Genomic DNA, 55,945 nt, shown 5'->3' on the forward strand with positions numbered 1-55,945 from the left:
CGACCGGTAGGCGCAGTCTCCGGCAGTCACGGGCATCGGTAGCCCGCCGGGACCTGGAGGAGAGCCACGAACATCCACACCATGGCCGCGGCGCCGGCCGTCGCGCCCAGCAGGGCGACCGTGGGGTTCCGGCGTCCGGCGAACCCGATGAGAACGCCCCACCACACCGCTGCCGCGAGCGCGAGCAGGGCCCCGTAGAGGACCAGCGCGAGCCCGTTGGCCGCGCCGTTCACCCCTGCGTCACACGCCCGCCAAGCGCCTGCCAGCAGTACCGACCCGAGCACGCCGGTGGCCAGTCCGGCCGCGGGCGCGACCACACAGCCCCACCGCCCGGCCGTCGCTTCCCGACCTTCGCCCACGCTAGAGCTCGGTGACCTTGCCGTCGGCGACGTGCAGGCGGCGGGTCACGCGGACCGCCTCCAGCATCCGCCGGTCGTGCGTGACGAGCAGCAGGGTCCCCTCGTACGCCTCCAAGGCCGACTCCAGCTGCTCGATCGCCGGCAGGTCCAGGTGGTTCGTCGGCTCGTCCAGCACCAGCAGGTTCACCCCGCGGCCCTGGAGCAGGGCGAGGGCCGCCCGGGTCCGCTCGCCGGGGGAGAGCGTCGCGGCGGGGCGCAGGACGTGCGCCGCCTTCAGGCCGAACTTCGCCAGCAGGGTCCGCACGTCGGCCGGCTCGGTCTCCGGGACCGCCGCACAGAACGCCTCCAGCAGCGGCTCACCGCCGAGGAACAGCCCGCGCGCCTGGTCCACCTCCCCGACCAGCACGCCGGAACCCAGCGTCGCAGAGCCCGAGTCCGGGGCCAGCCGGCCGAGCAGCAGCGCCAGCAGCGTCGACTTGCCCGCGCCGTTCGCCCCCGTGATCGCCACCCGGTCCGCCCAGTCGACCTGGAGGCTCACCGGGCCGAGCCCGAAGTCCCCGCGTTTGACGGACGCGGCGCTCAGCGTCGCCACCACCGAGCCGGAGCGCGGCGAGGAGGCGATCTCCATGCGCAGCTCCCACTCCTTGCGGGGCTCCTCGACGACCTCCAGCCGCTCGATGGCGCGCTGCGTCTGCCGGGCCTTGGCCGCCTGCTTCTCGCTGGCCTCGCCGCGCAGCTTCCGGCCGATCTTGTCGTTGTCGGTGGCCTTGCGGCGGGCGTTGCGGACGCCCTTGTCCATCCAGTTGCGCTGCATCAGGGCCCGGCCCTCCAGGGCGGCCCGCTTGTCCGCGTACTCCTCGTACTCCTCGCGGGCGTGCGCCCGGGCCCGGGCCCGCTCCTCCAGGTACGACTCGTAGCCGCCGCCGTAGAGGTTGATCTGCTGCTGCGCCAGGTCCAGTTCCAGGACCTTGGTGACCGTCCGGGCCAGGAACTCGCGGTCGTGGCTGATGACGACGGTGCCGGCGCGCAGACCGCCGACGAACCGCTCCAGCCGCTCCAGACCGTCGAGGTCGAGGTCGTTGGTCGGCTCGTCCAGCAGGAACACGTCGTACCGGGACAGCAGCAGCGAGGCGAGGCCGGCGCGGGCGGCCTGGCCGCCGGACAGCGCGGTCATCGGCAGGTCCAGGCCCACGGCGAGGCCCAGCTCGTCGGCGACCTCCCGGGCGCGCTCGTCCAGGTCGGCGCCGCCGAGGTCCAGCCAGCGGTCCAGGGCCGTCGCGTACGCGTCGTCCGCGCCCGCCGCCCCGTCCACCAGGCCCTGCGTCGCCGCGTCGAGCTCCGCCTGCGCGGCGGCCACGCCCGTACGCCGGTGCAGGAACTCCAGCACCGTCTCGCCGGGCCGGCGCTCCGGCTCCTGCGGCAGGTGTCCGACGGTGCCGGTGGGCGGGGAGAGCCGCAGCTCGCCCTCCTCCGGGGTGTCCAGGCCGGCGAGCAGCCGCAGCAGGGTGGACTTCCCGGCGCCGTTGACGCCGACGAGGCCGATGACGTCGCCCGGGGCGACGACGAGGTCCAGTCCGGCGAAGAGCGTGCGCTCGCCGTGCGCGGCACCGATGTTCTTGGCGACGAGGGTTGCAGTCATGGTGCACCGATCCTATCCGCGCCCGCACCGCCGCCCGGGCGGTGCCGCGGGCGCCCGGCCGCCGATGGCCGGATAGGTGGGGAGCACGTCATTGCGGCCGCCCGGGCCGGGATCACACCATGGAGCCATGTCACCCCGCACCGTGCTCGCCGTCCTCTACGACGGCGTCCAGAGCCTGGACCTGACCGGCCCCGTGGAGGTCTTCGCCGCGGTATCGCACTTCCCGGGGCGGGCCGGCTACGAGATACGGACCGCGTCCGCCGACGGGCGGCCGGTGCGCACCGGCAGCGGCCTCACCCTCGTACCGGACGGCTCCCTGGCGGACGAGCGGCCGGGCCCCGGCACCACCCTGCTCGTGCCCGGCGGGCGCTACCGCGACTTCGACCCGGGGGTCACCGCCTGGCTGCGCGCCCACGGGGGTGGCGCGCAGCGGCTCGTGTCCGTGTGCACGGGCGGGCTGCTGCTGGCCGAGGCGGGGCTGCTCGACGGCCGCCGCGCCACGACGCACTGGTCCGCGTGCGCGCAGATGGCGCGCGACCACCCGCGCGTGGCCGTCGAACCCGACCCGATCTACGTCCGCGACGGGCACGTCGCCACCTCCGCCGGCGTGACGGCCGGCATCGACCTCGCCCTGGCCCTGGTCGAGGAGGACCACGGCCGGCAGGTCGCCCTGTCGATCGCCCAGCACCTCGTCGTCTTCCTGCGGCGCCCCGGCAACCAGGCCCAGTTCAGCGCGCAGCTCGCCGCCCAGACGGCGCTGCGGGAGCCGCTGCGCGAGGTCCAGCACTGGATCACCGAGCACCCGGGGGAGGACCTCAGCGTGGAGGCGCTCGCCTCCCGCGCGGGGCTCTCGCCGCGGCACTTCGCGCGGGCCTTCCAGGCCGAGACCGGGGTCACCCCGGGCCGGTACGTGCAGCGCGTACGGGTCGAGCACGCCCGGCGGCTGCTGGAGGACAGCGGCGAGGGGGTGGCCCAGATCGCCCGTGCCTGCGGCTACGGCACCCCCGAGGCCATGCGCCGCGCCTTCGTGAAGACCCTCGGCCAGCCCCCGGCGGAGTACCGCCGCCGCTTCGGCCACTGACCGCACCCGGCCGCCGCACGCCGCCGGCCGGATCCCGCTTCCGTCCCAGCGCCCCTTCGGAGGAGACATGCAGATCGCCGTCCTGCTCTACGACGGTTTCACCGCCCTCGACGCCGTCGGCCCCTACGAGACCCTCGCCCACCTGCCCGGCACCGAGACGGTGTTCGTCGCCGAGCGGCCCGGCCCGGTGCGCTGCGACTCCGGCCGGCTCTCCCTCGTCGCCGGGAAGGCCCTCGACGAGGTGCCGCGCCCCGACATCGTCGTCGTCCCCGGCTGCCCGCAGCCCGAGACCCAGACGGACAACCCGGCCGTCCTCGACTGGCTGCGGACCGTCGACACCGCCACCACCTGGACCACCTCGGTGTGCACCGGCTCCCAGATCCTCGCCGCCGCGGGCCTCCTCGAGGGCCGCCGCGCCACCGGCCACTGGCTGTACCTGGACCGGCTGCCGGCGTACGGCGTCCGGCCCACCGGCGAGCGCGTCGTCTTCGACGGCAAGTACGTCACGGCCGCCGGGGTGTCCGCGGGCATCGACATGGGGCTGGCGCTGGTGGGCCGCCTCGCCGGGGACGAGCAGGCGCAGACCGTCCAGCTGATGATCGAGTACGACCCCCGGCCGCCCTACGACGCCGGCTCGCCGGAGAAGGCGCCGGCGGACCTGGTCGCCCGGCTGCGCGCGCTCAGCCCCCTGCCGTCCAGGTGAAGGCGGGGGAGCGGCGCTCCAGGAACGCGGCGACGCCCTCCGCGGTGTCGCCGCTCCCTGCGGCCTCGGCCGCCCAGTGGGCGTCCCGGTCGGTCCGGCCGTCGGCGAACTCCTTCGCGGCCGCCTGCGTCAGCTGCGAGCGCGTCGTCAGGATGCGGGCGAACTCCGCGACCCGCCCCTCCAGCCGCCCGGCCGGCAGCAGCTCGTCGAGGAAGCCCGCCCGCAGGGCGTGCTCGGCGCCGATCAACTCGGCCGAGTACAGGAGGTACTTGGCGGTGGCCGGGCCGACGAGGGAGACGAGCCGGCGCGTCGAGGAGGCCGGGTAGACGATGCCGAGCCGGGCCGGCGTCACCCCGAAGGAGGAGCCCTCCTCCGCGAAGCGCAGGTCGCAGGCGGCGGCGAGCTGGCTGCCCCCGCCGACACAGAAGCCGCGGACCGCCGCGATCGTCGGCTTCGGGAAGGCCGCCAGGGCCTCCTCGGCGCGCACGGCCAGGGCCTGCGGGTCCTCCTTGCCGGCCAGGGAGGAGATGTCCGCGCCGGCGCAGAAGGTCGGCCCGGCCCCGGTCAGCACCAGCACCCGCACCGCCCGATCGGCGGACAGGGCGTCCAGCAGCTCCGGCAGCGCCCGCCACATCGCCGCGGTCATGGCGTTGCGCTTCGCGGGGTGGGAGATGACGACGGTGGCGACCCCGTCGGCGACCGAGTGAAGGAGGGCGGCGTCCATGCGCCGGATGCTATCCCGGCCGGCCGATCCTATGATCGGGGAGTCCGACGGGGGGCGCTGAAAGGTGGCACGCCCATGGGCGCAGACCCGGCAGACGGCGCAGACCCCCCGCCCGGCGGCCTCGACGCCAAGGGGACGAAGAAGCTCAAGCGGAACTACGCGCTGCTGGCCGTGCTCGGCGCGGTCCTGGTCCTCGGCGGCCTGGTCGGCCTCGTGTACGCGGGGCTCGCGACGCTCACTTCGATGTTCCTGTTCGGCTGGCTGCTGCTGGTCGGCGGCATCGTCGGCCTCGTCCAGGCCGTGCAGTCGCGGGGCAGCAGCCATTTCTGGCTGACCGTCATGGTCGCCGCCGTCAACATCGCCGCGGGCTTCGTGGTGCTGCGCCGGCCCGAGGCCAGCGCCGAGGCGCTGACGATGTTCGCCGCGCTGCTGTTCCTCGTCGCGGGCGTCTTCCGGCTGGTCGGCGCGATCGTCGTGCGGGGCGCGCACTTCGGGCTGACGCTCGTCCAGGGCGCCTTCGGCATCGTGCTGGGACTGCTGATCCTCGCGAGCTGGCCCAGCAGCAGCCTGTACGTGATCGGGACCTTCTTCTCCCTCGCCCTGCTCTTCGACGGGCTCGCACTGATCGCGCTGGGCGTGGGGGCGAGACGCGTCCTGCGCCTGGTCGGCCAGGAGGGCGGCGGGGATTCGGGAGCGGACGGGGAGGGCCCCGCAGGGGATCAGGATCAGTCGCACAACTGACGCTGTCATACGCCACCGGTCGGAAAGCGGCAGAATCCCGCCGAGTTGTGGTCAGCGGTCCGGACCGCACCGCCCGTTCCCCACTCTGGACGAGTGGAGACGATCGAGTGCGAAGGACGGGGCCGGGAGATGGAAGTCAGCGGGGGCGTCCCGCCGGTCGAGGCGGGTGAGCCGGAGGCCCCGGCCGGTCCGCTCGCGTACGAAGGCGTGTGGCGGTTCACCGTGCCCGCCGTTGAAGAATCCGTTCCGCAGGCCCGCCGTGCGGTCCGCGACCTGCTCGGCCGCCAGGGCGTGCCGGCCGACCGGGACCTGGTGTACTCCCTGCTGCTGATCGTCTCCGAACTGGTGACGAACTCGGTGCGGCACGCGGCCCTGCTGTCCCCGGAGGTGGCCGTCGAGGTCGCGATCGGCAGGGAGTGGGTGCGGGTGGCCGTCGAGGACAACCACCCCTACCGGCCCAAGGCGCTGGAGGCCGACTTCGGGCAGACCGGCGGCCGCGGCCTGCTGCTCGTCCGCGAGACCACCCGGGAGGCCGGCGGGGTCTGCGACGTCGAGCACACCGCGGCGGGCGGCAAGGTCATCTGGGCGGCCCTGCCGCTCGCCGTGCCGCCCGCCCGGGCGCCGCACTGAGCGGCGGGCCTACCAGCCGGCCGCGTCGCCCGTCAGCTCGCGGATCGCCGGCCGGGCCGCGTCGAGCACCGTCATGAACCACGCCGAGAACGGCACCTCGGCGTGGCGCTTCGCCAGCTCCTCGGGGGTCACGAACGCCGTGTCGGCGACCTCCTCCGGATCGGGCCGCAGCGCCGCCTGCGCGAGTCCCACGAACAGGTGGTTGTACTCCTGCTCCACCAGACCCGAATCGGGGTCCGGGTGGTTGTAGCGGACCGTGCCCGCCTCGGCCATCAGCGACGGCGACAGGCCCAGCTCCTCGTGCGTCCGCCGGGCGGCGGCCGCGAACGGGGACTCCCCGGGATAGGGGTGCCCGCAGCACGTGTTCGACCAGACGCCGGGCGAGTGGTACTTGCCCAGCGCCCGCTGCTGGAGCAGGAGCCGGCCCTGCTCGTCGAAGAGGAACACGGAGAACGCCCGGTGCAGCAGACCGGGCGCCTGGTGGGCGGACAGCTTCTCCGCCGTGCCGATGGTGTTGCCGGACTCGTCGACCAGTTCGAGCATGATCGGTTCTTGAGTGCCGGTGCCGTGGGGCGCGCTGTTCGCGGCGGTGGCTGGTGTGGTCGGCATACCCATCCTTCGCTTCGGACTCAGGCCCCCAGTCTGCCCCACGCGCGACACTCGTCCGCACTTCGCCGATTCGCGCATGTCTGCCCCGGCTGCGTGGTAAGCGGCCGGGGGCGGCGCGCGGAAACCCCGCCCCCGCGCGCCGCCCCCGGCCCGCCGGCTACACGCCGAACGGCGCCGCGTAGGCGATCGTGCCCCGCGGCAGCGGCGCCCCCGCGTCGAGGACCAGCGCCATCATCGCCTCGTCCGGCACCTCGAACGGCGCCCGGATCCCGAACCGCGAGGCCGGGGCGAACCCGAACCGCGGGTAGTACTCCGGGTGCCCCAGCACCAGCACGAGGGACTCACCGCGCTCCTTCGCCGCCGCGAGCAGCGCCCGGACGACCGCGCTGCCGGCCCCCGAGCGCTGGAGCGCCGGGTCGACGGCCACCGGTGCGAGGGCGAGGGCCGGCGCGCCGCCGACCTCGCAGCGGGTCAGCAGGGCGTGCGCCGCGACCGACCCGTCCGGGCCCTCCGCCACGTACGACAGCCCCGGCAGCCACGCCGGGTCCGTGCGCAGCGCGTCGACGAGGTCCGCCTCCAGCGGGGTGTCGAAGGCCGCCAGGTTGACGGCCCGGACGGCCGCCGCGTCCCCGGGGGCCTCCGGCCGGGTCGCCCAGGCCGCCGCCCCGCCGGCGTCCGCCGGGCGCAGGACGTAGCCGGTGTAGCCGTACTCGCGCCCGTGCCGGGAGCGTACGGCGATCTCCTCGCGGGCCTCGGCCAGCGCCGCCGCGGCCGCCGCCCCGGGGGCGTCCCCCGCCCGGGCGCGGGCCTCGGCCCCGGCGATCCGCTCGGCGAGCGGCCCGTAGTACGCGGCCCAGTCGGAGTCGGGCAGCAGGTGCACCCCGAGGACCCGGTAGCCGCCCGCCTGCGCCGCCGCGAGGTTGCGGGCGGTGTGGCGCAGGGGGGAGCGCGGGTCCCAGAAGGCGCGGGCCCCGGCGGAGGGCTCCTGCGCGGTCCACTCGCACTCGGTGAGCACCAGGGTGGCGCCGGGCGCGAGCAGCGGCTTCCACCGCGCGAGCGCGGCGTCGAAGCCCAGGATGTACGCCGAGCCCTCCGCCCACACCAGGTCGAAGGACCCGGCGGGGAAGGGGAGCGCGGCCATGTCCGCCTCGACGGGGCGGATCCGGTCGGCGAGCCCGCGCTCCGCCGCGGCGGAGCGGAGCTCGTCGAGGAAGGGGCGGTGCAGGTCGACGGCGGTCACCTCGGCGCCCGGGCCGGCCTCCTGCGCGAGGAGGAGGGCGCTGCGGCCGGGGCCGCAGCCGAGATCCAGGATCCGCGGCCGCTCGGGCAGGGGCCCGCACAGCGACAGCAGGTGCCGGGTGGTGGCGTCGGAGCCGGGGGCCTGCCGGGGCAGGCCCGCGTGGAGGGCGAAGAACGCCTCCACGAGCTCGGCGTGGGTGCAGTGGTCGGAAAGAGAACCGGAATGGTCGGTCAACGTGAACCCTCGAAGGGGAGGGGGCACCCGCCGACGGGCCGGATCGGTGGGATCAGGCCCGGCCGGGCACCCGCAGGGAAAGGGGGCGGAACCGGAGCTCGCTGCGCACGGCAGCGACCGCTGCGACGGCCATCAACCCACCTCCCGGACACCCCGGACCCGTACGCCGGCCGCTCGGCCGATCCGTACCGGTCTACGCCCGCCCGCGAAGGACGGCCGCTCCTCGTCGCGGTCCGCCCGGTGCGGGACCGCCTCCTGCCGCTCCGCCGGCCGGAGCCGGCGTGAGCCGCCCCACTTTAACATCCGGGGGTTTGTCGCGCCTCGGCGCGATCACCGATGATGATCGCGCCGAGGCGCCCGGACACCGGGGCCGCCGGCACCCGGGGTGCCAAACGGGTGGTGAGCCCGCCCTTCCCGGCATCCGATAGCCTCTGCCGACGTGCTGCCGCGCCCCCGTGCGGCGTCTGCCGCCGTGATCGCCGCAAGGAGTGAGTTCGTCTGTCGACCGTCATCCTCACCGGTCTGCCGGTCCCCGGATCACCGCTCGCGGAAGAGCTGCGCTCCCTCGGCTTCGACGTGCGCACCGCGGCCGCCCCGTCGGACGCGGCCGCGGTCCTCGCCGCCGTGCCCGCCGACCAGCGGGTGGCCGTCGTGGACAGCGCCTTCGTCGGGCACGTCCACGCGCTGCGCCTCGCGCTGACCGACCCGCGCTTCGACGCCTGCGCCACGACCGGCGCCCTCGCCGTGCAGCCGGCCGCGCGCGCGGCCCTCGACAAGGCCGCCGCGCTGCCCGAAACGGAAGCCGGCGACGGCCCCTGGGCCGACCGGCTCGCCGCCGCCGTCGAGGCCGCCGGGACACCGGTCCAGCGGCCCGAGCTGGGCAGCCTCGTCGCCGCCGTCCCCGCGACCGCGGCGGAGCGGCAGGCCGCCGAGGCCGCCGTCGCGGCCGTCGACGAGGAGGCGGTGCGCCTGCGCTCCGCCGTGAAGTCCCGCGACGGGTTCTTCACCACCTTCTTCATCAGCCCCTACTCGCGCTACATCGCCCGCTGGTGCGCCCGCCGCGGCCTGACCCCGAACCAGGTCACCACCGCCTCGCTGGCCACCGCGCTCGTCGCCGCCGGCTGCGCCGCCACCGGCGAGCGCTGGGGGTACGTCACCGCGGGCGTGCTGCTGCTCGTCTCGTTCGTCCTGGACTGCACCGACGGGCAGCTGGCCCGCTACTCGCTCCAGTACTCGACGATGGGCGCCTGGCTCGACGCCACCTTCGACCGGGCGAAGGAGTACTCCTTCTACGCGGGCCTCGCACTCGGCGCCGCCCGCGGCGGCGACGACGTGTGGGGCCTCGCGCTCGGCGCGATGATCCTCATGACCTGCCGGCACGTCGTGGACTTCTCCTTCAACGAGGCCAACCACGACGCGACGGCGAACACCAGCCCCACCGCGGCCCTCTCCGACCGGCTCGACAGCGTCGGCTGGACCGTCTGGCTCCGCCGGATGATCATCCTTCCGATCGGCGAGCGCTGGGCGATGATCGCCGTCCTGACGGCCCTCACCACCCCCCGCATCGTCTTCTACGCCCTGCTCGCCGGCTGTGCGTTCGGCGCGCTCTACACCACGGCCGGCCGCGTGCTGCGCTCGCTGACCCGCAAGGCTCGGCGCACCGACCGCGCCGCCCGCGCCCTGGCCGACCTGGCCGACACCGGCCCCGTCGCCGAGCTCACGGCCCGCGTCGCGGGCCGCGTCCTCGGCCGTACGGCGCCCGCCGCCGGGCTCGCCGCCGCCGTGGCCGGCTCGGCCGGCCTGCTGTGGACGGCCTGGGCGCAGCCCTTCGGCGCCTGGCAGACCGCGGCGGCCGCCGCCGGCTACGCGGTGCTCGCCGGAGTCGCCGTCGCCCGTCCCCTGGCGGGGGCGCTCGACTGGCTGATCCCGCCCGTCTTCCGGGCCGCCGAGTACACCACCGTGCTGATCCTGGCCGCCAAGGCGGACGTCCCCGGAGCCCTTCCGGCGGCATTCGGACTGGTCGCGGCGGTCGCCTACCATCACTACGACACGGTCTACCGCATCCGCGGCAACGCGGGCGCGCCCCCGCACTGGCTAGTGCGGACGATCGGCGGCCACGACGGCCGGGTGCTGCTGACCGCGGTCCTGGCCGCCGTCCTGGCGACGCGCGCCGCGGACTTCCGCTTCGCGCTCACCGCCCTGGCCGTCGCCGTGGCAACCGTGGTGCTCGCCGAGAGCATCCGCTTCTGGGTTTCCTCCGGGGCACCCGCCGTACACGACGAAGGAGAACCAGCATGATCGGCCTTGTCCTCGCTGCCGGTGCCGGACGCCGCCTGCGTCCCTACACCGACACCCTGCCCAAGGCCCTCGTGCCCGTCGGCCCCGAAGGCGACGAGGAGAGCCTGACCGTCCTCGACCTGACCCTCGGCAACTTCGCCGCCGTGGGCCTCACCGAGGTCGCGATCGTCGTCGGCTACCGCAAGGAGGCCGTCTACGAGCGCCGCGAGGCCCTGGAGGCGAAGTACGGGCTGAAGATCACGCTGATCGACAACGACAAGGCAGAGGAGTGGAACAACGCCTACTCCCTGTGGTGTGCGCGCGAGGTCCTCGGCCGCGGTGTGATCCTCGCCAACGGCGACACCGTCCACCCGGTCTCCGTCGAGGAGACCCTCCTCGCCGCCCGCGGCAACGGCAAGAAGATCATCCTCGCCCTCGACACGGTCAAGAACCTGGCCGACGAGGAGATGAAGGTCGTCACCGCCGACGGCGCCGGCGTGCAGAAGATCACCAAGCTGATGGACCCGGCCGACGCCACCGGCGAGTACATCGGCGTCACCCTCATCGAGCCGGAGGCCGCCGAGGCCCTCGCCGAGGCCCTGAAGACCACCTTCGAGCGCGACCCGGACCTCTACTACGAGGACGGCTACCAGCAGCTCGTCAACGACGGCTTCGTCATCGACGTGGCCCCCATCGGCGACGTCAGGTGGGTCGAGATCGACAACCACGACGACCTCGCCAAGGGCCGGACGATCGCATGCCAGTACTGACGAGGCTCATCCCCTCCCCGGTCGTCGTCGACATCAGCCGGGGCGCCATGGACGACCTGGCCGGCCTCCTGGCCGACCAGCGGATCTCCTCGTCCGGCAAGCTGGCGATCGCCGTCAGCGGCGGCTCCGGCCAGGTGCTCCGCGCCAAGCTGGAGCCGGTGCTGCCGCACGCCGACTGGTACGCCGTCGTCGACGGCACCATCGACTCGGCCGTCAAGCTCGCCGACGACATAAAGGGCCGCCGCTACGACGCCGTCGTGGGCCTGGGCGGCGGCAAGATCATCGACGTGGCGAAGTACGCCGCGGCGCGGGTCGGCCTGCCCATGGTGGCCGTCGCCACCAACCTCTCCCACGACGGCATCTGCTCGCCCGTCGCGACCCTCGACAACGACAACGGCCGCGGCTCCTACGGCGTGCCCACCCCGATCGCGATGGTCATCGACCTCGACGTGATCAAGCAGGCGCCCGTCCGGTTCGTCCGCGCCGGCATCGGCGACGCCCTCTCCAACATCTCCGCCATCGCCGACTGGGAGCTGTCGCACGAGGTCAACGGCGAGGCCGTCGACGGCCTCGCCGCCGCGATGGCCCGCACCGCCGGCGAGGCCGTGCTGCGCCACCCGGGCGGCTGCGGCGACGACGAGTTCCTCACCGTCCTCGCCGAGTCCCTCGTCCTGACCGGCATCGCCATGTCGATCAGCGGGGACACCCGCCCCGCCTCCGGCGCCTGCCACGAGATCAGCCACGCCTTCGACCTGCTCCACCCCGGGCGCTCCGCGCTCCACGGCGAGCAGGTCGGCCTCGGCGCCGCCTTCGCGATGCACCTGCGGGGCGCCGTCGAGCAGTCCGGGCTCTTCGCCGAGGTGCTGCGCCGCCACGGCCTGCCGGTGCTCCCCGAGGAGATCGGCTTCAGCGTGGAGGAGTTCGTCGCCGCGGTCGAGTACGCACCCCAGACCCGCCCCGGGCGCTTCACGATCCTGGAGCACCGCAATCTGTCCGCCGCCGATATCAGGGACGCTTACGCCGACTATGCCAAGACCATCCGTAGCTGAGCTCCGGCCCGTCGTTCACCCGGAGGGCGTGAAGGACCGGCGCAGCGGCGAGCACTGGGGCGGCCGCCTGTACATGCGCGAAGTCTCCCTGCGCATCACCCGCCTCCTGGTCACCACCAAGGTCACGCCGAACCAGCTGACCTACGTGATGACCCTGGCGGGCGTCCTCGCGCTGCCCGCGCTGCTCGTGCCGGGCATCTGGGGCGCCGTCCTCGGCGTGGTCGCCGTCCAGCTGTACCTGCTGCTGGACTGCGTCGACGGCGAGGTCGCCCGCTGGAAGAAGCAGTACTCCCTCTCCGGGGTCTACCTGGACCGGGTCGGCGCCTACCTGTGCGACGCGGCCGTCCTGGTCGGCCTCGGCCTGCGCGCCGCCGACCTGTGGGGCGGCGGCCGGATCGACTGGCTGTGGGCCTTCCTCGGCACCCTCGCCGCGCTCGGAGCCGTCCTGATCAAGGCGGAGACCGACCTGGTCGGCGTCGCCCGGCACCAGGGCGGGCTGCCCCCGGTCAAGGAGGCCGCCGCCGAGCCCCGCTCCTCCGGCATGGCACTGGCCCGCCGCGCCGCGGCGGCGCTCAAGTTCCACCGCCTGATCCTCGGCATAGAGGCCTCGCTGCTGATCCTCGTGCTGGCCGTCTTGGACCACGTCAACGGCGACCTGTACTTCACCCGCCTCGGCGTGGCCGTCCTGGCCGGCATCGCACTGCTGCAGACGGTGCTCCACCTGGTGTCCGTCCTCGCCTCCAGCAGGCTGCGGTGAGCGCCCCGCTGCGCGTCGGCGCGGTCGTCATCACCATGGGCAACCGCCCCGACGAGCTGAAGGCGCTCCTCGACTCCGTCGCCCGCCAGGAGGGCGACCGGGTCGAGACCGTCGTCGTCGGCCAGGGCTTCGACCCCGCCGCGTTCGCCGACCCCGCGGCCGGCGTGCGCACCGTCGCCCTGCCCGAGAACCTCGGCATCCCCGGCGGCCGCAACGTCGGCATCGAGGCCTTCGGCCCCGGCGGCAGCGACGTCGACATCCTGCTCTTCCTCGACGACGACGGGCTGCTGGAGCGCACCGACACCGCCGAGCTGTGCCGCCGCGCCTTCGCGGAGGACCCCCGGCTCGGCATTGTGAGTTTCCGCATCGCCGATCCGGAGACCGGCACCACGCAGCGGCGGCACGTCCCCCGGCTGCGGGCCTCGGACCCGATGCGGTCCTCCCGGGTCACGACGTTCCTCGGCGGCGCCAACGCCGTGCGGACCGCGGTCTTCGGGCAGGTCGGCGCCCTCCCGGCGGAGTTCTTCTACGCCCACGAGGAGACCGACCTGGCCTGGCGGGCCCTCGACGCAGGGTGGATGATCGACTACCGGGCGGACATGGTGCTGCTGCACCCGGCGACCGCCCCCTCCCGGCACGCGGTCTACCACCGTATGGTGGCCCGTAACAGGGTGTGGCTCGCCCGCCGCAACCTGCCCCTCCCGCTGGTCCCGGTCTACGTGGGCGTCTGGCTGCTGCTGACGCTCCTGCGCAGGCCCTCCGGGCCGGCGCTCAAGGCGTGGTTCGGCGGCTTCAAGGAGGGCTGGACCACCCCCTGCGGTCCCCGGCGCCCGATGAGGTGGCGTACGGTCTGGCGGCTGACCCGGCTGGGTCGACCGCCTGTCATCTGACACGCTGGCGTTTGAGAACATGGCGCGACCAGGGGCAGAGCGCCTCTCGTCCGTGGTCCGCCTCTGCCGCATCTTGAAGACGGAAAGTTTCAACTTGTGAGTGACACAACCCAGGATGGCGCCCTCGCCACGAGCAAGCCGCCGTCCGAAGACGCGGGGCTGACCCCCGCTGAGCTCGCCAGGAAGTACGGCCTGTCCGTCAGCGGTGCCCGGCCCAGCCTGCCCGGCTACGTGCGGCAGCTCTGGGAGCGGCGCCACTTCATCATGGCGTTCTCCCGGGCCAAGCTGGTCGCCCAGTACAGCCAGGCCAAGCTCGGCCAGCTGTGGCAGGTGGCGACCCCGCTGCTCAACGCGCTCGTGTACTACCTGATCTTCGGGCTCATCCTGAACGCGGGCCGCGGCATGGAGAAGGGCGTCTACATCCCCTTCCTCGTCATCGGCATCTTCGTCTTCACCTTCACGCAGAGCTCGCTGATGGCGGGCGTGCGGGCCATCCCGTCCAACCTGGGCCTGGTCCGCGCCCTGCACTTCCCGCGCGCCTCCCTGCCGATCTCCTTCTCGATGCAGCAGCTCCAGCAGCTGATGTACTCGATGATCGTCGTGCTGGTCGTCGCGGTCGTCTTCGGCAGCTACCCCTCGCTGTCGTGGCTGCTGGTGATCCCCGCCCTGGTGCTCCAGTTCGTCTTCAACACCGGCCTCGCGCTGATCTTCGCGCGCATGGGCGCCAAGACCCCGGACCTCGCCCAGCTGATGCCGTTCCTGACGCGCACCTGGATGTACGCCTCCGGCGTCATGTTCTCGATCAACGAGATGCTCAAGGACCGCCCCGCGTGGATCGCGGACGTCCTCCAGTGGAACCCCGCGGCCATCTACATGGACCTGATCCGCTTCGCGCTGATCGACGGCTACGGCAGCGAGAACCTCCCGCCGCACGTCTGGGCCTTCGCCGTCGGCTGGGCCGTGGTCATCGGCCTCGGCGGCTTCGTGTACTTCTGGAAGGCTGAGGAGCGTTACGGCCGTGGCTGAGAACAACAGGGGCAACGTCCCCACCGTCATCGCCGACGACGTGCACATCGTCTACCGCGTCAACACCGGCAGCTCCGGCCGCGGCAGCGCCACCGCGGCGCTCAGCAAGATACTCCGCCGGGGCAAGGGAGACGCGCCCGGCGTCCGCCGGGTCCACGCCGTGCGCGGGGTGTCCTTCACCGCCTACCGCGGCGAGGCCATCGGCCTCATCGGCTCCAACGGCTCCGGCAAGTCGACGCTGCTGCGCGCCATCGCGGGCCTGCTGCCCTGCGAGTCCGGCAAGGTCTACACCGACGGCCAGCCGTCGCTGCTGGGCGTCAACGCGGCCCTGATGAACGACCTCACGGGCGAGCGGAACGTCGTCCTCGGCGGCCTGGCCATGGGCATGAGCCGCGAGCAGATCCACGAGCGGTACCAGGACATCGTCGATTTCTCCGGAATCAACGACAAGGGCGACTTCATCTCCCTGCCGATGCGCACGTACTCCTCCGGCATGGCCGCACGCCTGCGCTTTTCCATCGCGGCGGCCAAGGACCACGACGTGCTGATGATCGACGAGGCGCTCGCCACCGGCGACCGCAAGTTCCAGGTGCGCTCCGAGGAGCGGATCCGCGAGCTGCGCCAGCAGGCCGGAACCGTCTTCCTGGTGAGCCACAACAACAAGTCGATCCGCGACACCTGCAGCCGCGTCCTGTGGCTGGAGAAGGGCGAACTCCTGATGGACGGGCCCACCGACGAGGTGGTCTCGGCATACGAGAAGGCATCCGGTCACTGAACGTGACGGCATGGGGCCCCCGCCGCGCCGAGCAGCGGGGGTCCTCGCATGTCACCGCCCGGCGCGGGACATTTCACGCCCGACATTCGGTGGCGCAGTGAATACCCCAGAGCGTTCCGCGGCGTTGTACAGCGTAAGCTGGGGCGGTCCTGAATCGCGGCAAGAGGGGACGATTCCCCGCAGGTGAACGGCCTGGGGCACCCCGGGGAAAGTCCGGCGGCGTGTCCGAAATAGGATGCATTGGGTCGGCAGTGTAGAACGGGAGATATGACGGCAATGGCTACGGGAATTCTCCGGCCCCCAGGCATTACGGCCGTCCCCGCCGCGGGCGGCGGGCGGTGACCCCGGCGCACGGCATCCGTCCCCGACCGGCCCCGGCCCCCGACGCCCACACGAGCGCCACCCTCGACAAGGCCCGGACGGAGAACTTCCCCGTGGCCCCCGCGTTCCTCCCGCGCGCCTGGCGCGACGGCCTGACCGCCGTCTACGGCTACGCCCGCCTCGTCGACGACATCGGCGACGGCGACCTCGCCCCCGGCGGCCGCGACGCCGCCCTCCTCGGCCTCGACCCCGCCGCCGCGGACGACCGGCCCGCCCTGCTCGACGCCCTCGAAGCCGATCTGGGGCGCGTCTTCGCCGCCGGGGCCCCGCCCCGCCACCCGCTCCTCGCGGCCCTGCGGCCCGTCGTCCGCGACCACGGCCTCACCCCCGAGCCGTTCCTCGCCCTCATCGAGGCCAACCGCCAGGACCAGCACACCACCCGCTACGCGACGTACGGCGACCTCCTCGCCTACTGCGAGCTGTCCGCGAACCCCGTCGGCCGCCTCGTCCTCTCCCTCACCGGCACCGCCACCCCCGAGCGGATCCGCCGCTCCGACGCGATCTGCACCGCCCTCCAGATCGTCGAACACCTCCAGGACGTCGCCGAGGACCTCGGCCGCGACCGCATCTACCTCCCGGCCGAGGACATGCGCCGCTTCCGCGTCACCGAGGCCGACCTCGCCGCCCCGGCCGCCAGTGCCTCCGTCCGCTCCCTCATCGCCCACGAGGCCGCCCGCGCCCGCGACCTCCTCGACGAGGGCACCCCGCTCGTCGGCAGCGTCCGCGGACGCCTGCGCCTGCTCCTCGCCGGCTTCACCGGCGGCGGCCGCGCCGCCCTGCGCGCCGTCGCCGACGCCGGGTTCGACGTCCTGCCCGGCCCGCCCAAGCCCACCAGGAGCGGCCTGCTCCGCGAGGTGGCCGCCGTCCTGCGCAACGCGCCGAGAAAGGGGTGAGCCCGACCGTGCAGGGTTCCGCACACACCACCGAGCCGTCCGCGCAGGTCCAGGCTGCCTACAGCTACTGCGAGGCCGTCACCGGCACGCAGGCGCGCAACTTCGCCTACGGCATCAGGCTGCTGCCCGCCGACAAGCGGCAGGCCATGTCCGCGCTCTACGCCTTCTCCCGGCGCGTCGACGACATCGGCGACGGCACCCTGCCGCCCGACGCCAAGTACGCCCGCCTGGAGGAGACCCGCGCCCTGCTCGGCCGGGTCCGCTCCGGCGCCGTCGACGAGGACGACACCGACCCCGTCGCGGTCGCCCTCGCCCACGCCGCCCGCCGCTTCCCCATCCCCCTCGGCGGACTCGACGAGCTCATCGACGGCGTCCTCATGGACGTCCGCGGCGAGACCTACGCCACCTGGGACGACCTGAAGGCCTACTGCCGCTGCGTCGCCGGAGCCATCGGCCGGCTCTCCCTCGGCGTCTTCGGCACCACCGCCGGCGCCGGACCGCGCGCCGAGCACGCCTCCGCGTACGCCGACACCCTCGGCCTCGCCCTCCAGCTCACCAACATCCTGCGCGACGTCCGCGAGGACGCCGGCAACGGCCGCACCTACCTCCCCGCCGAAGACCTCGCCAAGTTCGGCTGCGACCCGGCCGGCTTCCGCACCGGCCGGCTCCCCTCCTCCGCCGACTTCGCCGGACTCGTCCACCACGAAGTCCGCCGCGCCCGCGCCCTGTTCGCCGAGGGCTACCGGCTGCTGCCGCTCCTCGACCGCCGCAGCGGGGCCTGCGTCGCCGCGATGGCCGGCATCTACCGCCGCCTGCTGGACCGCATCGAACGCGAACCGGACGCCGTCCTGCGCGGCCGCGTCTCGCTGCCCACCCACGAGAAGGCGTACGTCGCCGTGCGCGGCCTGTCCGGCCTCGACGCGCGGACCATCGCCCGCCAGAGCACGCGGAGGCGCACGCGATGACCCCCACGACCGGTTCCCCGGACCCCGCCCGCGCCGCCGGCGCGCGCGCCGTCGTCGTCGGCGGCGGCCTCGCCGGCACCACCGCCGCCCTCGAACTCGCCGACGCCGGCCTCCAGGTGACCCTCCTGGAGGGCCGCCCCCGCCTCGGCGGCCTCGCGTTCTCCTTCAAGCGCGGCGACCTCACCGTCGACAACGGCCAGCACGTCTACCTCCGCTGCTGCACCGCCTACCGGTGGTTCCTCGACCGGGTCGGCGGCGCCGCCCTCGCCCCGCTCCAGGACCGGCTCGACGTCCCCGTCCTCGACGTCGCCCACCCCCGCGGCCCCCGCCTCGGCCGGCTGCGCCGCAACGCCCTGCCCGTCCCCCTGCACCTGGCCGCCTCACTCGCCCGCTACCCCCACCTCACGCCCGCCGAACGCGCCGGAGTCGGCCGCGCCGCCCTCGCCCTGGGCCGCCTCGACCCCGCCGACCCGGCCCTCGACGGCGTCGACTTCGCGACCTGGCTGGGCCGCCACGGGCAGAGCCCGCGCACCGTCGAGGCCCTGTGGGACCTCATCGGCGTCGCCACCCTCAACGCCACCGCCGACCGCTCCTCCCTGGGCCTGGCCGCCATGGTCTTCAAGACCGGCCTGCTCTCCGGCAGCGGCGCCGCAGACATCGGCTGGGCCCGCGTCCCCCTCGGCCACCTGCACGACACCCTCGCCCGCGCCGCCCTCGACGCCGCCGGCGTGCGCACCGAACTGCGCACCCGCGCCGCCTCGCTCACCCGCACCGCGGACGGCGCCTGGCAGGTCGCCACCGAGGGCGGCACCCTCGACGCGGACACCGTCGTCCTCGCCGTCCCCCAGCGCGAGGCCCACGCCCTCCTCCCGCCCGGCGCCCTCGCCGACCCCGACCGGCTCCTCGACATCGGCACCGCGCCGATCCTCAACGTCCACGTCGTCTACGACCGCAAGGTGCTCCGGCAGCCCTTCTTCGCCGCCCTCGGCACCCCCGTCCAGTGGGTGTTCGACCGCACCGACTCCTCCGGACTGCCCGACGGCGGCCAGTACCTCGCCGTCTCCCAGTCCGCCGCCCAGGACGACATCGACGAACCGGCGTCCGTCCTGCGCGCCAAGTACCTCCCCGAACTGGAGCGCCTCCTGCCCGCCGCGCGCGGCGCGAAGGTACGGGACTTCTTCGTGACCCGGGAGCGGACCGCCACGTTCGCCCCCGCCCCCGGCGTCGGCCGGCTGCGCCCCGGCGCGCAGACCGACACGCCGGGCCTCTATCTCGCCGGTGCGTGGACCGCCACCGGCTGGCCCGCGACCATGGAGAGTGCCGTCCGGAGCGGATGGGACGCGGCGCACGCCGCGCTCACCGCGCTCGGCCGCCACCGCGCCCACCCCCTGACGGAGGCGGCATGACGATCATCAGCACGAACGGCAGCGCAGCACGCACAGGAAACAGAGGAGAGCCAGTGAACCCGGGGAACCCGGCTGTCGAGAACACGGATGCCGGCAAGGGAGCGGCGCAGGCAGCCGCGGCGGACACGCTCGCCCTCCTGGAGCGCGGGCGCACGCTGTCCACCCCCGTGCTCCGCGCCGCGGTCGACCGGCTCGCCGCGCCCATGGACACCGTCGCCGCCTACCACTTCGGCTGGATCGACGCCCACGGCAACCCGGCGGACGGCGACGGCGGCAAGGCCGTCCGCCCCGCCCTCGCCCTGCTGTCCGCCGAGGCCGCCGGCGCCCCCGCCGAGGTCGGCATCCCCGGCGCCGTCGCCGTCGAACTCGTCCACAACTTCTCGCTGCTGCACGACGACCTGATGGACGGCGACGAGCAGCGCCGCCACCGCGACACCGTCTGGAAGGTCCACGGCCCCGCCCAGGCCATCCTCGTCGGCGACGCCCTGTTCGCCCTCGCCAACGAGATCCTGCTGGAACTCGGCACCGTCGAGGCCGGCCGCGCCACCCGCCGCCTGACCACCGCCACCCGCAAGCTGATCGACGGGCAGGCGCAGGACATCTCCTACGAGCACCGCGAGCGCGTCAGCGTCGAGGAGTGCCTGGAGATGGAGGGCAACAAGACCGGCGCCCTCCTCGCCTGCGCCGTCTCCATCGGTGCCGTCCTCGGCGGCGCCGACGACCGCACCGCCGACAAGCTGGAGGAGTACGGCTACCACCTCGGCCTCGCCTTCCAGGCCGTCGACGACCTCCTCGGCATCTGGGGCGACCCCGAGTCCACCGGCAAGCAGACCTGGAGCGACCTGCGCCAGCGCAAGAAGTCCCTCCCGGTCGTCGCCGCGCTCGCCGCTGGCGGCCCCGCCGCCGAGGAACTCGGCGAACTCCTCGCCGCCGACGCCAAGAGCAACGACTTCGAGAACTTCTCCGAGGCGGAGTTCGCCGCCCGCGCCGCCCTCATCGAAGCGGCCGGCGGCCGCGCCTGGACCGCGGAGGAGGCGCGCCGCCAGCACGCCGTCGCCATCCGGGCCCTCGACGGCGTCGACATGCCCCAGCGGGTCCGCGACCAGCTGATCGCCCTGGCCGACTTCGTCGTCGTACGCAAGAAGTGACCCCCGCCCTCGTCACCCGGGTACGGATATGACGCGCGAGTCGCCGGCCGGCGCCCCCGCCTGAGCGGCGCCGGCCGACGGCAGACCCCAGCACAGCAGAAGCCACTGCACGTAAGGGGAAGCCATGACAGCGACGACCGACGGCACCGGCTCCCGGGACGCCGATCCGGATGACACCACCACGGCCCCGCCGCCCGCCGGCGCGGCCCGTACCGGCCTGTGCGCCGGCCCCCGCACGGCCGGCGCCGACGGGGCCGGCCGCACCGACCCCGCACGCCCCGCCGCCGCGCCCATCCCGCACCCCGCCGGCCCGCCCGGCGTCCACGAGGCCGCCGCGCGGGCCGTGCGCCACCTCCTCGACCGGCAGGACCCGGCCGGCTGGTGGAAGGGCGACCTGGAGACCAACGTCACCATGGACGCCGAGGACCTCCTGCTGCGCCAGTTCCTCGGCATCCGCGACGAGGCCACCACCGCGGCCGCCGCCCGCCACATCCGCGCCGGCCAGCGCGCCGACGGCACCTGGGCCACCTTCCACGACGGACCGCCCGACCTGTCCGCCACCGTCGAGGCCTACGTCGCGCTGCGCCTGGCCGGCGACGCCCCCGACGCCCCGCACATGGCCCGCGCCTCCGCCTGGATCCGCGCCCACGGCGGGCTCGCCGCCGCCCGCGTCTTCACCCGCATCTGGCTCGCCCTCTTCGGCTGGTGGAGCTGGGACCACCTGCCCGAACTCCCGCCCGAACTGGTCTTCCTGCCGCCCTGGGTGCCGCTGAACATCTACGACTTCGGCTGCTGGGCCCGGCAGACCATCGTCCCGCTGACCGTCGTCTCCGCGCTCCGCCCCGTCCGCCCCGGGCCCTTCGCCCTGGACGAGCTCCACACCGACGCGCGCCGGCCCGTACCGCCGCGCACGTACGCCCCCCTCGGCACCTGGGACGGCCTCTTCCAGCGCATGGACCGGGCCCTGCACCTCTACCGCCGGTTCGCGCCGCGCCCGCTGCGCAAGGCGGCCATGGACACCGCCGCCCGCTGGATCATCGAGCGGCAGGAGAACGACGGCTGCTGGGGCGGCATCCAGCCCCCGGCCGTCTACTCCCTGATCGCGCTGCACCTCCTCGGCTACGACCTCGGGCACCCGGTGATGCGGGCCGGCCTGGAGTCCCTGGACCGCTTCGCCGTATGGCGCGAGGACACCGCCCCCGGACCGGACGGCCTCCCCGCCGGCCCGGCGCCCGTCCGCATGGTCGAGGCCTGCCAGTCCCCGGTCTGGGACACCTGCCTCGCCGCCATCGCCCTCGCGGACGCCGGCCTGCCCCCCGACCACCCGGCCCTCGTCAAGGCCGCCGACTGGATGCTCGGCGAGGAGATCACCCGCACCGGCGACTGGGCCGTCCGCAGACCCGGACTCGCCCCCGGCGGCTGGGCGTTCGAGTTCCACAACGACAACTACCCCGACATCGACGACACCGCCGAAGTGGTCCTCGCCCTGCGCCGCGTCGCCCACCCCGACCCCGACCGCCTGGACGCCGCCGTCGACCGCGCCGTCACCTGGACCCTCGGCATGCAGTCCGGCGACGGCGCCTGGGCCGCCTTCGACGCCGACAACACCAGCACCCTGCCCAACCGGCTGCCCTTCTGCGACTTCGGGGAGGTCGTCGACCCGCCCTCCGCCGACGTCACCGCCCACGTCGTCGAGATGCTCGCCGCCGAAGGCCGCGCCCACGACCCCCGCACCCGCCGCGGCATCACCTGGCTCCTCGACCGGCAGGAGCCCGACGGCAGCTGGTTCGGCCGCTGGGGCACCAACTACGTCTACGGCACCGGCTCCGTCCTCCCCGCCCTCGCCGCCGCCGGGATCCCCGCCTCCCACCCCGCCGTCCGGCGCGCCGTCGCCTGGCTGGAATCCGTACAGAACGACGACGGCGGCTGGGGCGAGGACCAGCGCTCCTACCAGGACCCCGGCACCTGGGCCGGACGCGGAGCCTCCACCCCCTCCCAGACCGCCTGGGCACTGATGGCGCTCCTGGCCGCGGGGGAACGCGGCAGCAGAGCCGTCGAACGAGGCATCGCCCACCTCGTGCGCACCCAGCTCCCCGACGGCACCTGGGACGAGCCGCACTTCACCGGCACCGGCTTCCCCTGGGACTTCTCCATCAACTACCACCTCTACCGGCACGTGTTCCCGCTCACCGCCCTCGGCCGCTACCTGTACGGGGAGCCCTTCGCGCCCGGGAAGCCCTGATGTCCGCCGCCGCCCGGCCCGGCGCCCCCGCGGCCGCCCCGCTGCTCGTCGCCTGCGCCCTGCGCATCGAGCGGGCCGCCCTCGGCGGCGGACGGGGGGCGCCGCCCGGCACGACCGTCCTGCGCACCGGGATGGGGCCGCGGGCCGCCGAGCGGGCCGTCGTACGGGCGCTGGCCGCGCCGGAGCTGGCCGGGGCGGCCGTCCTCGCCACGGGGTTCTGCGCGGGGCTCGTCCCGGGCATGCACCCCGGCGACCTCGTCGTCGCCGAGGAGGCCCGCGACCCCCGCGGCGCCGTGCCCTGCACCGGCGCCGGCCGGCTCGCGGAGGCGCTGGCCCGCGCCGCCCCCGGCCGCACCGTGCACACCGGGGTCCTGACCGGCTCCGACCACGTCGTCCGAGGGCAGGAGCGGGCCCGGCTGCGCGCCGGCGGCGCCATCGGCGTCGACATGGAGTCGGCGGCCACCCTGTGGGCCGCGACCCGAACCGCCGGCCCGGGCGGCGGGATCCGCCCCGTTGCGGCCGTCCGGGTGGTCGTGGACGCCCCGGAGCACGAGCTCGTCCGCATCGGCACCCTCCGCGGTGGAATATCGGCCTTCCGTGTACTGAGTGCCCTACTGCCTGCTTTTCACGACTGGCACCGTTCTTCGCCGCTCCCCAGGAGGTGAGCCAGATGGCCATGCCGCTGCGACAGTCCATCAGGGTCGGGACCTATCTGCTCGAACAGAAGCTCCGCAAGCGCGACAAGTTCCCCCTGATCGTCGAGCTGGAGCCGCTCTACGCCTGCAACCTGGCCTGCGAGGGCTGCGGGAAGATCCAGCACCCGGCCGGGGTGCTCAAACAGCGCATGCCGGTCGCCCAGGCGGTCGGCGCCGTCCTGGAGTCCGGGGCGCCGATGGTGTCCATCGCGGGCGGCGAGCCGCTGATGCACCCGCAGATCGACGAGATCGTCCGCCAGTTGGTCGCGCGCCGCAAGTACGTCTTCCTGTGCACGAACGCCCTGCTGCTCCGCAAGAAGCTCGCCAAGTTCACCCCGTCCCCCTACTTCGCCTTCGCCGTGCACATCGACGGGCTGCGCGAGCGCCACGACGAGTCCGTGGCCAAGGAAGGCGTCTTCGACGAGGCCGTCGAGGCCATCAAGGAGGCGAAGAGGCGCGGATTCCGGGTGACGACGAACTCCACCTTCTTCAACACCGACACCCCCCAGACCGTCATCGAGGTGCTGAACTACCTCAACGACGACCTCAAGGTCGACGAAATGATGATCTCTCCCGCCTACGCCTACGAAAAGGCACCCGACCAGGAGCACTTCCTCGGTGTAGACCAGACCAGAGAACTCTTCAGGAAGGCATTCGCAGGCGGAAACCGCCGCCGCTGGCGCCTCAACCACTCTCCGCTCTTCCTGGACTTCCTGGAAGGCCGGGCCGATTTCCCCTGCACCGCCTGGGCCATTCCCAATTACTCCCTCTTCGGCTGGCAGCGCCCCTGCTACCTGATGAGCGACGGGTACGTGCCCACCTACCGGGAGCTGGTCGAGGAGACCGACTGGAGCAAGTACGGCCGCGGCAAGGACCCGCGGTGCGCGAACTGCATGGCGCACTGCGGCTACGAGCCGACCGCCGTCCTCGCCACCATGGGCTCGCTGAAGGAGTCGCTGCGCGCGGCCCGCGAGACGGTCGGCGGCAGCCGGGGCGGCCGGCCGTGACCGGGGAGGCCGGCTCCGGCTTCGACCTGCAGGCCCTGCTGGCCGAGCGGGGCGCCGAGCGGTACGAGCTGCACGCCCGCCACCTCAACCCGCAGCTCCCCCGGATGCTGCACACCATCGGCTTCGACAAGGTGTACGAGCGGGCCGAGGGCGCCCACTTCTGGGACGCCGAGGGCAACGACCACCTGGACATGCTGGCCGGGTTCGGGGTCATGGGGCTCGGCCGCCACCACCCCGTGGTGCGCCGGGCGCTGCACGACGTCCTCGACGCCGGACTCGCCGACCTGACCCGCTTCGACTGCCCGCCGCTGCCGGGCCTCCTCGCGGAGCGGCTGCTCTCGTACAGCCCGCACCTGGACCGCGTCTTCTTCGGCAACAGCGGCGCCGAGGCCGTCGAGACCGCCCTGAAGTTCGCCCGGTACGCCACCGGCCGGCCCAGGATCCTCTACTGCGACCACGCCTTCCACGGGCTGACGACCGGCGCGCTGTCCGTCAACGGGGAGCGCGGCTTCCGCGACGGCTTCGCGCCGCTGCTGCCCGACACCCGGATCCCGCTCGGCGACCTGGCCGCCCTGGAGCGGGAGCTGCGCCGCGGGGACGTGGCCGCGTTCGTCGTCGAGCCGATCCAGGGCAAGGGCGTGCACGCCGCCCCGCCCGGCTTCCTGGCCGCCGCCCAGGAGCTGCTCCACCGGCACAAGGCGCTGCTCATCGCCGACGAGGTGCAGACCGGCATCGGACGTACCGGCGACTTCTACGCGTACCAGCACGAGCCGGGCGTCGAGCCGGACCTGGTGTGCGTCGCCAAGGCGCTGTCCGGAGGGTACGTCCCCGTCGGCGCCACGCTGGGCCGGGACTGGATCTTCCGCAAGGTGTACTCGTCCATGGACCGGGTGCTCGTCCACTCGGCCAGCTTCGGCTCCAACGCGCAGGCGATGGCGGCCGGGCTCGCCGTGCTGGCCGTCATGGAGGACGAGCAGCTGGTGGCCCGCGCCCGGGCGATGGGCGAGCTGCTGCGCGGGCGGCTCGCGGCGCTCGTCGGAGGCTACGAGCTGCTGCACGAGGTGCGGGGGCGGGGGCTGATGATCGGCATCGAGTTCGGGCGGCCGTCGTCGCTGGGGCTGCGCAGCCGGTGGACGGTGCTCCAGGCCGCCCGCAAGGGGCTCTTCGCGCAGATGGTCGTGGTGCCGCTGCTGCGGAGGCACCGGATCCTGACCCAGGTGTCGGGGGACCGCCTGGAGGTGATCAAGCTGATCCCGCCGCTGGTGATCGACGAGGCGGACGTCGACCGGTTCGTCGGAGCCTTCCGCGAGGTCATGGACGAGGCGCACGACGGGGGCGGGCTGATGTGGGAGTTCGGGCGGACGCTCGTCAAGCAGGCGGCCGCGGGGGGCTGAGCGGTCCGGGGGCGCCGGCGGCCGGCCGGCGCCCCCGGACCGCGGGCGTTCAGACGAGCAGCCGGTCGCGGAGGCGGTCCAGGGCGGCGGGGGAGAGGCGCAGGCCCTCCGCCAGGTAGCGGTCGGTGCCGCCCCACTGCGCGTCGATGGTGTCGAAGGCCGCGCCCAGGTAGGCGGCGCGGGCGTCGAAGAGCGGCGCGAGCAGTTCCGCCGCCTCGGGGGAGCGGGCCTCGGGGATGCCGCTGCCGGGGCGCACCCGGTAGCGGCGGTGCGGGGCGTTCGACTCCAGGTAGTCCGCCAGGATCGCCTCCCGCTCCACCCCGAGCGCGAGGAGCGTGACGGCGACCGCCACCCCGGCCCGGTCCTTGCCGGCGGCACAGTGCATCAGCGCCGGGACGCTGTCCTCGGCCAGCGCGTGCAGCACCCGGGCGTGCTCGGCGGTGCGCTCCACGACCATCGCGCGGTAGGAGTCCGCCATCCGTGCGGCCGCCCTGCCGTCGCCGAGGATGCCGCGGAGCCGCTCGGTGTCGCCGTCGCGCACCATCGTCCAGAAGTCCTCTCCGGCGGCCGGGTCGGAGAGCGGGATGTTGAGGTTGCGCACGCCCGCGAGCGGGATGTCGGGCCCCTCCAGGGCCTGGTCGACGGCGTTGCGGAAGTCGAAGACGGTGTGCAGGCCCAGCGATTCGAGGAATTCTGCATCGGTTTCGGTGGCATGCGCCAGATGTCCGCTTCGGTAGAGTCGTCCCGACCTGACCCGGCGTCCGTCGACGGTCGGGAGGCCGCCCACGTCGCGGAAGTTGCGCACGCCGGCCAGCTGCGGCTCGGGTGTCGGTCCGGCCGGAGGGGGCGTCGGTATCTGCTGGGTCACGTGGATCCTCCGCATCATCACCGGATGTCCGAATTGAGCTGCTTGGGGCCAACGTGCCGCTGTCGGAGGGGAGATCGGGCGCAGCCCCGTGAGCCAGATCATACGGTGACCGTGCGTGCCCGAGGGGAAATCGCGAAAGCCCCGGCCGGAGGGCCTGTTGGCGCGAGCGAATGGACACAGGGTGACCGGAATTCCGCCGGAATCGCGTTCCTGTGAATCCGTCAGGTAATTCGCGGCTTGTTGCGCCCCGTCGGACTGGATTACCTTCGCGACCGATCCGGACGGACCGCCTAATCCTGCCGCCGCCCGGAAACCGCACTCGACCATTCACGCGACCGGCAGGAGCGGGGGAACCAGGTAGGCCGCCGTCGCCGGAGTCTCGGCTCCGGCAGACGGCTCGGGGTGAAGCCGTGCACGTCCCGCTCGCGGGGCCGTGCCGGCCGGACAGCTTCCGGTCCGAACCCGACAGCTCACCTCGCAGGCGCCGGAGAGGAATCCGCCATGCCGGCAAAGGGCAAGCACCGCCGTCCGAAGTCCCGCTCCATAGCCCGGGGTTTCGCCGCCGCCGGAACCGGAGGCGCCGCGCTCGCGCTCCCGCTGGTCGGCGCCGCCGGCGCCCACGCGGCCCCCGCCGCCGCCCCTGCGGTGGCCCCGCAGACCCACTCGGCCGTGCAGGCGCAGCCCGTCGCCGCCGCGCCGGCCGCCGCGCCCGCCGTGTACACCGTCGTGCCGGGGGACTGCCTCTCCACCATCGCCGCGGACCGCGGCCTCGAGGGCGGCTGGCAGCAGCTGTACGCCGACAACCGCGAGGCCGTCGGCGCCGACCCGTCCCTGATCCACCCCGGCCTCCGGCTCAGCCTCGGCGCGCCGGGCGCGGCCGCGGCGCCCGCCCCGGCCGGGAAGCCCGCCGGGAAGCCCGCCGACAAGCCCGCCGCCGCGCCGAAGAAGAAGTCGCCGGCCCCGGCGGCGGCAGCCGCCGCCGGACAGCGCACCGCCAAGGCCGCGGCCGACCGGCAGGCCGCCGCACCCGAGGCGTCCGCCCCGCAGGCCGCCGCACCCGCTGCCGCCGGCGCGTTCGTCGCCCCCGTCGGCGGCGGCGTCTCCACCGCGTACAAGATGTCCGGCGCCATGTGGTCCAGCGGCTACCACACCGGCGTCGACTTCGTCGCCGCCTCCGGCACCCAGGTCCGGGCCGTCGGCGCCGGGACCGTCGTCTCCGCCGGCTGGGGCGGCGCGTACGGCAACGAGGTCGTCATCCGGCACGCCGACGGCAAGTACTCCCAGTACGCCCACCTCTCCCAGCTGTCCGTGACCGCCGGCCAGAGCGTCACCGCCGGCCAGGGCATCGGCCTCTCCGGCTCCACCGGCAACTCCACCGGCCCGCACCTCCACTTCGAGATCCGCACCGGCCAGTCCTACGGCTCGGACATCGACCCGCTCGCCTACCTCCGCTCCAAGGGCGTCACCATCTGAACCCCGCCCCGACAGGGGCGGCGGCCGGACCCGTGCGGGGCCGGGACCCGAGGGGGGTCCCGGCCCCGCACGCCTCTATTCCGAACCGACCGGGTGGTATAGATCACGGCCCGTCAACCCCTTCCTACGGTGGCGTAGGTCACGTGGCGCGGTGAAAAATACGGTCCTGTGGCAGTGACGACGATGACAGAGACGACAGCGACCGCACGCAGGACCATCGGCTCGTACACGGCGATCGGGGACAGCTTCACCGAAGGGGTCGGCGACCCCGGGCCCGACGGGCGATTCCTCGGCTGGGCGGACCGCCTGGCCGTCCTCCTGGCCGACCAGCGGCCCGAAGGCGACTTCCGCTACGCGAACCTGGCGGTACGGGGCCGCCTGCTCGACCAGATCGTGGCCGAACAGGTTCCGCGCGCCAAGGAACTCGCCCCCGACATGGTCAGCTTCTGCGCCGGCGGGAACGACATCATCCGCCCCGGCAGCGACCCCGACGCCGTCGCCGAGCGCTTCGAGGCGGCCGTCGCCGACCTCACCGGCGCCGTCGGCCTCGTCATGATCACCACCGGGTTCGACACGCGCGGCGTGCCCGTCCTCAAGCACCTGCGCGGCAAGGTCGCCACGTACAGCGCGCACGTGCGCGCCATCGCGGACAAGTACGGCTGCCCCGTCCTCGACCTGTGGTCCCTGAAGTCGGTGCAGGACCGCCGCGCCTGGGACTTCGACCGCCTGCACCTCTCGCCCGAGGGCCACACCCGCGTCGCCCTGCGCGCCGCCCAGGTACTCGGCCTCGACGTGCCGACCGACCCCGACCAGCCGTGGCCGCCGCAGCAGCCCCTCAGCTCCGTCGACGCCACCCGCGACAACATCCAGTGGGCCCGCGAACACCTCGTCCCCTGGATCGGACGCCGCCTGCGCGGCGAGTCCTCGGGGGACAACGTGGAGGCGAAGCGGCCGGAGCTGCTGCCGCTGTAGTGCGGGCGCGCGCGGGGGCCGCGCCGCCGTGGGAGGGGGAGACCCGGACACCGGACAGCGGATGCCGTCCGGCGGCCCGGCGCGGGAAGCCTCCCCCTCGGCGGAATCCTCCGGGGCCGTCGGGCGTTGCGAGGGTGGGGGCCGTGCCGGGCACGGCCCCGCGCCCATCCGCCGCACCCCCAGGAGGCGCCTTGACCGGCTCCCGCCCCCCGCTCGCGCAGCTGCGCGCCCTGCGCCCCGAGGCCTTCGGCGCGGACCCCTCCGGCGCACGGATGCAGCGGATCCGGAACTCGCCGAACTTCCGGGACGGCGTCTTCCAGAACCCGGTCGGCGCCCGCACCCGGCCCTCCGGCTCCATGCTCGAACTCGGCAAGGTCTACTTCCGCAAGGACGAGCGCGTCCGGCGCAGCCCGGCCGCGCCCATCCCGGTGCACCCGACGACCATCGCCGACCTAGCCCGCCCGCCGGCCGGCGGACTGCGCCTGACCTGGATGGGACACTCCGGCGTCCTCGCCGAGATCGACGGCCGCCGCGTCTTCTTCGACCCGGTCTGGGGCGAACGCTGCTCCCCCTTCCCCTTCGCCGGCCCCCGCCGCCTGCACCCCGTACCGGCACCGCTGGCCGCGCTGGGCCCGGTCGACGCCGTCGTCATCTCCCACGACCACTACGACCACCTCGACCTCCCCACCGTCAAGCAGCTCGCCGGCACCGGCACCGTCTTCGCCGTCCCGCTCGGCGTCGGCGCCCACCTGGAGCACTGGGGCGTCCCCGCCGACCGGGTGCGCGAGCTGGACTGGAACGAGACCACCGAGATCGCCGGCCTCTCCTTCACGGCCACCCCGGCCCGCCACTTCTGCGGCCGCGGCCTGCGCAACCAGCAGCACACGCTGTGGGCGTCCTGGGTCGTCGCCGGAGCCGAACACCGGATCTTCCACAGCGGCGACACCGGCTACTTCGACGGCTTCCGCGCCATCGGCGCGGCCCACGGCCCCTTCGATGCCACGATGATCCAGATCGGCGCCTACTCGGACTACTGGCCCGACATCCACATGACCCCGAAGGAGGGCCTCCGCGCCCACCTCGACCTCCAGGGCGGCCGCCCCCACGGAGTCCTCCTCCCCATCCACTGGGGCAGCTTCAACCTGGCCCCGCACGCCTGGGCGGAACCGGCGGAGTGGACGGCGGACGAAGCCGAGGAGGCCGGCCAGGCGGCGGCCTTCCCCCGCCCGGGCGAGCCGTTCGAGCCTGCGGGGAAGCTGCCGTCCGACCCGTGGTGGCGCGCGATCTCCCACCCGATAGCCCGCCCCTGGCGCCGACTGCGGCCCGCTCCCGCGGACCGGGCGGAGGCCCCCGGCCGCGATCTCGACCTGGCGGGTGATCGCTGAGGCCGGCGGAAGGGTCATTTCCCCGCCTGCGACGGAGCCGGAGCCTCGTTCTCGGCCGTCACGCGGCGAGGCGGCATCTGCCGACCGGACGGCGGATGGTCAGGGCCGCCCTCCATGCGCCTCAGCAGGTCGGGCCGGTGGATGACCATGGTGCGGCGACCCGTGCTGACGATTCCGCGGTCGCGGAACTCCTTCAGCAGACGCTGGACCATCTCACGTGAAGCACCGATGGCCGCGGCGACCTCCTGCTTGCTCAAAGGTACGGAGAGCTCGACGCCTCTCTCGGACGAACGGCCCTGAGTGGCGGCCAACTCCAGGAGGAGGGAGGCGAGTCGGACTCGGACCGGCTGCGAGGTGTAGGCCAGCCGACGTCTGTCCGCGTCGCGGAGCCGGTCGGTGACGAGGCGCAGCAGGGCCAGCGATGCCCCCGGCCGGAACGCCAGGAACTGCCGGAAGCGGTCCTGGCCGACCGCGACGACGCGCACCGGGACCGGCCCCAGAGAGGCGACGGTGGCATGGGGTGGCCTGTCGTCCAACACGGACACCTCACCGACGATGTCACCCGGCCCGTGCATGGCGAGGAGGGTTTCGAAGCCGGTGCCAGTGGTGCTGGAGACCTTGACCCAGCCATCGATGATCAGCAGGACGTGCCGGGCGGCGGGGTCGTCCTGCCGCATCAGCGTGGACCCGGGCGGGTATGCCCGGGCAGTGCCGAGGGACAGCAGGGCGGTGCGGTCCTCGGCTGTGAGCCGGGCCAGGTAGCCCGTGGGGCGGCCGCCGCCCCACGGGGAGGCTTCGTCGCGGGGGCGGGGCCCGGTGCCGTCAGCCGCATCGATCTCGTCGGGTTCGCCGACGGCGTCCGTGTCCTCGGGCGGCACCATCGCCGACCGGGCCTGGGGCCGGGTCGTGCGGGCTCTGAGCCGGCGGGCGCCGGTCGTCCCGAGAGAGGACTCTTCGATGAGAGCGTCGAAGCCCCGCTCCGCCTCCTGCTCCCGCTGCGCCGAGTCAGCCATGCCGGTCCCCTCCCTCGCTCCCGTTCCGCTTGGCTTTCGCCCTCCAGCGGTGGAGCAGGCCCTCGACGGCCCGTACCGTCGGTGCGTCCAGGAGCTGGCGGATCTCCTCCTGGGTGTAGCCGTCGACGGTCAGGGCCACGGCTGCCCGCGCCCGCACATTGTCGATGCCGCCCAGTTCGTCGAGTACGGAGAGGTTGCCCACGACTTCCTCGGCGACGCTCAGGATGCCGACGGCGGGTTCGTAGAGCTCCTCCTGCCGCCGGAGCGCGCGGAGGTGACGCTCCCTCGCCGCCCGGTGCTTGCGGAACTCGTTAGGGAAGACGTATGCGCACGCGCCCATGAAGTAGGTGGTGATGCTCGCCCCGCCCGCGGCGCTCCATCCACCTTCGACGAGCGCCCGCCGGCGGAAGCGGGGCAGGGCACACGCGACAGTCATGGTCGCCAACTCCTCCCGCAGGTCGCTGTCACGGGCCAACTCCTCCAGGTCGAGCTCGTGGGGGTTGAGACCGAAGCCCCGCCGGGCGATGAGCTGGAATATGAAACCCGAGTACATCCAGCCCCGCAGCACGGAGATTCCGTAGCGAACGAGTTCCTCGATGAACCGGTCGTACCGGGGGCCTTCGAAGCCGTCCGCCGCCAGGATCCGGACGATCCTGTCGTCCTTCATCCGGCGGTCGATGGAGGCTCGCAGGCGGTGCGCGTGCTCACGATGGCGACCGTCCAGCCGGTCCAGGTCGGCCGCCGACACGGGCGCGCCGAGTTCGACCGGCCTCGGCCCGCCCGAAGGTTGTAGGTCACGCCGGGCGCGCGCGGCCGCGGACTTCCCGCCCCCGTCGTCGCCCTGCATGCTCGGTTCCCTGCCCTTCAGCTGTCGTGCGCGAGCCGACCGGTCCCCCTCCGGGTCGGTGAGTGTCGACCCCTTGTAGGTGGGCGGGCCGGGAGTGCCCCACGCACTTACCCGAGATTTTTCGCGGGACTTTCCGCAGGGGCGAGGCCCGTGGGGTGCAGTGGTCTGCGAGACGTACGAGCGGATGCCCGACGACCGACCCCACCACCTCGGGAGTACCCGTGAGCGCGCCTGCCCCCCTCCCGCCGGACCCCGGCCCGTTCCTGCCCCTTCACACCGCGTTGGTGCTCCTGGCAGCCGCCTTCATCGGGGTGGTCGTCGGCGGCCTGACCTACCTCAGCGGCGGGCCCGTCGCCGCCGCGGTCCTCGCCGGTCTGACCGCGAGCGGTGTCAGCGTTCCGGTCCTGAACAGCCTCATCCGCTGAGGCGTGACGGATGCTTTCCAACTCCCTTCACACGGGGCCGGGTCGGCTCGCGGTGCCGGGCCCGGTGGAATGCCGTTTGGTAGCGTGGCGGGTGTCGGCTGACCACCGGCTGTCATCGGGGGAAATTACAGGTCCTTTGCGTGGTGTGTGCTGCGTGTGCGGTTCTGTCGCTGGTGCTGAGCGATTCGGCGTGTGTTCCGTCGTGCTCTTCCCTGCGGATCTCCCCGTTGCCTTGTGAACGTCCCATGAACGAGGAGGAAGAAGCGTGACGAAGAACCGGGCGCCGAAGCGGGTTCCGAACGAGGGGCTCATGTGGGGGGCCGCCGGGTTCTGCGTGCTCGCCGGGCTCGTCGCTCCCCTGTTCGGGGACAGTGCCACCGCCGTCACGGTGCCCTTCGGCGGCGCGGTGAGCATCCTCGGCGGGATCGCCTGGCTCCGCGGGAACCAAGCCGCCTGATGCAGGGTCCCCGGCCGTCCGAACACCCGCGCACCGCGGATTCGGGCGGTCGTGCGAGCGGTCCACCGGGAGCGGGAAGTACCCCGGTGAACTTCCCCAACTCGTCCTCGGCGGCGTGAGGATGCGGTCTAGCGTGGGTACCCGGTGATCAACACCGGGCTCCGGATACCCCGGGGAGCCCGGCCCCACGTAGAGGACGCCGATGTCCGGACCCCGCGCTGCCCGCCACGCCCCGTCGAGACACGCCGCCGGCGGTCCCGGGCGGCAGATAAGGCCCCAGATGGTGCGCGCGGCCGTGCTGCCCACCCTCGCCGCCGGCCTCAGCGGGACCGCCGCCGTGATCTTCACCCTGCAGCTCGGCGGCGGCTCCGGGCACCGCGACCCGCGGCTGTGGCCCGTCCTCGTCGGCTGCGCCCTGCTCGTCGCCGGCGCGCTCGCCGCCGCCTTCCTCGGTGCCGAGCGCTCCGCCAAGGCCGTGCGCGACCGCTGCGAGGCGCTGCGCCGCTCCAGCGTCCGCGGCCGCCAGGAGCTGCGCACGGCCGCCGAGCGGCTGGAGCGCGGCGAGGCGCCGACCCGGACCGTCCTCGGCGGCCCCACCGGCCCGCCTCCCGGCACCGACCCCGGGCGCGTCGACGAGTTCTGGCTGCTCGCGCAGGAGCTGCGCGGCGCCCGCGAGCAGGCTCACACCGCGCTCGTACGGGTCGCCGGGCCCCCGGCGCCCTCTGACAGCGACCGGAAGGTCGAGGTGTTCACGAACCTCGCCCGCCGGCTCCAGTCCCTCGTGCACCGGGAGATCACGCTGCTCGACGGCCTGGAGGACACCGTCGAGGACCCCGACCTCCTCAAGGAGCTCTTCCACGTCGACCACCTCGCCACCCGGATCCGCCGCCACGCCGAGAACCTCGCCGTGCTCGGCGGCGCCGCCTCCCGCCGCCAGTGGACCCGGCCCATCGACCTCGGCGAGGTGCTGCGCTCCGCCGTCGCCGAGGTCGAGCAGTACACGCGCGTGAAGGTGGTGCCGCCGGCGGGCGGCACCGTCCGGGGGCACGCCGTCGCCGACGTCGTGCACCTGCTGGCCGAACTCGTCGAGAACGCGACCGTGTACTCCGCCCCCGACACCGACGTCGTACTGCGCGCGGAGCGGGTCACCGCGGGCATCGCCGTGGAGGTCGAGGACCGCGGGCTGGGAATGCCCGCCGCCGAGCTGCACCGGATGAACGCCCTCCTCGTCGACCCCGACCAGGTCAGCGTCCGGCACCTGCTCGCGGACGGGCGGATCGGCCTGTTCGTGGTGTCCGCGCTGGCCCGCCGGCACGGCATCGCCGTCGAGCTCAAGACCAACATCTACGGCGGCCTGGCCGCCGTGCTCGTCCTGCCGCAGGACCTGCTGGGGGCACAGGCCGCCGGTGCGGGGGAGGGGCAGGGAGGCTCCCGGGCCACCTCCTGGGGCACCGGGAACGGGCCCGCGACCGGGTACGCCACCGGGAACGGTGCCCCGGCCGGCACGGCCGCACCGCTGCTGGAGCCCGCACGGGTGGCCGTACCGCGGCCGGAGGCGCCCGCCGCACGCCCCGCCGCCGCCCCGGCGCAGGCGCCGACCCAGTCGCTGCCGGGCCCGTACGCCGACCCCCGCACCCCGGCGCCCGCGGTCCCCGGGCCGCGGGACCCGGCCCGACAGGCGCCGGAGCCGGCCCGCCCGGCACCGGCCCGCGCCGCCGAGCCGGCGGCTTCCGGCGCGCCCGCCCCGGCCGCGCCCGCCCCGGCCGCGCCCGCCGCGGCCCCGTGGCCCGTGCACCCCGGAGACCCGGCCCCCGCCCCGCCCCCCTGGCCGGTGCCCCCAGGCCCCGACGCCGCGAGGGTGCCCGTACCGGCCTCGCGGGCCGCAGACGCGGCCGGGCGGCGGCCGCCGCTGCCCCGCCGGCGCGCCCAGTCGCACCTGGCGCCCGGACTGCGCGACGCCCCCGCCCCGGCCCACCCGCCCGCACCCGACCAGCCCGTCCACGACCCGCAGCTGATGGCCGCCTTCCGGCGCGGCTTCGGCCTCGCCCAGGCGGACGGCGAGACGTGACCCCCACCCCCACCCCGATGCCCGACTCCGGCCCGGGACCCAGCAAGGAGCGCACCACCATGGGCGGCGACACCGCAACGGCGACCGGCCGGCTCTCCGACCTCGACTGGCTGCTCAGCGGACTCGTGCAGCGCGTCCCGTACACCCGCAGCGCCGTGCTGCTGACCCGCGACGGCCTCGTCACCTGCCTCCACGGCCTCGACGCTGACTCCGCCGACCACCTGGCGGCCCTCGCCTCCGGCCTGTACTCCCTCGGCCGCAGCGCCGGAGCCAGGTTCGGGGACGGCGCCGAGGTGCGGCAGGTCGTCGTCGAGCTGGACACCGCCCTCGTCTTCGTCTCGGCCGCCGGATCCGGGACCTGCCTCGCCGTGCTCGCCGACCGCGAAGCCGACGCCGGCGTCCTCGGCTACGAGATGGCCATGCTCGTCAAGAGCGTCCGCCCCTACCTGGCGGCCGCGCCCCGGCGGCCCGCCGCCGCTGCGGAGTGATCCGGGCCCGCGCCGTCCCCGGCAAGGGGGCACCGCGCGAACCGGCGCCCTGGCTCGACGACTCCGCGGGCCGGGTCGTGCGCCCGTACACGGCCAGCGGCGGCCGCACCCGCCCGGCCGTCGCCCTCGACCTGCTCTCCTCGGTCACCGCGACCGGGGCGCGGCCCCGCGCCCCGCTCGGCGCCGAGCACACCGCCGCCCTGCGGCTCTGCGCGGGCGCCGCGGCCGTCACCGTCGCCGAAGTCGCCGGGCAGTTGCGGCTCCCCGCAGCGGTGGCGAAGGTCCTCCTGTCCGACCTGGTCGAGGCCGGGGCCGTCACGGCGTCCGCGCCGCGCTTCCCGGGCGGGGGCGGGCCGTACGCCGCCGCCGACGACCAGACCCTCCTGCAGGCGGTGCTCGATGGCCTACGCCGCCGACTGTGACACGCGCGGCCCGGCCGCCACCGCGGCAGCCCGGCCCGTGACGTTGAAGATCCTCGTCGCGGGCGGCTTCGGCGCGGGCAAGACGACCCTCGTCGGCGCGGTCAGCGAGATCCCGCCGCTGTGCACCGAGGAACTCCTCAGCGGCATCGGCGCGGACGCCGACCCCCTCGACGGCGTCGACACGAAGACCTCCACGACCGTCGCCCTCGACTTCGGCCGGATCACCCTGGACACCGGCCACGTCCTGTACCTCTTCGGCACGCCGGGGCAGGAGCGCTTCTGGTTCCTGTGGGAGGAGCTGTCCGCCGGGGCGCTCGGGGCCGTCGTCCTCGCCGACACCCGCCGCCTCGCCGACTGCTTCCCCGCCGTCGACTTCTTCGAACGGCGCGGCATCGTCTTCGTCGTCGCCGTCAACGAGTTCGACGGCGGCCACCGCTACACCGCCGGAGAGGTCCGCGAAGCGGTCGGCCTCGCGCCCGGCGTGCCCGTCGTCCACTGCGACGCCCGGCTCACGGGCTCCGCCACGGCCGTCCTGGCCGAGCTCGTCCACCACCTGCTGTCCACGGCCGCACCGGCCGTGCCCGCCCAGCCCACGGATCGGGGGGAACCGACGTGACCCACTACGAGTCGACCGGACACCTGCTGCTCACGCCCGTCGACCGGGCGGCGCCCGCGCGCGCCGTCCGGCTGCGCGAACTGGGCCTCGGCGAGCGGGCCGACGGCGAACTCGACGCCTTCGCGCGGCACGTCGCCGAGGAGCTGCGCGCCCCGTACACGGGCGTCAACTTCGTCGGCGAGGAACGCCAGTTCTTCGCCGGACTGCACCACGCCCCCGGGGCGGCCCCCAGCGGCTACCCGGCCCGGGTGCTGCCCCGCGACCGCGGCTACTGCCCGCACGTCGTCGTACGGGGCCGGGCCCTCGTCCTGGAGGACGTACGGGACTTCGCCCGGTTCGCCGGCAACGCCGTCGTCGACGAGAGCGGCGTACGCAGCTACGCCGGAGCCCCGCTCACGGACCGCGCAGGCATGGTGCTCGGCACGGTGTGCGCGGTGGACGTCGAGCCCCGCAAGTGGGGCACCGAGGGCCTCGCGGGCATCAAGGCCCTGGCCGCGGAACTCGGCGGGATCCTCCACGCCCGCGCCGCCGGCCGCCGCGCAGGCTGATCCTCCCGGCCGGGCGGCGGGCTTCCGGCGGTGGCAGGCGCTACGGTCGGCTGCGACACCCCGGCGGTGTCGGGAGGAGGCGCCCGGATGGCCGTGACCGCCGAGGACGTCCGCACGACCGCGCTGTCGCTCCCCGGCAGCAGCGAGAAGCCCGCCTGGGGCATGCCCGGCTTCCGGGTCGGCGGGCGGATCTTCGCCGCCCTGGGGGACGACGACGTCTCTATGGGCGTGAAGTGCCCCCGGGAGGACCGGGCGGAGCTCATCGCGGCCGAGCCGGAGAAGTTCTTCCTCCGGGCCGGCCACGACGACGCCTACGCCTGGCTCCGGGTCCGCCTCGGAGCCGTCGAGGACGTGGCCGAACTGCGGGCGATCCTCGTCGACTCCTGGCTCCGGGCCGCCCCGCGGCGGCTCGCGGCGGCGCACCCCGAGCTCGCCCGCCGGTGACCCGCCGCCTCAGCGAAGGAACGCGGTGATCCGCTCGCGCAGCGAGCGGGCGTCCAGGCCGTGCGCCGCCGTGTGCTCCTCGACCGTGCCGTAGCGGCGCAGCTCCGCCCGGCCCACGCCCAGCCCCAGCACCCGGTGCGGGACGTCGACCAGCGCCTCGGCCGCGGCCCCCGCGGACGTGCCGGCCAGGTACGGCTCGACCAGTACGACGTCGGCCGCGGCCCGGCCGGCCGCCGCGCGGAGCGCGGCCCCGTCGAAGGGCCGGACCGTCGCCGCGTACAGGACCGCCACGTCCAGGCCCTCCGTCGCGGCGAGGACGCCGTCCAGCATCGGGCCGACCGCGACGACGACCCCCGAGCGGCCCTCCCGGACGGTCTCCATCCGCAGCCCGTCCACGGGGCGCGGCGCCCCGTTCGACAGCGCCGACAGCCGGACGTACACCTTGTCGTCGCCGGCGGCGTACGCGTGCCGCAGCAGCGCCTCCGCCTCGTCCGGATGGCCCGGCACGTGCACCGTCCAGCCGTCCAGGGTGTCCAGCAGGGCGACGTCGCCCGGCGCCATGTGTGTGAAGCCGCCCGCCGGCCAGTCGTAGCTCGCCGCGGCGCTGACCAGCACGCCGCCCGTGCCCTGGTGTCCGAAGTCCAGCTTGACCTGCTCGAACGGCCGCTCCACCAGGAAGCTGGCGAACGTGTGCATGATCGGCCGCATCCCGGTGAGGGCCAGCCCGCCGCCCACCCCGATCAGCAGCTGCTCCCGGATCCCCACGTTCAGCACCCGGTCGGGGTGGCGCTCCCGGGCGGGGCGGAACCCGTCCATGGTGATCTCGGCCAGCACCAGCGCCAGCCGGGGGTCCTCGTCGAGCAGCTGCGACGTCACGGAGACGAACCGCTCCCGCATGGTGTCCACGAAATCCTCCAGATTCTCCGGAACCCGTCCCGGGTCCCCACGGTCGGGTCCGTCAGGCCTTCTTCTCGACCTGTGCGACGACGGCGTGCGGGCGGCCGGGGTGCGGCGCGGTGAACGCCGCGTACAGCGCCTCGTGGTCGCGGCCGTCCACGGTCACCGCCGACCAGCCGGCCGCCTCGAAGCGGGAGGCGATGCCGCCGGGCCAGCCGTGCGTCGCCGAGTCGTTGTCGATCACCACGGTGTGCAGGCGCTCCAGGCCGGCGGAGCCCGCGTAGGCGATCGCCTCGTGGTTGCTGCCCTCGTCGAGCTCTGCGTCGCCGATCAGCACCCACACGGCCGGATCCGCCAGGCCCTGCGCCTGCAGGCCCAGGGCGCTGCCGACGGCGAGCGGCAGGCCGTGGCCGAGCGAGCCGCTGGCGATCTCCACCCCCGGGACCAGGACGCGGTCCGGGTGGTGGCCGAGGGGGGAGTCGTACGAGCCGAAGCCGCGCAGCCAGTCGACGGGGAAGAACCCCTTCGCGGCGAGGACGGCGTAGTAGGCCATCGGGCCGTGCCCCTTGGACAGCAGGAACCGGTCCCGGCCGGGATCCGCGGCGGTCTCCGGTGCGACCCGCAGCACACGGTCGTACAGCACCCACAGCACGTCGAGCGTGGAAGTGGCGGCGGGGCCGTGCTTCTCGGCCCCCGTCATGAGCGCCATCAGGCGCCCCAGGTCCTCGTGGCGGACGCCGGGGTCCGCGGTTGCGTGAGACATGAGTGGATCATGCAACCTCAAGTCCGCTCGAGGTCAACAGCCGGCCGTGGACGCCGGAGACCGGAAAGGCGCGCGCGACCACCCCGCGGAGTGCGGTATTGTTCTCATGCGCGTTCGGCCGAGGGGAAACCCCAGGTCAAACGGGTATCGGGACGTGGCGCAGCTTGGTAGCGCACTTGACTGGGGGTCAAGGGGTCGCAGGTTCAAATCCTGTCGTCCCGACTTGCGAACACGCAGGTCAGAGGTCGTATCGGAAGCATCCGATGCGACCTCTTCCGTTTTTCGGGACGCCTGGGGCCGGGTCGGCCGGTGCGGGACGGTCGGCGGCTTCCGGGGCTTGTCGGGAAGGGGAACGGCAGGTAAAGCTGGGGTAAAGCGCCGGGTGCCTGGAAGGGCCGATCCGCGAAGGTGAACGAAGACATGCGCCACCTTTCCCGCGTCCTGCTGCCGGCCGTCCTGCGCCGGCGGGCCCGCACGGTGACGGGCCTGCCGGGAGTGCCGTCCCAGCCGCAGCCGTGGCAGCGGGAGCGGACGCCGGGCCGGCCCGCGGACCCCCCGCCCCGGACGCGCGAGGACGAACTCTTCGACCACCTCCCGGACGTCGTCCGGGACGAGGGGCTCCTCGCCGTCGTCAGCGACACCCTGCTGCCCGCCGACCTGCGCGCGGCGAACCTGCACGCCGCCGTGGCCGCCCTCGAAGCGGCCGGCATCCCCTACGGGCTGGTGCCCGAGCCCGGGCCGGCCCACAGGCTGGCGATCGGCCCGGACGACCGGTCCCGCGTCGTCGAGGCGTGCGCCGAGGCCTTCGCGGGCCGGTCCGTCTACGCCCGGCTCCTGGGCGACGGCGGCCGGGACCTCGGCGATGTCCTCGCCGAAGCGCTGCCCCGGGCCGTCTCCGACCCGGAGACCGACCGGCAGGTCCACGGGGTCCGCCTCTACCAGCGCGTGGTGACCTCCGGGCGGACGCTCCGCCTCGGCCCCGAGCTCGGCTGCGACCTCGACTTCTGGACGCCGTCCGCCTCCGGCCGGGGCGGCGTCGCCTCGCTCCGCGAGACGCCGTACGGCTGGTGGCTGCCCTCCCTGGAAGCGACCACGGTCCGGCGGATCGGCGGGCGCGACTGCCGCGTCCTCGACGCCCTCGCGGGCCGGTTCCCCCACGACGTCGACTTCCCCGTCGACGCCGTGATCAGCTGGGTGGACTCCGCCGACCCCGCCTGGCGCCGCAGACGCGAGCAGGCAGGAGCCGCGGAGGACGCCGGCCGCCCGCACGGGGTCGACGACGCGGAACACCGCTACCGCGACCGCGGGGAACTCCGCTACTGCCTGCGCTCCATCGCCGCCCACGCACCCTGGATCCGGCACGTCTTCCTCGTCACCGACCGGCAGACGCCCCCCTGGCTGGCCGCCGGCCACCCCGGCATCACGGTCGTGGACCACCGCGACCTCTTCGCCGACGCCGACAGCCTGCCCGTCTTCAACTCCCACGCCATCGAAAGCCAGTTGCACCGGATCCCCGGCCTGTCCGAGCACTTCCTCTACTTCAACGACGACATCTTCCTCGGCCGGGAGCAACAGCCCCAGCACTACTTCCTGCCCTCCGGGCTGCCCAAGGTCTTCCACGACCGGCGGGCCGTACCGCCGGCCGTGCCGGGGGCGAAGGAGGACGGGGACGACGTCTTCAGCGCATCGCAGCGGGTCACCCGCCGGGCCGTCGAGGAGGCGACGGGCCGGACATACCCGTACATCCTCGCCCATGCCCCGTACCCGCTCCGGCGGTCCCTCTTCGCGCGCGTCGAGGAAGCCCTGCCGGGCCGGCTCGACGCCACCGGCCGGTCGGTGTTCCGCAGCGCGACCGATCTCGCGCCGGTCACGCTCGCCGCGCACCTGACCCTGGCCGAAGGCCGGGCCGTGGAGGGCGAGCTGACCCACGCGTACGTGGCCACGGACCAGGCCGAGGCCGAGGCACGGCTCGCGGACCTGGTCCGCCGGCGCGACGTCGACGCCTTCTGCCTGGCCGACGACGCCGGGACGGAGGTCCCGCCGGAGCACCAGCAGCGGACGGTCACGGCGTTCCTGGAGGCGTACTTCCCGGTCCCGTCCCCCTACGAGCTGCCGTAGACCGCGCTGTGTCAGGCCGCCTCGGCCGGGGCGGGCGCGGGGTGCGGCCGTGCGGTGGCCGGCGGACGCGGGGCGGGGCCCGGGAGGGCGAAGACGCGGAGGAAGAGCTGGGCGAGAGGGCCGATGGCGAGGGCGTACGCGACCGTGCCGATGCCCAGAGTGCCACCGAGCAGGAACCCGGCCGCCAGCACGGTCAGCTCGATTCCGGTCCGGACGAGCCGCACGGAGCGGCCCGTACGCCGGTGCAGGCCGGTCATCAGGCCGTCGCGCGGGCCGGGGCCGAACGCGGCGGCGATGTACAGGCCGGTGGCGGCGCCGTTGAGGACGACGCCCGCGGCCAGCACGGCCACCTGGGCCGCCACGCCGTGCACGTCGGGCACGAACGCGAGCGTCGCGTCCATGGCGAGGCCGACCGCGAACACGTTCGACACGGTGCCGAGGCCCGGCCGCTGCCGCAGCGGCACCCACAGCAGCAGGACCAGTGCCCCCACGGCCACCGAGACTGTGCCGATGCTCCAGCCGATGCGCTCGGCGACCCCCTGGTGGAAGACGTCCCACGGGCCCAGGCCGAGACCCGCCCGGACCAGCAGAGCGGAGCTCGCGCCGTACAGGGCGAGGCCCGCGTACAGCTGGAAGAGGCGGCGGGGGAGGCGGCGCGCGGACCGCGCGCGGGTCGTGGACACCGGAGGGGCCTTTCACTCGGGAGGAGGCGGCCAAAATCGGCCGGGTTCCACCGTCGGACACCGGCGGCCCGAGTCAAAAGGGCCAATCCGATCCGAGTGGCCCTGCTTTTGGGGCTCCTGGCGCGCGCCACCCGCGGCTTGGCCGCGTCCCCCGTGCGGCTCTCGTGAGAACACACACATTTTTGTGCTGTTTCGTCCGATTTGGTGAATCCTGGTAGCCGACCAGGCCGGCGCCCGACCACATCGTCGGCACACCGGCGCACCGATGCCACGGGAGAGACATGCGACGCGTACCACGCCTGATCACCGACTGGCGGACGGCCCTGCCCCTCGCGTGCGGGGCCGCCGTCCTCGGATTCGGCGGGCTGTACGCGGCCGGCCTCGCCCACGCCGGCGACACCATCGCCGACGGCACCCGGGTCCGCGGCGTGGACATCGGCGGCATGACCCGCACCGAGGCCCAGGCGGTCCTCGACCGCGAACTCGGCCCCGAGGCCGCCGCGCCGATCTCCCTGCGCATAGACGGCCGCGCCGCCCAGGCTGCCCCCGCCGCCTTCGGTCTGTCCCTCGACACCCGTGCCACCGCCGACCGCGCCGCGCAGTCCGGCTCCGACCCGTTCACCGTCATCGGGCGCCTCGTCCTGCCCGCCGAGAAGCGCGACCTCGAACCGGTCGTCCGCACGGACGACGCCGCGGCGGCAGCCGAGGCCGAGCGCCTCGCCGCCCGGGCCCGCACCGCGCCCCGCGACGGGGCCATCACCTTCCACGACGGCGCCGCCCGCGCCACTGCCCCAGCGGCGGGTGTCGCCGTCCAGGCCGGGGCCGCGGCGGACGCCGTCCGCGCGGCCTACCTGGAGCCGCGCACGGAGCCCGTCGCCGTGCCCGTCGTCCGCACCCAGCCGGCCGTCGACGCCGGGGAGACCGAGCGGGCCATGGCCGAGATCGCCGAACCGGCCATGTCCGGTCCCGTCACGCTGACCCTGGCCGGCAAGCCCGTCACCCTCACCCCCGAGGCCATCGGCCGCCACCTGAAGATCGGGCCCGGCGACGACGGCGTCCTGCGGCCCGACCTCGACGCCGAAGGGCTCCTCGCCGACCCGGACGTCGCCGGGCAGATCGCCGCCCTGACCCGGCCCTCCCGCGGCGCCGTCCTGGAGGTGGACCCCGCCACGAAGCGCGTCGTCGTCGCCGAGGACGGGCGCAGCGGCATCAAGGTCACGGCCGAGGCGCTTCAGGACGCCGTCCTGCCGCTCCTCACCCGGACCGGCGCCGCCGCCCGCACCGGTGTGCTCGCCGCGACCGAGGTGCCGCCGAAGATGACCGCCGAGGAGGCGCGCCGCCTCGGCATCCGCGAGCAGGTCTCCTCCTTCACCGTCGAGTTCCCGGCGGCGCCGTACCGCACCACCAACATCGCGCGGGCCGTCGAGCTGATGAACGGCTCGGTCGTCAGGCCGGGGGACACCTGGAGCTTCAACAAGACGGTCGGCGAGCGCACCGAGGCGAACGGCTTCGTCGACGGCATCATGATCAATGACGGCCGGTACGTGAAGTCGCCCGGCGGCGGTGTCTCCGCGGTCGCGACGACCATGTACAACGCGGTGTTCTTCGCCGGCCTGAAGCCGCTGGAGCACGGGGCGCACTCCTTCTACATCGAGCGCTACCCCGAGGGCCGCGAGGCCACCGTCGCCTGGGGCACGCTCGACCTGCGCTGGCGCAACGACTCCGGCCACGCGGTGTACGTGCAGGCGAGCTCCACGGACACCTCGGTCACGATCAGCCTGCTCGGCACCAGGGCGTACGACGAGGTGCGCGCGGTGACGGGTCCCCGGACGAACGTCACCCCGCCGAAGAAGATCTCCGCTCCGGGCCCGCAGTGCGAGGTGCAGACCCCGCTGGAGGGCTTCGACGTCGCCGTCGACCGGGTCTTCGTCAAGGGCGGGAAGGAGGTCAAGCGGGAGACGTACAAGACGCACTACACCCCGCGCGACGAGGTCTCCTGCGACCCTGCGACCCCCTCGCCCGCGCCGTCCGCGCCCTCCGCGCCGGCCGCCCCCGCAAGCCCCGCCGCTCCGGCGCCGGCTCCGGCCTCCACCGCTGCCGCCCGCGCGGGCGCGGCCTGAGCCGGGCCCGGAACACAGCGCCGCGGCGGCCGCAGAAGTGCGGCCGCCGCGGCTTCGCCGTTCCGGCGGCGGCGTCCCCGCCGGGGGCGCCGTCCTCAGTGGGGGAGGGCGGACTTGGGGCGGGCGCGCCAGGAGTGCGCGGGGTGGTGCGCCAGAGAGGGCAGGTTGCGGTCCCAGTGGGCGCGGCGGTGCCGGGTGGTGCGGGGCGGCCCCGCGATCTCGGCCGCGCGCGCGAGCACGAGCAGGGCGGCCGTGAGGGCCGCCAGTTCTATGTGGTCCGGGACCCCTTTGACCACCTTGATGCGGTGCCGGCGTATCACCAGGACACCGGGAGGGACTTGGGGCCGCGGATCAGGCCGCCTTCCTGCCATTCGACCTGCTCGGGCGGGACCGCCAGGGCCAGGCGCGGGTAGCGGTCGAGGAGCGTGGCCAGCATGACCTCCGACTCCATCCGGGCCAGCATCGAGCCGACGCAGTGGTGGGGGCCGTTCCCGAAGGCCATGTGGGCGATCGGCCCGCGGTCGAAGTCCAGTCTGTCCGGGTCGGGGAAGACCTCCGGGTCCCGGTTGGCCGCCAGGTACGAGGAGTAGACCGTGTCGCCCGCCTTGATCCGCACACCGGCGATCTCCAGGTCGCGCGTCGCGATCCGCGGCAGGCCCACCCCGCTGCGGTGCGGGATGAAGCGCAGCAGCTCGTCCACCGCCTGGGGAATCAGCTCCGGCTCGGCGCGCAGCCGTTCGAGGTGCTCCGGATGGGTGAGGAGGGCGTAGACCATGTTGGCGCTGTTGTTGCGGACCGCATGGGCGCCGCTCACCAGGATGGCGGTGGCCAGCGACACGGCCTCGTCGTCGGTGATCTCGCCGGCCGCGGCGGCGGAGGTCAGCACCCCGGCGAGGTCGTCGGCGGGCTCCTTGCGGCGCATCTCCAGGAGGGCGACGACCGTCTCGCGGACCGTCTTGAGCGCGTCGACGCTCTGCGCGGGCGCGGGCCCCGGCGTCATCGCCACATTGGCCCAGTCGGTCATGTCCGCCCGCATCTCGTGCGGCATCCCCAGCAGGTCGGCGACGGCGGCCAGCGGCAGCGGGCCGTGCAGGTGCTCGACCAGGTCGGCGGGCGAGCCGTGCTGCTCCATGCCGTCCAGCAGGCCGTCCGTCGTCCGCTGGATCGTCGGCCGGAGCTTCTGCATGGCCTTGCCGGTGAAGGCGCGCGCCACCACGCGGCGCATGTCGTTCAGCCGGGGCGGGTCGGCGTAGTTCAAGGACGCCTTCTGCGAGGCGATCGCGTGCGGCGAGGAGGCGGTGATCGTCCGGCCCACCAGCTCCGACCTGCTGAAACGCGGGTCGGTCGTGGCCGCCTTGACGTCGGCGTAGCGCGACATCAGCCAGGCGTCGCCCTGGCCGAAGGGCAGCCTGATGCGGGCGGCTCGTTTCTCCTTCAGCCGGTCGTGGAGGAACGGGTCGAAGTCCAGCGCCCGGAAGTCGTCCAGACTCCAGTGGTGCACCGTCTCGTCCGGGGCCGGCTGCGCAGCCGGCTCCGCGGCCGTTCTCGGCTCTGCCGTCATGCTTCATCTCCCTGCGTGGATGGCTCCCCCGACCGCACGGATCATGCGGCCGAATGGGACTTCCGCGGCCATATCGGCACACGCATCCCTTCCCGGTCGCCACCCGCCCCGCCGCCTCCGCCGGGCAGCGTCACCGGATTGGCCCATGTCCCCCAACGCCGTAGTCCCGCGCGCGCTTCGGCTGCGGGTCCGTGAGGCTGTGTCAGACACGAAAGGAGAGCCACCCATGGCGACTCTGTGCAGGCCAACGGTGTCCGTGCCCGAGCACGTGATCACGATGGAGCAGACCCTCGACCTGGCCCGATCCGTGCACGCGGACCATCCGCAGCTCGACCTGGCACTGCGTCTGATCCGCAACACCGGCGTCGCGAAGCGGCACATCGTGCAGCCCATCGAGGAGACGCTCAAGCACCCCGGCTTCGAGTCGCGCAACGCGGTCTACGAGGCCGAGGCCAAGGCCCGCGTCCCCGCCGTGGTGCGGCAGGCGCTCGAGGACGCACAGCTCCGGGCCAAGGACATCGACATGATCATCTACGTGTCGTGCACGGGCTTCATGATGCCCTCGCTGACCGCCTGGATGATCAACGCGATGGGCTTCCGGACCGACACCAGGCAGCTCCCCATCGCCCAGCTGGGCTGCGCCGCCGGCGGGGCCGCCGTCAACCGGGCCCACGACTTCTGCACCGCCTACCCGGACGCGAACGCACTGATCGTGTCCTGCGAACTGTGCTCGCTGTGCTACCAGCCCAGCGACCTCGAAGTCGGCAACCTGCTCTCCAACGGCCTCTTCGGCGACGGCATCGGCGCGGCGGTCGTCCGCGGCCGCGGCGGCACCGGCATGACCCTGCACCGCAACAGCTCGTACATCATCCCCCAGACAGAGGACTGGATCATGTACGACGTCAAGTCGACGGGATTCCACTTCAAGCTGGACCGGCGCGTGCCCGGAACGATGGAACCCCTCGCCCCGTCCCTCAAGGACCTCGCCAAGGCCCACGGCTGGGACGCCGCGGCCCTGGACTTCTACATCATCCACGCGGGCGGACCACGCATCCTGGACGACCTCAGCAAGTACCTCGGTGTGGCACCCGAAGCATTCCGCTTCAGTCGGGCCACACTGACCGAGTACGGCAACATCGCCAGCGCCGTCGTCCTCGACGCGCTGCGCCGCCTCTTCGACGAGAACCGCACCGCCGACGCCGCGAAGGGCCTGCTGGCCGGCTTCGGCCCCGGCATCACCGCAGAGATCTCACTGGGCAGCTGGACCTCCGAACGAGGGACCGGTTGAGGGAGGAATCCGAAGAATGCTGAAGGACGGCCCCGCAACCGCACGGCCACCCGTCACGCACTGGCCCACCCCGGCGCTGGACGGGGTCGACTTCGACCCCGTCCTCGCCGGACTGATGCAGGCGGGGCCCGTCACCCGGATCCGGCTGCCCAACGGATCCGGCTGGGCCTGGCTCGTCTGCCGCTACGACGACGTGCGCGCCGTCGCCAACGACCCCCGGTTCAGCCGCAAGCTCGTCGCCGAACACGACGTCACGCGCCTGGCCCCCCACTTCATCCCCGCGCCCGGCGCCGTCGGGTTCGAGGACCCGCCCGACCACACCCGGCTGCGCCGCACCGTCGCCGCCGCCTTCACCACCACCGGCGTGGAGCGGCTGCGCACCCGGGCCAAGGAGATGCTCGACGGATTCGTCGACGGCATCCTCGCCGACGGCCCGCCCGCGGACCTCACCGAACGCCTCCTCGCACCCTTCCCGCTCGCCGTCGTCTGCGAGCTGATGGGCGTCCCCGAGCAGGACCGCCCGATGGTCCATGAATGGACCACCCTCATCCTCTCCTCCGCCCAGGGCGCCGAGCGCAGCGAACGCGCCAAGAACGAAGCGCTCGCCTACCTCGCCGCCCGCCTGCGCTCCGGCGAGGTCCCCCACGACGAGAGCGTCATCGGGCTCCTCGACAAGGCCGTCCGCGACGGCGAGGTCACCCTGGAGGAGGCCACCGGCCTGGGCCTGCTCATCCAGATCGGCGGCGAGGCCGTCACCAACAACGTCGGCAACATGGTCTACATCCTGCTGACCCGGCCGGACCTGATGGACCAGCTGCGCGCCAGACCCGAGCTGCGGCCCTCCGGGCTCAACGAGCTGCTGCGCTACATCCCGCACCGCAACGCCGTCGGCCTGTCCAGGATCGCCCTGGAGGACGTCGAAATCGCCGGGCAGCTCATCCGGGCCGGCGAGGCGGTCTACGTCTCCTACCTGGCCGCCAACCGCGACCCCGACGTCTTCCCCGACCCCGACGAACTCCACCTGGACCGCAGCCCGAACCCGCACGTCTCCTTCGGCTACGGTCCCCACTTCTGCCCCGGAGCGATGCTCGCCCGCCTGGAGTCGGAGCTGATGGTCGACGCCCTGCTGGACCGCTTCGAGGACCTGCGCTTCACCGTGCCGACCGCCGAACTGCGCTGGCGGCCCGGAGCGCTCATCCGCGGCCCCGAAGGGCTGCCGGTGACCTGGTCATGACCGCGCACGCAGCCCGGGACGGCCTGCTCGTGCCGCCGGGCCACGGCCGGACCCTGCACACTCCCGCCCAGCAGGTCACCTTCAAGGTGACCGGCGAGCACTCCACCGTCGCCTCCAGTTTCGAGGTCGTCGTCCCGCCCGGCTTCGACGTCGGCGCCCACCGGCACATCCGCAGCGAAGAGCTGTTCTACGTCCTGGAGGGTGAACTCGACGTCATGGCCTTCGAGCCGCGCGTGCGCAGCGGCGACGACTGGAGACACTGGGAATCGCTCGACGGACGCCAGGTCGTGCGGGCCACCCCCGGGACCGTCATCGTGGTCCCGCCCGGTTGCCCGCACGCCTTCGCGAACCCGACCGGCGAGCCGGCCCGCATGTTCTTCCAGGCCTCACCGCCACCGGATCATGAGCGGTACTTCGAGGAGCTCATCGCCCTGCTCGACTCGGGGGCAGCCACGGACGCCGCCGCGATCGCCGACCTGCGGAACCGGTACGACATCGAACAGCTCACGCCCTTGCGCCACGAGTTGTCCTGACCGACCACCAGCACACCAAGCCCCCACCGCACACCGCACACACCACCCATGCTCGGGAGACTCCATGCTGCGCACGCGCCGCACTCTACGCACCGCCACGTACACCTTCGCCGGGACGGTCGTCGCCGCCGCCTCGCTCGCCGCGGGCCCGGCCAGGGCCGCCGAACCCCTGCCGTCCCACTGGTGCTACGTCAACGGCGTGGAGGCACGCCCCGGACAGGAGGTCCGGGGCACGGCGGGCAATGACACGATCGTCTGCGAGAACGACGTCGAGAACGCCATCATCTGGGGCGGCGGCGGCGACGACAACATCCGCGTCAAGGGGATGCTCATCGACTCGCAGGTGCTCGGCGGTGAGGGCAACGACACCCTCCAGGTGAACAACCTCGCCCCCCGCAACGGCAACGCCTCCGTGCGCGGCGGTGCCGGCAACGACACCATCATCACCGCCCTCGTCATGGGCACCGCCGACCACGGCGCCACCGTCTACGGCGACCACGGCGACGACACGATCACCACCGGCAGCGTCCTCGGCGAGCCCGGCGAGTACCAGCGCGGCGGCGGCCAGGTCTTCGGCAACGACGGCAAGGACACCATCCGCACCGGCAACGTCGACCTCGGCGGCCGGATCCTCGGCGGCAGCGAGCACGACATCATCGAGCCGAAGTCCGTCGGGGCCGAGTCCGCGGGCATCGTCCAGGGCGGCCCCGGCAACGACACCGTCCGCGGCCAGAACGACACCACCCTCGTCATCGGCCCCGGCTACGCCCAGGTCGACGGCGGCCTCGGCACCAACGCCTGCAAGCTGCGGCACTTCTCCACCGGCGAGCGGGTCCGCAGCTCGGTCGCGAACTGCGCGCTCCCGGCCGCGACCCCGCCCGCGACCGCCCCGTCGACCACGACCCCGCCGGCTGCCGAGCAGCCGCCGGCGGCCGGGCCGGCGGAGCCGGCCGCCCCGCCGGCCGAGAACGCCCCCGCCCGCCCGGCCCGCCCGGCCTCAGGGTCCTGAGGGGCGGCGGCCGCCGGGAGCGCCGTGCGCGCGCTCCGCGGACAGGCCGCCCGGCAGCAGGAACAGCGTCAGCACGGCCCCGGCGGTGAAGATCAGCGCCGAGGCCGTGAAGACGGTCCTATAGCCCTCCAGAGCAGCCCGCGCCAGCAGTTCCGGCGCGGGCTGCCGCCCTGCCAGGTACCGTCCGACGGCGCCCGCAGCCAGCGTGCTCATCAGCGCCGTGCCCACCGAGCCGCCGACCTGCCGCATCGCGTTGACCGCCGCGGAGCCGACGCCCGCGTCCCGCGGGTCGATGCCCGCCGTGCCCAGGTTCATCGCCGCCGCGGTGATCAGGCCCATGCCGAGCCCCGTCGCCATCTGGCCGGGCAGCACCTCGACCGCGTACGGGCCCGTCGCAGACAGGTTCGCCAGCCACGCCATGCCCGCCGCGGCGAGCAGCATGCCCGTCACGACGCGGGCGCGCCCGCCGACCCGGCCGAGCAGCCCCAGGTTGCTGCCGATCGCGCCGATCATCGTGCAGCCCGACATCGGCAGGAAGGCCAGGCCGGTCCGGGCCGGGCTGAGATCCCGTGTGTGCTGGAAGTAGTACGTGAGGAACAGGAACACCCCGAACATCCCGACGCCCGTGAGGAACACCGACAGCAGGGCCGTCGCCCGCACCCGGTCCCGCACGATCCGCAGCGGCAGCAGCGGGTGCGGACCGCGCCCCTGCCACCACACGAAGGTCGTCAGCAGCACCGCGGCCGCCGTCAGGATCCCGAGGGTCGGCAGCGACCGCCAGCCGCGCGGGCCCGCCGTCGACAGCCCGTACACCAGGCAGAACAGGCCGGCCGAGGCCAGCACCGCGCCCGGCAGGTCCAGCCGCGGCGGCGCCTGCGGCGGGCGGCGGCGCAGCAGCAGCGCCCCGCCGGCGACGGCGGCCGCCGCGAACAGGACGTTCACGTACAGGGTCGACCGCCAGCCCAGGTGCTCGGTGAGGACGCCGCCGAGCAGCAGGCCCACCGCGCCCCCCGAGGCGGCCAGTGCCCCGAACACCCCGAAGGCCTTCCCGCGCTCGGCGGGCGCCGAGAACGTCGTCGTCAGCAGGGAGAGGGCCGCCGGAGCGAGCAGGGCGGCGAAGACGCCCTGGAGGGCGCGGGCGGTGACGAGCACCTCGAAGGAGGACGCGGCGCCGCCGAGCGCGGAGGCGGCGGCGAAGCCGATCTGGCCGACGAGGAAGGCCCGGCGGCGGCCCACGCGGTCGGCGAGCCGCCCGCCGAGGAGCAGCAGGCTCCCGAACGGGATGGCGTACGAGGTCAACACCCACTGGCGGCGGTGGTCGGAGAAGCCGAGGCCCTCCTGGATGGAGGGCAGGGCGACGTTCACGATGGTGGCGTCGAGGACGACCATCAGCTGGGCGAGCCCGATGACGGCGAGGATCCACCAGCGGCGCGGGTCGGGCGGGGCGGCCGGGGCGCCGGCCGCCCCGGTGGTGGTGCCTGCGGCGGGGCCGCGGCCGGGGGAGGGCCCGGAGGCGGGCCCGGTCGGTTCTGCGGACATGGTGCACTCCGTGGATTCCGCTCGCCCGCGCGGCCGGAGTGCGCTTCGTGCGCGCGCGGGCGCGGGCGATGTGTGCTTCGACGATGCGCGAGCCGGGCCCGGCGCCCGCGCGCCACGCCACGGTGCCGCCCGGATGGACCAGCCTCAGCCGTCGGCGGGGCGGCCGGCGTGGAGTTCCAGCGGGCCCGTGCCCTGCGCGCGGGCGCGCAGGGAGGCCTTGATCTGGCGGCGCAGGGAGGGTTTGACGAGGTCGCGCAGGTCGTCGGCGGTCGCGAGGTGCCAGGCGAGGAGTTCGCCGGGGGGTAGGCGGATCGCGGTGAGGGCGCCCGTGTCCAGGACCCCGCCGTCGTAGAGGAAGCGGATGCGAGCCGGGTAGCCCGGCTTGTGCGACCAGTTCACGGCGAGCAGCCGGCCCGGCTGCACGTCGAGGCCGAGCTCCTCGCGCACCTCGCGCCGTACGGCCGCCCGCGGGGTCTCGCCGAGGTCGCTGTCGACGCCGCCGCCCGGCAGGTGCCACCGTCCGCGCCGGCCGTACGCGGGCTCGACGAGCAGGACCCGCCCCGCGGCGTCGGTGAGCAGCGCGCTCGCCGCCGTCAGGGCCTTGGGCCGGGCGGCGCGGTGGCTCGCCGCGTCGAGCGCGCCGGCGTGCTCCAGGGCCGACCGGCGGGCCGGGTCCAGGCCGGCGGGCGAGCCCGGCTGGGCCGCGCCGCCGGCGAGGTGTGCCACCGAGCCGGTGCGCAGGGCGGCCAGCGCGGCCCGCAGTCGGGCCCCGTCCGGCTCCGGCAGCAGCCCGTACGCCTCCTGCGGTGCGACCCAGCCGGGCATCACCGCCGCTGCCGCGGCGGCCTCCTGCGGCCCGAGCGGCCCGACCAGGTGGAGGTGGACGACGGCGGCCCGCGCGCGGGGGCCGGCGGCGGGCAGGGAGTCCACCGCGAGTAGCCGGCCGACGGGCGCGTGCAGGCCCAGCTCCCGGGCCAGCGCCCGCGCCAGCCCCGCTTCCGGGGTCTCTGCGCCGGCGACGGCGGCGCCCGGCAGCCCGGGCCGGCCCGGGGCGTTCCCGAGTGCCCGTACGAGGATCCGGCCGGCCCCGTCCACGACGACCGCCGCGGCCGTCAACAGCGGGCCGGGCCCGACGGAGGGGCGGACGGGGCGCCGGGAGGGGCGGACGGCGGTGCGCTCGGCGGGGCGGACGGGGCGGCGGTCGGGCACGGCGGGCTCCCACGGGTCGTGCGGCGGCGGGCGGCCGCGGGCGGTGCGGCGGCGGGCGGCCGCGGCCGGTCAGGCCCCGGCGAGCAGCATCCCGCCCATGGTGACCATGGTCGCCGCCACGACCCCGTCGAGCACCCGCCAGGTCCCGGGCCGCGACAGGAGGCCGCTGAGCAGGCGGGCCCCGTACCCGAGCGCGCCGAACCAGCCGAGGCTCGCGAGGGCGGCGCCGATGCCGAATGCCCAGCGCAGGTCGCCGCGGTCGGCCGCGAGCGAGCCGAGCAGCAGGACGGTGTCCAGGTACACGTGCGGGTTGAGCCAGGTCATGGCCAGGCAGGTCAGGACGGCGGCCCGGCGGGAGGAGGTCGCGGCGCCGCCGGTGTCCAGGGCGGCGGCGGGGTCCGGCCGGAGCACCCGGCGGGCGGCCAGCAGCCCGTAGCCGATCAGGAACGCCCCGCCGGCGACGGCGACGGCGGTGAGGGCGGCCGGCCAGGCGGTGACGAAGGCCCCGACGCCGGCGACGCCGAGCGTGATCAGGAGGGCGTCCGACACGGCGCAGATGGCGACCACGGCGAGGACGGCCTGGCGGCGCGCCCCCTGCCGCAGGACGAACGCGTTCTGGGCCCCGATGGCCGCGATGAGGGAGAGCCCGGTGCCGAAGCCGGCCAGGGCCGCCGTGAGGATGCCGTGTGTCATGCGTCCGACCATATGAACGGACTACTGTGCAGTACAGCTAAGGATTTTTACGTACCATTAGCCTTCGTGATGGACGACCTTCCGCTGGACCAGGTACGGACCCTCCTCGCCGTCGTCGACGAGGGCACCTTCGACGCGGCGGCCGCCGCCCTGCACGTCACCCCCTCCGCCGTCAGCCAGCGCGTCAAGGCGCTCGAACAGCGCACCGGGCGGGTGCTGCTCATGCGGACCAAGCCGGTCCGGGCGACCGAGTCCGGGCAGGTGGTGGTCCGCTTCGCGCGCCAGCTGGCCCGCCTGGAGCGGGACGCCCGCGCCGAGCTCGGCATGGCGCAGGAGGAGGGCGGCCCGGTGCGGCTGCCGATCGCCGTCAACGCCGACTCCCTCGCCACCTGGTTCCTGCCCGCGCTGGAGCGGGTGCCGCAGGACCCGCCGGTCCTCTTCGAACTGCACCGCGAGGACGAGTCGCACACCACCGCCCTGCTGCGGGAGGGCCAGGTGATGGCCGCCGTCACCTCCTCGCCCGACCCGGTGGCGGGCTGCACCGTGCGCCGGCTGGGCCTCGCGCGCTACCTGCCGGTGGCGCGGCCCGGCTTCGCCGCCCGGCACGTCCCCGAGGCCGGGTCCGCGGCCGCCGTGGGGCGGGCCCTGGAGCGCGCCCCGGTGATCGTCTTCGACCGGCGCGACGTCCTGCAGGACGTGTTCGTCCGCTCCCTCACGGGCGACCCGGACGCCGGGGCGGGCAGGCTGCGCCACCACGTGCCCACCTCCGAGGGGTTCCGCGACGCGGTCGCCGCCGGCCTCGGCTGGGGGCTGGTGCCGCAGCCGCAGGCTGAGCCGCTCCTCCGCTCGGGCGGGCTCGTCCTGCTGCTGCCGCACCGGACCCGCGACGTCCCGCTGTACTGGCAGCAGTGGAAGCTCGACTCCCCGGCGCTCTCCACGCTCGCGCGGGTCGTCGCCGCGGCCGCCGCGGAAGCCCTGCACCCCTGGCAGGGACCGTAAGCTGCCGCCATGGACTCGTACACGATCGGCCAGGCGGCGCGGCTCCTCGGCGTGAGCGTCGACACCGCCCGCCGCTGGGCGGACGCCGAACGGTTCCCCACCCGCCGCGAGGGCGCCCGCCGCATGGTCGACGGGCCGGACCTGGCCGCGTTCTGCGTCCAGGTCGCCCGGGAGGGCGCCGAGGACGAGGAGGCCCCCGCCACCTCGGCTCGGAACGCCTTCCCCGGCATCGTCACCGCCGTGAAGCTCGGCACCGTGGACGCCCAGGTCGAGATCCAGGCCGGCCCCCACCGAGTGGTGTCCCTGCTGACCCGGGAGGCGGTCGAGGAGCTGGGCCTCGTCGTGGGCGCGCGGGCCGTGGCCCGGGTGAAGGCGACGAGCGTGTTCGTGGACCGCGCCTGAGGCGCACCCCACCGTCTGATCCGCAGCCCTCACCGATCCGCCGCCCGCCCCGATCCGCCGCGGGATGCGGCCCGCCGCCGCGGGGCAGGAGCGGGGGCGGTGGCAGACTGGCCGCCGAACCGCCGAAGGGGAGTACACCGTTGTCCATGTTCAGCAACCTGCGCCGGGTCGTGCGCCGCGGCTACCGGCGGGCCGTGGACCTGAGCCACCCCGCCCGCTCCCCGCTCGGCAGCGCCGTCGTCAACTGCGTCGTCTACCGCGAAGGGGTCCGCCAGGAGGGCTGCGCGGATGCCGACGAGGCGCTGCGGCGGGTCCGCAAGACCGGCGGGGGATTCGTGTGGATCGGCCTGCACGAGCCGTCGCAGGAGGAGCTCGCCGGGCTTGCCGAGCTGTTCGGGCTGCACCCCCTGGCGGTGGAGGACGCCGTCCACGCCCACCAGCGGCCGAAGGTGGAGCGGTACGACGACACGCTGTTCGCCGTCCTGAAGACCGTCCGCTACGTGGAGCACGAGGAACTCACCGCGACCAGCGAGATGGTGGAGACCGGCGAGCTGATGGTGTTCACCGGTGAGGACTTCGTCCTCACCATCCGGCACGGCGGCCGCGGCACGCTCGGGCCGGTCCGCGAGACGCTGGAGGCGGAGCCCGAGCAGCTCGCCCTCGGGCCGGCGGCCGTGCTGCACGCCATCGCCGACCACGTCGTCGACGACTACGTCGCCGTCACGGACGCGGTGCAGAACGACATAGACGCCGTGGAGACCGCCGTGTTCAGCGGCGACGGCGGCCGCGGCGACGCCGGACGCATCTACCAGCTCAAGCGCGAACTGCTGGAGCTGCGCCGGGCGGTGGCCCCGCTGGCGCGCCCGCTGGAGCAGCTGGCCACGCAGCCGATCCCGCCGGTGCCGCAGGAGGCGCGCGCCTACTTCCGGGACGTCGCCGACCACCTGACGCGCGCGACCGACCAGATCAACGCGTACGACGCGCTGCTCGACTCGATCCTCCAGGCCCACCTGGCGCAGGTCACCGTCGCGCAGAACGAGGACATGCGGAAGATCACGGCGTGGGCGGCGATCGTGGCCGTCCCCACCATGGTCTGCGGCGTCTACGGCATGAACTTCGACCACATGCCGGAGCTGCGCTGGACGTACGGCTACCCGCTCGTGCTCGGGGTGATGGTCGTGGCCTGCTTCCTGATCCACCGCGGTTTCCGCCGCAACGGCTGGCTCTGAGCCCGCC

Annotated in this window: 55 protein-coding genes, 1 tRNA gene and 1 riboswitch; of the genes, 40 read left to right on the forward strand and 16 right to left on the reverse strand. The window is 74.4% G+C overall.

Translation table 11 applies throughout. The features are described from left to right. Window positions 1–26: 26 nt before the first annotated feature. Together IE170_RS00135 and IE170_RS00140 are read right to left on the reverse strand one after the other, a co-directional pair. Window positions 27–317 carry a hypothetical protein gene (locus IE170_RS00135; RefSeq protein ID WP_229884523.1) on the reverse strand — a complete coding sequence of 97 codons (291 nt, stop codon included), beginning with the start codon at window positions 315–317 and terminating at the stop codon, window positions 27–29. A gap of 43 nt (window positions 318–360) precedes the next feature. Continuing rightward, a complete protein-coding gene (locus IE170_RS00140; protein WP_189807229.1) occupies window positions 361–1,998 on the reverse strand; it encodes an ABC-F family ATP-binding cassette domain-containing protein in 1,638 nt (545 codons plus the stop codon). A gap of 127 nt (window positions 1,999–2,125) precedes the next feature. Between IE170_RS00140 and IE170_RS00145 the strand changes: the two genes are divergently transcribed. After that, complete coding sequence (locus IE170_RS00145; protein ID WP_189807230.1) at window positions 2,126–3,079, forward strand: GlxA family transcriptional regulator; 954 nt, start codon at window positions 2,126–2,128, stop codon at window positions 3,077–3,079. Between the two features lie 67 nt (window positions 3,080–3,146). After that, window positions 3,147–3,782 (forward strand): DJ-1/PfpI family protein, encoded by a 636-nt coding sequence (locus IE170_RS00150; RefSeq protein ID WP_189807231.1) that lies wholly within the window; start codon window positions 3,147–3,149, stop codon window positions 3,780–3,782. On the opposite strand, the gene IE170_RS00155 is transcribed toward IE170_RS00150, so the two are convergent. After that, complete coding sequence (locus IE170_RS00155; RefSeq protein WP_189807232.1) at window positions 3,760–4,506, reverse strand: enoyl-CoA hydratase/isomerase family protein; 747 nt, start codon at window positions 4,504–4,506, stop codon at window positions 3,760–3,762. The two genes, IE170_RS00150 and IE170_RS00155, sit on opposite strands and share 23 nt — an antisense overlap. 75 nt (window positions 4,507–4,581) lie before the next feature. On the opposite strand from IE170_RS00155, the gene IE170_RS00160 reads away from it, so the two are divergent. Together IE170_RS00160 and IE170_RS00165 are read left to right on the forward strand one after the other, a co-directional pair. Beyond that, entirely contained in the window at window positions 4,582–5,247 is a 666-nt protein-coding gene (locus IE170_RS00160; protein WP_189807233.1) for an HdeD family acid-resistance protein, read from the forward strand. A gap of 129 nt (window positions 5,248–5,376) precedes the next feature. Further along, the gene (locus IE170_RS00165) at window positions 5,377–5,877 is read left to right on the forward strand and encodes an ATP-binding protein (protein ID WP_189807559.1); all 501 of its coding nucleotides are present in this window, start codon (window positions 5,377–5,379) and stop codon (window positions 5,875–5,877) included. A gap of 9 nt (window positions 5,878–5,886) precedes the next feature. Here the strand turns inward: IE170_RS00165 and idi are convergent, their stop codons facing one another. Next, the gene (idi, locus tag IE170_RS00170) at window positions 5,887–6,486 is read right to left on the reverse strand and encodes an isopentenyl-diphosphate Delta-isomerase (RefSeq protein ID WP_189807234.1); all 600 of its coding nucleotides are present in this window, start codon (window positions 6,484–6,486) and stop codon (window positions 5,887–5,889) included. Window positions 6,487–6,643: 157 nt separating this feature from the next. After that, on the reverse strand, window positions 6,644–7,960 hold the full coding sequence (locus IE170_RS00175) for a bifunctional class I SAM-dependent methyltransferase/N-acetyltransferase (RefSeq protein ID WP_189807235.1): 1,317 nt from the start codon (window positions 7,958–7,960) through the stop codon (window positions 6,644–6,646). A 498-nt stretch (window positions 7,961–8,458) separates the two neighbouring features. Between IE170_RS00175 and IE170_RS00180 the strand changes: the two genes are divergently transcribed. The 15 genes from IE170_RS00180 (at window position 8,459) to IE170_RS00250 (ending at window position 25,635) form a co-directional block, all read left to right on the forward strand. Beyond that, the gene (locus IE170_RS00180) at window positions 8,459–10,258 is read left to right on the forward strand and encodes a DUF5941 domain-containing protein (protein ID WP_189807560.1); all 1,800 of its coding nucleotides are present in this window, start codon (window positions 8,459–8,461) and stop codon (window positions 10,256–10,258) included. After that, on the forward strand, window positions 10,255–11,007 hold the full coding sequence (locus IE170_RS00185; RefSeq protein WP_189807236.1) for a phosphocholine cytidylyltransferase family protein: 753 nt from the start codon (window positions 10,255–10,257) through the stop codon (window positions 11,005–11,007). The genes IE170_RS00180 and IE170_RS00185 overlap by 4 nt, the downstream gene beginning before the upstream one ends. Continuing rightward, a complete protein-coding gene (locus IE170_RS00190; RefSeq protein ID WP_189807237.1) occupies window positions 10,995–12,056 on the forward strand; it encodes an iron-containing alcohol dehydrogenase family protein in 1,062 nt (353 codons plus the stop codon). Before IE170_RS00185 ends, IE170_RS00190 begins: the two co-directional genes overlap by 13 nt. After that, window positions 12,034–12,813, forward strand: coding sequence for a CDP-alcohol phosphatidyltransferase family protein (locus tag IE170_RS00195; RefSeq protein ID WP_189807238.1), 780 nt, complete (start codon window positions 12,034–12,036; stop codon window positions 12,811–12,813). The genes IE170_RS00190 and IE170_RS00195 overlap by 23 nt, the downstream gene beginning before the upstream one ends. Window positions 12,814–12,848: 35 nt before the next feature. Further along, window positions 12,849–13,703, forward strand: a complete 855-nt coding sequence (locus IE170_RS00200; protein ID WP_223857171.1) for a glycosyltransferase family 2 protein — start codon at window positions 12,849–12,851, stop codon at window positions 13,701–13,703. Between the two features lie 96 nt (window positions 13,704–13,799). Next, entirely contained in the window at window positions 13,800–14,729 is a 930-nt protein-coding gene (locus tag IE170_RS00205; protein ID WP_189807240.1) for an ABC transporter permease, read from the forward strand. Next, window positions 14,722–15,504 (forward strand): ABC transporter ATP-binding protein, encoded by a 783-nt coding sequence (locus IE170_RS00210; protein ID WP_189807241.1) that lies wholly within the window; start codon window positions 14,722–14,724, stop codon window positions 15,502–15,504. Before IE170_RS00205 ends, IE170_RS00210 begins: the two co-directional genes overlap by 8 nt. A 356-nt stretch (window positions 15,505–15,860) precedes the next feature. Beyond that, the gene (gene hpnC / locus IE170_RS00215; RefSeq protein ID WP_229884555.1) at window positions 15,861–16,778 is read left to right on the forward strand and encodes a squalene synthase HpnC; all 918 of its coding nucleotides are present in this window, start codon (window positions 15,861–15,863) and stop codon (window positions 16,776–16,778) included. Next, complete coding sequence (gene hpnD, locus IE170_RS00220; protein ID WP_189807243.1) at window positions 16,775–17,743, forward strand: presqualene diphosphate synthase HpnD; 969 nt, start codon at window positions 16,775–16,777, stop codon at window positions 17,741–17,743. Before hpnC ends, hpnD begins: the two co-directional genes overlap by 4 nt. Continuing rightward, window positions 17,740–19,149, forward strand: a complete 1,410-nt coding sequence (hpnE, locus tag IE170_RS00225; protein WP_189807244.1) for a hydroxysqualene dehydroxylase HpnE — start codon at window positions 17,740–17,742, stop codon at window positions 19,147–19,149. Before hpnD ends, hpnE begins: the two co-directional genes overlap by 4 nt. A 53-nt stretch (window positions 19,150–19,202) precedes the next feature. Further along, the gene (locus tag IE170_RS00230) at window positions 19,203–20,297 is read left to right on the forward strand and encodes a polyprenyl synthetase family protein (RefSeq protein WP_373298929.1); all 1,095 of its coding nucleotides are present in this window, start codon (window positions 19,203–19,205) and stop codon (window positions 20,295–20,297) included. Window positions 20,298–20,421: 124 nt separating this feature from the next. Continuing rightward, window positions 20,422–22,539: a squalene--hopene cyclase gene (gene shc / locus IE170_RS00235; RefSeq protein WP_229884524.1), complete on the forward strand. Its 2,118-nt coding sequence runs from the start codon at window positions 20,422–20,424 to the stop codon at window positions 22,537–22,539. Continuing rightward, complete coding sequence (locus IE170_RS00240) at window positions 22,539–23,204, forward strand: phosphorylase family protein (RefSeq protein WP_189807245.1); 666 nt, start codon at window positions 22,539–22,541, stop codon at window positions 23,202–23,204. Before shc ends, IE170_RS00240 begins: the two co-directional genes overlap by 1 nt. Before the next feature lie 5 nt (window positions 23,205–23,209). Then, the gene (gene hpnH / locus IE170_RS00245) at window positions 23,210–24,241 is read left to right on the forward strand and encodes an adenosyl-hopene transferase HpnH (RefSeq protein ID WP_189807246.1); all 1,032 of its coding nucleotides are present in this window, start codon (window positions 23,210–23,212) and stop codon (window positions 24,239–24,241) included. After that, complete coding sequence (locus IE170_RS00250) at window positions 24,238–25,635, forward strand: aspartate aminotransferase family protein (protein WP_189807247.1); 1,398 nt, start codon at window positions 24,238–24,240, stop codon at window positions 25,633–25,635. Before hpnH ends, IE170_RS00250 begins: the two co-directional genes overlap by 4 nt. A 49-nt stretch (window positions 25,636–25,684) precedes the next feature. Here IE170_RS00250 and IE170_RS00255 read toward each other — a convergent pair whose 3' ends face one another. Further along, a complete protein-coding gene (locus IE170_RS00255; protein ID WP_229884525.1) occupies window positions 25,685–26,503 on the reverse strand; it encodes a tyrosine-protein phosphatase in 819 nt (272 codons plus the stop codon). Window positions 26,504–26,813: 310 nt separating this feature from the next. Then, a riboswitch (cyclic di-AMP (ydaO/yuaA leader) is annotated at window positions 26,814–27,000 on the forward strand. Between the two features lie 4 nt (window positions 27,001–27,004). On the opposite strand from IE170_RS00255, the gene IE170_RS00260 reads away from it, so the two are divergent. From IE170_RS00260 to IE170_RS00270, 3 genes are all read left to right on the forward strand, one after another. Then, on the forward strand, window positions 27,005–27,976 hold the full coding sequence (locus tag IE170_RS00260; RefSeq protein WP_189807248.1) for a M23 family metallopeptidase: 972 nt from the start codon (window positions 27,005–27,007) through the stop codon (window positions 27,974–27,976). A gap of 183 nt (window positions 27,977–28,159) precedes the next feature. Then, window positions 28,160–28,948, forward strand: a complete 789-nt coding sequence (locus IE170_RS00265) for an SGNH/GDSL hydrolase family protein (RefSeq protein ID WP_114055059.1) — start codon at window positions 28,160–28,162, stop codon at window positions 28,946–28,948. Window positions 28,949–29,139: 191 nt separating this feature from the next. Beyond that, window positions 29,140–30,333, forward strand: a complete 1,194-nt coding sequence (locus IE170_RS00270; RefSeq protein ID WP_223856625.1) for an MBL fold metallo-hydrolase — start codon at window positions 29,140–29,142, stop codon at window positions 30,331–30,333. A gap of 14 nt (window positions 30,334–30,347) precedes the next feature. On the opposite strand, the gene IE170_RS00275 is transcribed toward IE170_RS00270, so the two are convergent. Both IE170_RS00275 and IE170_RS00280 read right to left on the reverse strand, forming a co-directional pair. Continuing rightward, window positions 30,348–31,346: a Crp/Fnr family transcriptional regulator gene (locus IE170_RS00275; protein ID WP_308428342.1), complete on the reverse strand. Its 999-nt coding sequence runs from the start codon at window positions 31,344–31,346 to the stop codon at window positions 30,348–30,350. After that, window positions 31,339–32,193 carry a hypothetical protein gene (locus tag IE170_RS00280; RefSeq protein ID WP_189807249.1) on the reverse strand — a complete coding sequence of 285 codons (855 nt, stop codon included), beginning with the start codon at window positions 32,191–32,193 and terminating at the stop codon, window positions 31,339–31,341. Before IE170_RS00280 ends, IE170_RS00275 begins: the two co-directional genes overlap by 8 nt. Window positions 32,194–32,414: 221 nt before the next feature. Between IE170_RS00280 and IE170_RS00285 the strand changes: the two genes are divergently transcribed. From IE170_RS00285 to IE170_RS00320, 8 genes are all read left to right on the forward strand, one after another. After that, complete coding sequence (locus IE170_RS00285; protein ID WP_189807250.1) at window positions 32,415–32,618, forward strand: hypothetical protein; 204 nt, start codon at window positions 32,415–32,417, stop codon at window positions 32,616–32,618. Between the two features lie 265 nt (window positions 32,619–32,883). Then, window positions 32,884–33,075: a hypothetical protein gene (locus IE170_RS00290; protein ID WP_189807251.1), complete on the forward strand. Its 192-nt coding sequence runs from the start codon at window positions 32,884–32,886 to the stop codon at window positions 33,073–33,075. 280 nt (window positions 33,076–33,355) lie between these two features. Then, window positions 33,356–35,143: a sensor histidine kinase gene (locus tag IE170_RS00295; protein WP_189807252.1), complete on the forward strand. Its 1,788-nt coding sequence runs from the start codon at window positions 33,356–33,358 to the stop codon at window positions 35,141–35,143. Window positions 35,144–35,202: 59 nt separating this feature from the next. After that, complete coding sequence (locus IE170_RS00300; protein ID WP_189807566.1) at window positions 35,203–35,631, forward strand: roadblock/LC7 domain-containing protein; 429 nt, start codon at window positions 35,203–35,205, stop codon at window positions 35,629–35,631. Next, on the forward strand, window positions 35,628–36,053 hold the full coding sequence (locus IE170_RS00305) for a DUF742 domain-containing protein (RefSeq protein WP_229884526.1): 426 nt from the start codon (window positions 35,628–35,630) through the stop codon (window positions 36,051–36,053). Before IE170_RS00300 ends, IE170_RS00305 begins: the two co-directional genes overlap by 4 nt. Continuing rightward, a complete protein-coding gene (locus tag IE170_RS00310; RefSeq protein WP_189807253.1) occupies window positions 36,031–36,669 on the forward strand; it encodes a GTP-binding protein in 639 nt (212 codons plus the stop codon). Before IE170_RS00305 ends, IE170_RS00310 begins: the two co-directional genes overlap by 23 nt. Then, on the forward strand, window positions 36,666–37,217 hold the full coding sequence (locus IE170_RS00315) for a GAF domain-containing protein (RefSeq protein WP_189807254.1): 552 nt from the start codon (window positions 36,666–36,668) through the stop codon (window positions 37,215–37,217). The genes IE170_RS00310 and IE170_RS00315 overlap by 4 nt, the downstream gene beginning before the upstream one ends. Window positions 37,218–37,304: 87 nt before the next feature. Further along, window positions 37,305–37,661 carry an MmcQ/YjbR family DNA-binding protein gene (locus IE170_RS00320; protein ID WP_189807255.1) on the forward strand — a complete coding sequence of 119 codons (357 nt, stop codon included), beginning with the start codon at window positions 37,305–37,307 and terminating at the stop codon, window positions 37,659–37,661. Between the two features lie 9 nt (window positions 37,662–37,670). Here IE170_RS00320 and IE170_RS00325 read toward each other — a convergent pair whose 3' ends face one another. Then, the gene (locus IE170_RS00325) at window positions 37,671–38,567 is read right to left on the reverse strand and encodes a transketolase family protein (RefSeq protein WP_189807256.1); all 897 of its coding nucleotides are present in this window, start codon (window positions 38,565–38,567) and stop codon (window positions 37,671–37,673) included. A gap of 52 nt (window positions 38,568–38,619) precedes the next feature. Then, a complete protein-coding gene (locus IE170_RS00330; RefSeq protein WP_189807257.1) occupies window positions 38,620–39,321 on the reverse strand; it encodes a thiamine pyrophosphate-binding protein in 702 nt (233 codons plus the stop codon). Window positions 39,322–39,469: 148 nt separating this feature from the next. On the opposite strand from IE170_RS00330, the gene IE170_RS00335 reads away from it, so the two are divergent. After that, window positions 39,470–39,543: transfer RNA gene (locus IE170_RS00335), tRNA-Pro, on the forward strand. A gap of 198 nt (window positions 39,544–39,741) precedes the next feature. After that, window positions 39,742–41,439, forward strand: coding sequence for a stealth family protein (locus IE170_RS00340; RefSeq protein WP_189807258.1), 1,698 nt, complete (start codon window positions 39,742–39,744; stop codon window positions 41,437–41,439). Between the two features lie 11 nt (window positions 41,440–41,450). On the opposite strand, the gene yczE is transcribed toward IE170_RS00340, so the two are convergent. Beyond that, window positions 41,451–42,122, reverse strand: a complete 672-nt coding sequence (gene yczE / locus IE170_RS00345) for a membrane protein YczE (protein ID WP_189807259.1) — start codon at window positions 42,120–42,122, stop codon at window positions 41,451–41,453. A 281-nt stretch (window positions 42,123–42,403) separates the two neighbouring features. On the opposite strand from yczE, the gene IE170_RS00350 reads away from it, so the two are divergent. Then, window positions 42,404–44,242 carry a VanW family protein gene (locus IE170_RS00350; protein WP_189807260.1) on the forward strand — a complete coding sequence of 613 codons (1,839 nt, stop codon included), beginning with the start codon at window positions 42,404–42,406 and terminating at the stop codon, window positions 44,240–44,242. A gap of 95 nt (window positions 44,243–44,337) precedes the next feature. Here IE170_RS00350 and IE170_RS00355 read toward each other — a convergent pair whose 3' ends face one another. Beyond that, entirely contained in the window at window positions 44,338–44,562 is a 225-nt protein-coding gene (locus IE170_RS00355; protein WP_189807261.1) for an acyl-CoA carboxylase epsilon subunit, read from the reverse strand. After that, window positions 44,559–45,803 carry a cytochrome P450 gene (locus IE170_RS00360; RefSeq protein ID WP_189807262.1) on the reverse strand — a complete coding sequence of 415 codons (1,245 nt, stop codon included), beginning with the start codon at window positions 45,801–45,803 and terminating at the stop codon, window positions 44,559–44,561. The genes IE170_RS00355 and IE170_RS00360 overlap by 4 nt, the downstream gene beginning before the upstream one ends. Before the next feature lie 226 nt (window positions 45,804–46,029). Between IE170_RS00360 and IE170_RS00365 the strand changes: the two genes are divergently transcribed. The 4 genes from IE170_RS00365 (at window position 46,030) to IE170_RS00380 (ending at window position 49,867) form a co-directional block, all read left to right on the forward strand. Continuing rightward, on the forward strand, window positions 46,030–47,091 hold the full coding sequence (locus IE170_RS00365; protein ID WP_189807263.1) for a type III polyketide synthase: 1,062 nt from the start codon (window positions 46,030–46,032) through the stop codon (window positions 47,089–47,091). A gap of 16 nt (window positions 47,092–47,107) precedes the next feature. After that, window positions 47,108–48,325, forward strand: a complete 1,218-nt coding sequence (locus IE170_RS00370) for a cytochrome P450 (protein ID WP_189807264.1) — start codon at window positions 47,108–47,110, stop codon at window positions 48,323–48,325. After that, window positions 48,322–48,858, forward strand: coding sequence for a cupin domain-containing protein (locus IE170_RS00375; RefSeq protein WP_189807265.1), 537 nt, complete (start codon window positions 48,322–48,324; stop codon window positions 48,856–48,858). Before IE170_RS00370 ends, IE170_RS00375 begins: the two co-directional genes overlap by 4 nt. A 64-nt stretch (window positions 48,859–48,922) precedes the next feature. Further along, on the forward strand, window positions 48,923–49,867 hold the full coding sequence (locus IE170_RS00380) for a hypothetical protein (protein ID WP_189807266.1): 945 nt from the start codon (window positions 48,923–48,925) through the stop codon (window positions 49,865–49,867). Here the strand turns inward: IE170_RS00380 and IE170_RS00385 are convergent. From IE170_RS00385 to IE170_RS00395, 3 genes are all read right to left on the reverse strand, one after another. Next, window positions 49,856–51,406, reverse strand: coding sequence for an MFS transporter (locus IE170_RS00385; protein WP_189807267.1), 1,551 nt, complete (start codon window positions 51,404–51,406; stop codon window positions 49,856–49,858). The genes IE170_RS00380 and IE170_RS00385 overlap by 12 nt on opposite strands. A 144-nt stretch (window positions 51,407–51,550) precedes the next feature. Then, the gene (locus IE170_RS32290; RefSeq protein ID WP_229884527.1) at window positions 51,551–52,615 is read right to left on the reverse strand and encodes an NUDIX hydrolase; all 1,065 of its coding nucleotides are present in this window, start codon (window positions 52,613–52,615) and stop codon (window positions 51,551–51,553) included. Window positions 52,616–52,684: 69 nt separating this feature from the next. Next, entirely contained in the window at window positions 52,685–53,308 is a 624-nt protein-coding gene (locus tag IE170_RS00395) for a LysE/ArgO family amino acid transporter (RefSeq protein WP_189807268.1), read from the reverse strand. 69 nt (window positions 53,309–53,377) lie between these two features. Here IE170_RS00395 and IE170_RS00400 point away from each other — a divergent pair, with 69 nt between their 5' ends. The 3 genes from IE170_RS00400 to corA all read left to right on the forward strand — a co-directional run bounded on the left by IE170_RS00400 (window position 53,378) and on the right by corA (window position 55,938). Continuing rightward, window positions 53,378–54,307, forward strand: coding sequence for a LysR family transcriptional regulator ArgP (locus IE170_RS00400; protein WP_189807269.1), 930 nt, complete (start codon window positions 53,378–53,380; stop codon window positions 54,305–54,307). A gap of 9 nt (window positions 54,308–54,316) precedes the next feature. Then, the gene (locus IE170_RS00405) at window positions 54,317–54,709 is read left to right on the forward strand and encodes a TOBE domain-containing protein (RefSeq protein ID WP_189807270.1); all 393 of its coding nucleotides are present in this window, start codon (window positions 54,317–54,319) and stop codon (window positions 54,707–54,709) included. Window positions 54,710–54,855: 146 nt separating this feature from the next. Next, complete coding sequence (corA, locus tag IE170_RS00410) at window positions 54,856–55,938, forward strand: magnesium/cobalt transporter CorA (RefSeq protein WP_189807271.1); 1,083 nt, start codon at window positions 54,856–54,858, stop codon at window positions 55,936–55,938. Window positions 55,939–55,945: the final 7 nt, after the last annotated feature.

The sequence above is a fragment of the Streptomyces toxytricini genome, assembly GCF_014649915.1.
Classification (GTDB): domain Bacteria; phylum Actinomycetota; class Actinomycetes; order Streptomycetales; family Streptomycetaceae; genus Streptomyces; species Streptomyces toxytricini.

Excerpts from the sequence above, each read along its gene's own strand:
- IE170_RS00160 (WP_189807233.1), top strand. The coding sequence starts at position 4,582 with ATGGGCGCAGACCCGGCAGACGGCGCAGACCCCCCGCCCGGCGGCCTC.
- IE170_RS00400 (WP_189807269.1), top strand. The coding sequence starts at position 53,378 with ATGGACGACCTTCCGCTGGACCAGGTACGGACCCTCCTCGCCGTCGTC.
- IE170_RS00300 (WP_189807566.1), top strand. The coding sequence starts at position 35,203 with ATGGGCGGCGACACCGCAACGGCGACCGGCCGGCTCTCCGACCTCGAC.
- IE170_RS00185 (WP_189807236.1), top strand. The coding sequence starts at position 10,255 with ATGATCGGCCTTGTCCTCGCTGCCGGTGCCGGACGCCGCCTGCGTCCC.
- IE170_RS00360 (WP_189807262.1), bottom strand. The coding sequence starts at position 45,803 with ATGACGGCAGAGCCGAGAACGGCCGCGGAGCCGGCTGCGCAGCCGGCC.
- IE170_RS00165 (WP_189807559.1), top strand. The coding sequence starts at position 5,377 with ATGGAAGTCAGCGGGGGCGTCCCGCCGGTCGAGGCGGGTGAGCCGGAG.
- IE170_RS00155 (WP_189807232.1), bottom strand. The coding sequence starts at position 4,506 with ATGGACGCCGCCCTCCTTCACTCGGTCGCCGACGGGGTCGCCACCGTC.
- IE170_RS00330 (WP_189807257.1), bottom strand. The coding sequence starts at position 39,321 with ATGTCTCACGCAACCGCGGACCCCGGCGTCCGCCACGAGGACCTGGGG.
- IE170_RS00140 (WP_189807229.1), bottom strand. The coding sequence starts at position 1,998 with ATGACTGCAACCCTCGTCGCCAAGAACATCGGTGCCGCGCACGGCGAG.
- IE170_RS00265 (WP_114055059.1), top strand. The coding sequence starts at position 28,160 with ATGACAGAGACGACAGCGACCGCACGCAGGACCATCGGCTCGTACACG.
- IE170_RS00350 (WP_189807260.1), top strand. The coding sequence starts at position 42,404 with ATGCGACGCGTACCACGCCTGATCACCGACTGGCGGACGGCCCTGCCC.
- IE170_RS00190 (WP_189807237.1), top strand. The coding sequence starts at position 10,995 with ATGCCAGTACTGACGAGGCTCATCCCCTCCCCGGTCGTCGTCGACATC.
- IE170_RS00260 (WP_189807248.1), top strand. The coding sequence starts at position 27,005 with ATGCCGGCAAAGGGCAAGCACCGCCGTCCGAAGTCCCGCTCCATAGCC.
- IE170_RS00320 (WP_189807255.1), top strand. The coding sequence starts at position 37,305 with ATGGCCGTGACCGCCGAGGACGTCCGCACGACCGCGCTGTCGCTCCCC.
- IE170_RS00370 (WP_189807264.1), top strand. The coding sequence starts at position 47,108 with ATGCTGAAGGACGGCCCCGCAACCGCACGGCCACCCGTCACGCACTGG.
- IE170_RS00280 (WP_189807249.1), bottom strand. The coding sequence starts at position 32,193 with ATGCAGGGCGACGACGGGGGCGGGAAGTCCGCGGCCGCGCGCGCCCGG.
- idi (WP_189807234.1), bottom strand. The coding sequence starts at position 6,486 with ATGCCGACCACACCAGCCACCGCCGCGAACAGCGCGCCCCACGGCACC.
- IE170_RS00380 (WP_189807266.1), top strand. The coding sequence starts at position 48,923 with ATGCTGCGCACGCGCCGCACTCTACGCACCGCCACGTACACCTTCGCC.
- IE170_RS00240 (WP_189807245.1), top strand. The coding sequence starts at position 22,539 with ATGTCCGCCGCCGCCCGGCCCGGCGCCCCCGCGGCCGCCCCGCTGCTC.
- corA (WP_189807271.1), top strand. The coding sequence starts at position 54,856 with ATGTTCAGCAACCTGCGCCGGGTCGTGCGCCGCGGCTACCGGCGGGCC.
- IE170_RS00395 (WP_189807268.1), bottom strand. The coding sequence starts at position 53,308 with ATGACACACGGCATCCTCACGGCGGCCCTGGCCGGCTTCGGCACCGGG.
- IE170_RS00365 (WP_189807263.1), top strand. The coding sequence starts at position 46,030 with ATGGCGACTCTGTGCAGGCCAACGGTGTCCGTGCCCGAGCACGTGATC.
- hpnH (WP_189807246.1), top strand. The coding sequence starts at position 23,210 with ATGGCCATGCCGCTGCGACAGTCCATCAGGGTCGGGACCTATCTGCTC.
- IE170_RS00340 (WP_189807258.1), top strand. The coding sequence starts at position 39,742 with ATGCGCCACCTTTCCCGCGTCCTGCTGCCGGCCGTCCTGCGCCGGCGG.
- IE170_RS00295 (WP_189807252.1), top strand. The coding sequence starts at position 33,356 with ATGGTGCGCGCGGCCGTGCTGCCCACCCTCGCCGCCGGCCTCAGCGGG.
- IE170_RS00310 (WP_189807253.1), top strand. The coding sequence starts at position 36,031 with ATGGCCTACGCCGCCGACTGTGACACGCGCGGCCCGGCCGCCACCGCG.
- IE170_RS00200 (WP_223857171.1), top strand. The coding sequence starts at position 12,849 with ATGGGCAACCGCCCCGACGAGCTGAAGGCGCTCCTCGACTCCGTCGCC.
- IE170_RS00195 (WP_189807238.1), top strand. The coding sequence starts at position 12,034 with ATGCCAAGACCATCCGTAGCTGAGCTCCGGCCCGTCGTTCACCCGGAG.
- IE170_RS00405 (WP_189807270.1), top strand. The coding sequence starts at position 54,317 with ATGGACTCGTACACGATCGGCCAGGCGGCGCGGCTCCTCGGCGTGAGC.
- IE170_RS00145 (WP_189807230.1), top strand. The coding sequence starts at position 2,126 with ATGTCACCCCGCACCGTGCTCGCCGTCCTCTACGACGGCGTCCAGAGC.
- IE170_RS00375 (WP_189807265.1), top strand. The coding sequence starts at position 48,322 with ATGACCGCGCACGCAGCCCGGGACGGCCTGCTCGTGCCGCCGGGCCAC.
- shc (WP_229884524.1), top strand. The coding sequence starts at position 20,422 with ATGACAGCGACGACCGACGGCACCGGCTCCCGGGACGCCGATCCGGAT.
- IE170_RS00385 (WP_189807267.1), bottom strand. The coding sequence starts at position 51,406 with ATGTCCGCAGAACCGACCGGGCCCGCCTCCGGGCCCTCCCCCGGCCGC.
- IE170_RS00150 (WP_189807231.1), top strand. The coding sequence starts at position 3,147 with ATGCAGATCGCCGTCCTGCTCTACGACGGTTTCACCGCCCTCGACGCC.
- IE170_RS00275 (WP_308428342.1), bottom strand. The coding sequence starts at position 31,346 with ATGGCTGACTCGGCGCAGCGGGAGCAGGAGGCGGAGCGGGGCTTCGAC.
- hpnE (WP_189807244.1), top strand. The coding sequence starts at position 17,740 with ATGACCCCCACGACCGGTTCCCCGGACCCCGCCCGCGCCGCCGGCGCG.